58 protein-coding genes and 1 pseudogene (2 of these 59 running past the window's edge) are annotated in these 55,521 nt (G+C 61.8%); 14 read left to right on the forward strand and 45 right to left on the reverse strand.

The window, feature by feature from the left end:
• A protein-coding gene (locus ADIAG_RS18895; protein ID WP_007273042.1) for an ABC transporter substrate-binding protein crosses the window boundary here: on the reverse strand, positions 1-1,278 show its 5' portion. The gene continues 294 nt to the left of window position 1, outside the view; the window shows 1,278 of its 1,572 coding nt (coding positions 1-1,278); its start codon is at positions 1,276-1,278; the stop codon falls past the left edge of the window.
• Between the two features lie 202 nt (positions 1,279-1,480).
• Between ADIAG_RS18895 and ADIAG_RS18900 the strand changes: the two genes are divergently transcribed.
• Positions 1,481-2,059 carry an Lrp/AsnC family transcriptional regulator gene (locus tag ADIAG_RS18900; protein WP_007273043.1) on the forward strand — a complete coding sequence of 193 codons (579 nt, stop codon included), beginning with the start codon at positions 1,481-1,483 and terminating at the stop codon, positions 2,057-2,059.
• Positions 2,060-2,078: 19 nt separating this feature from the next.
• Here ADIAG_RS18900 and ADIAG_RS18905 read toward each other — a convergent pair whose 3' ends face one another.
• Together ADIAG_RS18905 and ADIAG_RS18910 are read right to left on the reverse strand one after the other, a co-directional pair.
• Complete coding sequence (locus ADIAG_RS18905; RefSeq protein ID WP_007273044.1) at positions 2,079-2,825, reverse strand: hypothetical protein; 747 nt, start codon at positions 2,823-2,825, stop codon at positions 2,079-2,081.
• A gap of 435 nt (positions 2,826-3,260) precedes the next feature.
• Positions 3,261-3,470 (reverse strand): hypothetical protein, encoded by a 210-nt coding sequence (locus ADIAG_RS18910; RefSeq protein ID WP_007273045.1) that lies wholly within the window; start codon positions 3,468-3,470, stop codon positions 3,261-3,263.
• A gap of 227 nt (positions 3,471-3,697) precedes the next feature.
• Between ADIAG_RS18910 and ADIAG_RS18915 the strand changes: the two genes are divergently transcribed.
• A complete protein-coding gene (locus ADIAG_RS18915) occupies positions 3,698-3,904 on the forward strand; it encodes a hypothetical protein (protein WP_152426228.1) in 207 nt (68 codons plus the stop codon).
• Positions 3,905-4,080: 176 nt separating this feature from the next.
• A complete protein-coding gene (locus ADIAG_RS18920; RefSeq protein WP_007273047.1) occupies positions 4,081-4,305 on the forward strand; it encodes a hypothetical protein in 225 nt (74 codons plus the stop codon).
• 207 nt (positions 4,306-4,512) lie between these two features.
• Here ADIAG_RS18920 and ADIAG_RS18925 read toward each other — a convergent pair whose 3' ends face one another.
• From ADIAG_RS18925 to ADIAG_RS18950, 7 genes are all read right to left on the reverse strand, one after another.
• Positions 4,513-5,832, reverse strand: coding sequence for a Y-family DNA polymerase (locus ADIAG_RS18925; protein WP_007273048.1), 1,320 nt, complete (start codon positions 5,830-5,832; stop codon positions 4,513-4,515).
• Positions 5,814-6,245 carry a LexA family protein gene (locus tag ADIAG_RS18930; protein ID WP_007273049.1) on the reverse strand — a complete coding sequence of 144 codons (432 nt, stop codon included), beginning with the start codon at positions 6,243-6,245 and terminating at the stop codon, positions 5,814-5,816. The genes ADIAG_RS18925 and ADIAG_RS18930 overlap by 19 nt, the downstream gene beginning before the upstream one ends.
• 602 nt (positions 6,246-6,847) lie before the next feature.
• Positions 6,848-7,210, reverse strand: coding sequence for a hypothetical protein (locus tag ADIAG_RS21510; protein ID WP_152426229.1), 363 nt, complete (start codon positions 7,208-7,210; stop codon positions 6,848-6,850).
• On the reverse strand, positions 7,207-7,383 hold the full coding sequence (locus ADIAG_RS21715; protein WP_235045965.1) for a hypothetical protein: 177 nt from the start codon (positions 7,381-7,383) through the stop codon (positions 7,207-7,209). The genes ADIAG_RS21510 and ADIAG_RS21715 overlap by 4 nt, the downstream gene beginning before the upstream one ends.
• A 185-nt stretch (positions 7,384-7,568) precedes the next feature.
• Positions 7,569-8,192, reverse strand: a complete 624-nt coding sequence (locus tag ADIAG_RS18940) for a recombinase family protein (protein WP_007273051.1) — start codon at positions 8,190-8,192, stop codon at positions 7,569-7,571.
• A 318-nt stretch (positions 8,193-8,510) separates the two neighbouring features.
• Positions 8,511-8,909: a BlaI/MecI/CopY family transcriptional regulator gene (locus ADIAG_RS18945; RefSeq protein ID WP_007273052.1), complete on the reverse strand. Its 399-nt coding sequence runs from the start codon at positions 8,907-8,909 to the stop codon at positions 8,511-8,513.
• Positions 8,906-9,457 carry a hypothetical protein gene (locus ADIAG_RS18950; protein ID WP_007273053.1) on the reverse strand — a complete coding sequence of 184 codons (552 nt, stop codon included), beginning with the start codon at positions 9,455-9,457 and terminating at the stop codon, positions 8,906-8,908. Before ADIAG_RS18950 ends, ADIAG_RS18945 begins: the two co-directional genes overlap by 4 nt.
• A gap of 134 nt (positions 9,458-9,591) precedes the next feature.
• Between ADIAG_RS18950 and ADIAG_RS18955 the strand changes: the two genes are divergently transcribed.
• From ADIAG_RS18955 to ADIAG_RS18965, 3 genes are read left to right on the forward strand one after another with little or no spacing between them, the layout of a single operon-like run.
• Positions 9,592-10,395, forward strand: coding sequence for a DsbA family protein (locus tag ADIAG_RS18955; protein WP_007273054.1), 804 nt, complete (start codon positions 9,592-9,594; stop codon positions 10,393-10,395).
• Positions 10,395-11,303 carry a cytochrome c biogenesis CcdA family protein gene (locus ADIAG_RS18960; protein WP_007273055.1) on the forward strand — a complete coding sequence of 303 codons (909 nt, stop codon included), beginning with the start codon at positions 10,395-10,397 and terminating at the stop codon, positions 11,301-11,303. The genes ADIAG_RS18955 and ADIAG_RS18960 overlap by 1 nt, the downstream gene beginning before the upstream one ends.
• A complete protein-coding gene (locus ADIAG_RS18965; protein ID WP_007273056.1) occupies positions 11,300-11,650 on the forward strand; it encodes a DsrE family protein in 351 nt (116 codons plus the stop codon). Before ADIAG_RS18960 ends, ADIAG_RS18965 begins: the two co-directional genes overlap by 4 nt.
• Positions 11,651-11,718: 68 nt before the next feature.
• Here ADIAG_RS18965 and ADIAG_RS18970 read toward each other — a convergent pair whose 3' ends face one another.
• From ADIAG_RS18970 to ADIAG_RS21930, 7 genes are all read right to left on the reverse strand, one after another.
• A complete protein-coding gene (locus tag ADIAG_RS18970) occupies positions 11,719-12,138 on the reverse strand; it encodes a DUF302 domain-containing protein (RefSeq protein WP_007273057.1) in 420 nt (139 codons plus the stop codon).
• Between the two features lie 86 nt (positions 12,139-12,224).
• The gene (locus ADIAG_RS18975; protein WP_007273058.1) at positions 12,225-13,550 is read right to left on the reverse strand and encodes an MFS transporter; all 1,326 of its coding nucleotides are present in this window, start codon (positions 13,548-13,550) and stop codon (positions 12,225-12,227) included.
• A 54-nt stretch (positions 13,551-13,604) separates the two neighbouring features.
• On the reverse strand, positions 13,605-14,501 hold the full coding sequence (locus ADIAG_RS18980; RefSeq protein WP_007273059.1) for a sulfite exporter TauE/SafE family protein: 897 nt from the start codon (positions 14,499-14,501) through the stop codon (positions 13,605-13,607).
• Between the two features lie 68 nt (positions 14,502-14,569).
• Positions 14,570-14,866, reverse strand: a complete 297-nt coding sequence (locus ADIAG_RS18985) for a rhodanese-like domain-containing protein (RefSeq protein WP_007273060.1) — start codon at positions 14,864-14,866, stop codon at positions 14,570-14,572.
• 114 nt (positions 14,867-14,980) lie between these two features.
• Complete coding sequence (locus ADIAG_RS18990) at positions 14,981-15,580, reverse strand: rhodanese-like domain-containing protein (protein ID WP_007273061.1); 600 nt, start codon at positions 15,578-15,580, stop codon at positions 14,981-14,983.
• 106 nt (positions 15,581-15,686) lie between these two features.
• On the reverse strand, positions 15,687-17,084 hold the full coding sequence (locus ADIAG_RS18995; RefSeq protein WP_007273062.1) for an MBL fold metallo-hydrolase: 1,398 nt from the start codon (positions 17,082-17,084) through the stop codon (positions 15,687-15,689).
• A gap of 204 nt (positions 17,085-17,288) precedes the next feature.
• The gene (locus ADIAG_RS21930) at positions 17,289-17,465 is read right to left on the reverse strand and encodes a hypothetical protein (RefSeq protein ID WP_007273063.1); all 177 of its coding nucleotides are present in this window, start codon (positions 17,463-17,465) and stop codon (positions 17,289-17,291) included.
• 165 nt (positions 17,466-17,630) lie between these two features.
• On the opposite strand from ADIAG_RS21930, the gene ADIAG_RS19000 reads away from it, so the two are divergent.
• A complete protein-coding gene (locus ADIAG_RS19000) occupies positions 17,631-17,888 on the forward strand; it encodes a metal-sensitive transcriptional regulator (RefSeq protein ID WP_007273064.1) in 258 nt (85 codons plus the stop codon).
• 358 nt (positions 17,889-18,246) lie between these two features.
• Here the strand turns inward: ADIAG_RS19000 and ADIAG_RS19005 are convergent, their stop codons facing one another.
• From ADIAG_RS19005 to ADIAG_RS19040, 8 genes are all read right to left on the reverse strand, one after another.
• Complete coding sequence (locus ADIAG_RS19005; RefSeq protein ID WP_043476082.1) at positions 18,247-21,384, reverse strand: Tn3 family transposase; 3,138 nt, start codon at positions 21,382-21,384, stop codon at positions 18,247-18,249.
• Positions 21,385-21,484: 100 nt separating this feature from the next.
• A complete protein-coding gene (locus ADIAG_RS19010) occupies positions 21,485-24,274 on the reverse strand; it encodes a Tn3 family transposase (RefSeq protein ID WP_235045966.1) in 2,790 nt (929 codons plus the stop codon).
• A 185-nt stretch (positions 24,275-24,459) separates the two neighbouring features.
• Positions 24,460-25,185, reverse strand: a complete 726-nt coding sequence (locus ADIAG_RS19015; RefSeq protein WP_007273067.1) for a VIT1/CCC1 transporter family protein — start codon at positions 25,183-25,185, stop codon at positions 24,460-24,462.
• Positions 25,186-25,300: 115 nt separating this feature from the next.
• Positions 25,301-25,603 (reverse strand): hypothetical protein, encoded by a 303-nt coding sequence (locus tag ADIAG_RS19020; protein ID WP_007273068.1) that lies wholly within the window; start codon positions 25,601-25,603, stop codon positions 25,301-25,303.
• A gap of 45 nt (positions 25,604-25,648) precedes the next feature.
• Positions 25,649-25,978, reverse strand: a complete 330-nt coding sequence (locus ADIAG_RS19025; RefSeq protein WP_007273069.1) for a transcriptional regulator — start codon at positions 25,976-25,978, stop codon at positions 25,649-25,651.
• Positions 25,975-26,442: a hypothetical protein gene (locus ADIAG_RS19030; protein ID WP_007273070.1), complete on the reverse strand. Its 468-nt coding sequence runs from the start codon at positions 26,440-26,442 to the stop codon at positions 25,975-25,977. Before ADIAG_RS19030 ends, ADIAG_RS19025 begins: the two co-directional genes overlap by 4 nt.
• A gap of 96 nt (positions 26,443-26,538) precedes the next feature.
• A complete protein-coding gene (locus tag ADIAG_RS19035) occupies positions 26,539-27,075 on the reverse strand; it encodes a dihydrofolate reductase family protein (RefSeq protein WP_007273071.1) in 537 nt (178 codons plus the stop codon).
• 72 nt (positions 27,076-27,147) lie between these two features.
• Positions 27,148-27,708: a hypothetical protein gene (locus tag ADIAG_RS19040; RefSeq protein WP_235045967.1), complete on the reverse strand. Its 561-nt coding sequence runs from the start codon at positions 27,706-27,708 to the stop codon at positions 27,148-27,150.
• 160 nt (positions 27,709-27,868) lie between these two features.
• On the opposite strand from ADIAG_RS19040, the gene ADIAG_RS19045 reads away from it, so the two are divergent.
• Positions 27,869-29,098, forward strand: coding sequence for an integrase catalytic domain-containing protein (locus ADIAG_RS19045; RefSeq protein ID WP_235045968.1), 1,230 nt, complete (start codon positions 27,869-27,871; stop codon positions 29,096-29,098).
• A 146-nt stretch (positions 29,099-29,244) separates the two neighbouring features.
• On the opposite strand, the gene ADIAG_RS19050 is transcribed toward ADIAG_RS19045, so the two are convergent.
• Positions 29,245-30,267, reverse strand: coding sequence for a TerC family protein (locus tag ADIAG_RS19050; RefSeq protein WP_007273074.1), 1,023 nt, complete (start codon positions 30,265-30,267; stop codon positions 29,245-29,247).
• A 538-nt stretch (positions 30,268-30,805) separates the two neighbouring features.
• Here ADIAG_RS19050 and ADIAG_RS19055 point away from each other — a divergent pair.
• The gene (locus ADIAG_RS19055) at positions 30,806-31,996 is read left to right on the forward strand and encodes a Fic family protein (protein ID WP_007273075.1); all 1,191 of its coding nucleotides are present in this window, start codon (positions 30,806-30,808) and stop codon (positions 31,994-31,996) included.
• 69 nt (positions 31,997-32,065) lie between these two features.
• Here the strand turns inward: ADIAG_RS19055 and ADIAG_RS21720 are convergent, their stop codons facing one another.
• Complete coding sequence (locus ADIAG_RS21720) at positions 32,066-32,221, reverse strand: hypothetical protein (protein ID WP_007273076.1); 156 nt, start codon at positions 32,219-32,221, stop codon at positions 32,066-32,068.
• A 427-nt stretch (positions 32,222-32,648) separates the two neighbouring features.
• Between ADIAG_RS21720 and ADIAG_RS19060 the strand changes: the two genes are divergently transcribed.
• On the forward strand, positions 32,649-32,903 hold the full coding sequence (locus ADIAG_RS19060) for a hypothetical protein (protein ID WP_007273077.1): 255 nt from the start codon (positions 32,649-32,651) through the stop codon (positions 32,901-32,903).
• Between the two features lie 265 nt (positions 32,904-33,168).
• On the opposite strand, the gene ADIAG_RS20565 is transcribed toward ADIAG_RS19060, so the two are convergent.
• The 10 genes and pseudogenes from ADIAG_RS20565 to ADIAG_RS19110 form a co-directional block, all read right to left on the reverse strand.
• Positions 33,169-34,215 (reverse strand): glycoside hydrolase family 16 protein, encoded by a 1,047-nt coding sequence (locus ADIAG_RS20565; RefSeq protein ID WP_161623980.1) that lies wholly within the window; start codon positions 34,213-34,215, stop codon positions 33,169-33,171.
• A 169-nt stretch (positions 34,216-34,384) separates the two neighbouring features.
• Positions 34,385-34,567 (reverse strand): annotated as a pseudogene (locus ADIAG_RS19070) (Y-family DNA polymerase); the annotation flags it as partial.
• A gap of 183 nt (positions 34,568-34,750) precedes the next feature.
• Entirely contained in the window at positions 34,751-35,332 is a 582-nt protein-coding gene (locus ADIAG_RS19075) for a dTMP kinase (protein ID WP_007273080.1), read from the reverse strand.
• 106 nt (positions 35,333-35,438) lie between these two features.
• Positions 35,439-35,744 (reverse strand): hypothetical protein, encoded by a 306-nt coding sequence (locus ADIAG_RS19080; protein WP_007273081.1) that lies wholly within the window; start codon positions 35,742-35,744, stop codon positions 35,439-35,441.
• Between the two features lie 196 nt (positions 35,745-35,940).
• Positions 35,941-36,774: a hypothetical protein gene (locus tag ADIAG_RS19085; RefSeq protein WP_007273082.1), complete on the reverse strand. Its 834-nt coding sequence runs from the start codon at positions 36,772-36,774 to the stop codon at positions 35,941-35,943.
• A complete protein-coding gene (locus tag ADIAG_RS19090) occupies positions 36,771-37,793 on the reverse strand; it encodes a TerC family protein (RefSeq protein ID WP_007273083.1) in 1,023 nt (340 codons plus the stop codon). Before ADIAG_RS19090 ends, ADIAG_RS19085 begins: the two co-directional genes overlap by 4 nt.
• A 258-nt stretch (positions 37,794-38,051) precedes the next feature.
• Positions 38,052-40,559, reverse strand: a complete 2,508-nt coding sequence (locus tag ADIAG_RS19095) for a site-specific integrase (protein ID WP_152426230.1) — start codon at positions 40,557-40,559, stop codon at positions 38,052-38,054.
• Positions 40,528-40,878 carry a helix-turn-helix domain-containing protein gene (locus ADIAG_RS19100; RefSeq protein WP_007273085.1) on the reverse strand — a complete coding sequence of 117 codons (351 nt, stop codon included), beginning with the start codon at positions 40,876-40,878 and terminating at the stop codon, positions 40,528-40,530. The genes ADIAG_RS19095 and ADIAG_RS19100 overlap by 32 nt, the downstream gene beginning before the upstream one ends.
• On the reverse strand, positions 40,875-41,996 hold the full coding sequence (locus ADIAG_RS19105; protein ID WP_007273086.1) for a tyrosine-type recombinase/integrase: 1,122 nt from the start codon (positions 41,994-41,996) through the stop codon (positions 40,875-40,877). Before ADIAG_RS19105 ends, ADIAG_RS19100 begins: the two co-directional genes overlap by 4 nt.
• Positions 41,997-42,150: 154 nt before the next feature.
• Positions 42,151-42,576, reverse strand: a complete 426-nt coding sequence (locus ADIAG_RS19110) for a LexA family protein (protein WP_043476154.1) — start codon at positions 42,574-42,576, stop codon at positions 42,151-42,153.
• A gap of 508 nt (positions 42,577-43,084) precedes the next feature.
• On the opposite strand from ADIAG_RS19110, the gene ADIAG_RS19115 reads away from it, so the two are divergent.
• A complete protein-coding gene (locus ADIAG_RS19115; RefSeq protein WP_235045971.1) occupies positions 43,085-43,807 on the forward strand; it encodes a transposase in 723 nt (240 codons plus the stop codon).
• A gap of 7 nt (positions 43,808-43,814) precedes the next feature.
• On the opposite strand, the gene ADIAG_RS19120 is transcribed toward ADIAG_RS19115, so the two are convergent.
• The 3 genes from ADIAG_RS19120 to ADIAG_RS19130 all read right to left on the reverse strand — a co-directional run bounded on the left by ADIAG_RS19120 (position 43,815) and on the right by ADIAG_RS19130 (position 47,802).
• Positions 43,815-44,372 (reverse strand): hypothetical protein, encoded by a 558-nt coding sequence (locus ADIAG_RS19120; protein ID WP_007273090.1) that lies wholly within the window; start codon positions 44,370-44,372, stop codon positions 43,815-43,817.
• Positions 44,369-45,178: a ParA family protein gene (locus ADIAG_RS19125; RefSeq protein WP_007273091.1), complete on the reverse strand. Its 810-nt coding sequence runs from the start codon at positions 45,176-45,178 to the stop codon at positions 44,369-44,371. The genes ADIAG_RS19120 and ADIAG_RS19125 overlap by 4 nt, the downstream gene beginning before the upstream one ends.
• A 1,346-nt stretch (positions 45,179-46,524) precedes the next feature.
• Positions 46,525-47,802 carry a MarR family transcriptional regulator gene (locus ADIAG_RS19130; protein ID WP_235045969.1) on the reverse strand — a complete coding sequence of 426 codons (1,278 nt, stop codon included), beginning with the start codon at positions 47,800-47,802 and terminating at the stop codon, positions 46,525-46,527.
• A gap of 171 nt (positions 47,803-47,973) precedes the next feature.
• On the opposite strand from ADIAG_RS19130, the gene ADIAG_RS22315 reads away from it, so the two are divergent.
• Positions 47,974-48,312, forward strand: coding sequence for a hypothetical protein (locus ADIAG_RS22315; RefSeq protein ID WP_235045970.1), 339 nt, complete (start codon positions 47,974-47,976; stop codon positions 48,310-48,312).
• 1,003 nt (positions 48,313-49,315) lie between these two features.
• Here the strand turns inward: ADIAG_RS22315 and ADIAG_RS21515 are convergent.
• Complete coding sequence (locus ADIAG_RS21515) at positions 49,316-50,251, reverse strand: hypothetical protein (protein WP_007273094.1); 936 nt, start codon at positions 50,249-50,251, stop codon at positions 49,316-49,318.
• Between the two features lie 137 nt (positions 50,252-50,388).
• On the reverse strand, positions 50,389-50,691 hold the full coding sequence (locus tag ADIAG_RS19140; RefSeq protein WP_007273095.1) for a DUF4193 family protein: 303 nt from the start codon (positions 50,689-50,691) through the stop codon (positions 50,389-50,391).
• 1,112 nt (positions 50,692-51,803) lie between these two features.
• Between ADIAG_RS19140 and ADIAG_RS19145 the strand changes: the two genes are divergently transcribed.
• Both ADIAG_RS19145 and ADIAG_RS19150 read left to right on the forward strand, forming a co-directional pair.
• Positions 51,804-52,499 carry a hypothetical protein gene (locus ADIAG_RS19145; protein ID WP_007273096.1) on the forward strand — a complete coding sequence of 232 codons (696 nt, stop codon included), beginning with the start codon at positions 51,804-51,806 and terminating at the stop codon, positions 52,497-52,499.
• A gap of 5 nt (positions 52,500-52,504) precedes the next feature.
• Positions 52,505-53,245: a hypothetical protein gene (locus tag ADIAG_RS19150; protein WP_007273097.1), complete on the forward strand. Its 741-nt coding sequence runs from the start codon at positions 52,505-52,507 to the stop codon at positions 53,243-53,245.
• Here the strand turns inward: ADIAG_RS19150 and ADIAG_RS19155 are convergent.
• The 3 genes from ADIAG_RS19155 to ADIAG_RS20570 all read right to left on the reverse strand — a co-directional run.
• Positions 53,207-53,791, reverse strand: a complete 585-nt coding sequence (locus ADIAG_RS19155) for a phosphatase PAP2 family protein (protein ID WP_007273098.1) — start codon at positions 53,789-53,791, stop codon at positions 53,207-53,209. The two genes, ADIAG_RS19150 and ADIAG_RS19155, sit on opposite strands and share 39 nt — an antisense overlap.
• Before the next feature lie 125 nt (positions 53,792-53,916).
• Entirely contained in the window at positions 53,917-54,483 is a 567-nt protein-coding gene (locus ADIAG_RS19160) for a hypothetical protein (protein WP_007273099.1), read from the reverse strand.
• Positions 54,480-55,521, reverse strand: the 3' portion of a protein-coding gene (locus ADIAG_RS20570; RefSeq protein ID WP_007273100.1) for a transglycosylase SLT domain-containing protein. 44 nt of this gene lie beyond the right edge of the window; the window shows 1,042 of its 1,086 coding nt (coding positions 45-1,086); the start codon falls outside the window, past its right edge; it ends in the stop codon at positions 54,480-54,482. The genes ADIAG_RS19160 and ADIAG_RS20570 overlap by 4 nt, the downstream gene beginning before the upstream one ends.

Consider the following 55,521-nt stretch of genomic DNA (forward strand, 5'->3'; position numbering starts at 1 on the left):
GTAGTCGGGAGCCCAGAACCAGATGCTGAATGCTTCGCGACCGTTCACATACTCATCTATTTGAGTCGTGAATGGAGCGGGTGCAAGCTTGAGCTTAATACCGGCCTCATCGAGCTGCGCCTGAATACGCTCTGCGAGAGGAGTGAAGCTCACGCCACCGACTGGGTAGTCGTTCGGGTACTCAAGAGTGATCGTTTCGTCGTTATAACCCGAAGCAGTCAGGGATTTCGCGGACTTGCCAAGATCCCTCTCGACACCACTGTCAAGCGCACCGAGGAACGCGGGCGGGATGACACCCGTGGCCTGTTCCGAACCCGCGCCCGCAAGTTCGAGAAGCCCTTCATAATCAAGGGCGTAACGCACGGCATCTACGAAATCAGGATTCGACGTGATCTTGCTGATCTCGGGGTTCTGGTTAAGCAACAGGAAAATGGTCTGAGCAGAGGGTCCCGACGTGACGCTGACACCATCGGCGAGGTCGGCAACTTGGTCTCCACTAAGATCAACGGCTACGTGCGAGTCGCCACCCTCAAGATTGAGCTTCTGCGTTGCACTCTCGGAGACGCTACGGATAACAACACGGCTGAAGTCCAGCTTCTCGTCACCGTTGTACTTCTCGTTTTCCGCTAGAACAACCTGCGTAGCGAAGTCAATGCTGTCGATGATATATGGTCCTGAGCCGGCGGATCCCGCGTTGAGGAATTCTTCAGCGGCATCTGTGTTGTCAGTCGTTCCCCCGTTCGCGAGGACGAGCTTCGAGTTGAGAATAGCAAGGGACGGATTTGTCATGAGCGCGGGGAGCTTCAGCGATGGCGTGGCTGTGGTCAGCTTCACGGTGCGGTCGTCGATCTTGGCGACTTCAACGCCGTTCATGAGGAAGTTCGCCTTGCTATCGACCATTCCCTTGACGCGATTGAGCGAGAAAACAACGTCGTCTGCAGTGATGGGTGAGCCGTCGGAGAAGACCCGGCCTTCTTCAAGGGTGAAGGTAAAGACCGTGGCGTCTTCATTTTGCTCGAACGTGGCGAGACCCGGAATCGGAGTGCTTTCGTCCGCGCCCTCAAAATCGAGGAGGGTCTCGTATACCGCCTTGGATACCATGTAGCCCGTCGGTACATAGTTACGCCCTGGGTCACCTGTCTCTAGGGTGAAGGCTGTATCGATCACAAGGCTAGAAGGAGCTTTAGCTGAGCTGTCTGATCCCCCGGAACAACCGGCCAGCATGGCCGTGGCCGCGAGGCCAAAGGCGAGTGCAGTGACGCGAGTAGTAGTGCGCAACGGTGTTGTCTCCTCATATGTGTGAGCTGCATCTCCCCCAACGACTCGTGCACACCGTGGATTCATATACGGATGCCACGGTCGAGCGACTTTGGTAGTCTCTGGACAGCGTGTATCGAGAATCCCACAGTCGGCACAATCTGTCCAATATATTTACGAAGTTTCAGACAGTCTGCACCGACGAATTCAATTGGAGTATTGAATGTCCAGAAAAGTAGCATCCGGATCCGAGGTGGGTGGACAAAAAGTTGGCCCCTTGGATGGAGTCGACATGCGCATATTGTCGGAATTGCGCGATGACGGTCGGATATCGATGGCTGTCTTGGCGGAACGGGTGAATATTTCGCGTGCCGGAGTGTATACAAGAGTCCAAAGCTTGATCTCCACCGGTGTCATTTCCGGTTTCTCCGCGCGGGTCGATCCGGAGAAGGTCGGTCTTGGAATCTGTGCACTCGTTTTTGTGACGGTGCATCCACAGGCTTGGGAACCATTCCGCGATAAAATAACGGACATGCCAGACATTGAGTCCTGCCGAATCACAACGGGGGAACATGATGCCATGCTCGTGGTTCGGGCTTCCGAGGTAGGCGAAATCCACAATTTCGTCATCGGCGTGGTTGCAGCCCTTGCCGAAGTGAAGTCAGTCGAAACGGTGCTCGTTCTCGACGAGGTGTTCGAGCGTCCGTTTCTGCTGCCCATCGATCTGCCCTCTCGAGAAACCCAGGGCAAGCAGCTTGGGCTCACACGTTACACGCGCGCGCGGGAAGGCCGTGGGTCTTGAAACGAATGGGCGCCGTTCGTCAGTTCTTGATCTGCACGCAAAGGCTACGGCCAGACACGCCGTCCAACATGAACTCTTCCAATAGTTCGAGGCGCCCATCTGTTCGCTTGGTAATACGCGTCGTACTATTCCCACTCAGTGTCTCGTTGCCCCCTTCACGCACGAGCTCGTGGACGAAGGATTCAGACAGCGTCTCCCCTTGACGGATGCCGACGCTATGTCCAGTGGTGACGGTGTCACCACTGTACGTTCCCCAGACAATGCCGCACCGCTCCTGGAAATCGAAGTGCGTCGGAGCAGCACTGTCGACAAGGCTGGCCGTAGAGGACTCGAGAACAAACGATGCGCCGTCGAGTTGCAGCGTATCCCCCTCCACTTTCGGCGGCAGATTCCAAGACTCAGTGGAATCGACCTGGACGCACACGCTCCGGTGCTCGACACCGTCCTTGTCGAAGACCTCGATGAGTTGCATCCGGCCGTCGGCAGCCCGAACGATTTCACTCGCTCCGCCACCGAGCACGACGCCACTGTGGTCTGCTAGAGCGTGCGCGAAGTTTATGGTGATCTGGTCACCGGTGCGCTGACCAGCAAACCTGCCGACAGACACGGTGTCTCCCGTGTACTCACCCCAGATCATGCCTCCACTTTGCCGATACCGGAAACGTGAGGGCGCAGTAACAGACACCTCACTGGCAGTGGAGGAGACCATGACGAACTCGCATTCGTCGAGGTTCGGCATTTTCGCAGTTTCAGTAGCGTCGCTCATGCCGACGAGTATCTCCATACTCAAAGAGTGTAATCAAATCCGCTGCGATCAGTCCGAAGTTTCCCTTGGATGCCGGAGCAGAGCTGGACAAGTTCGATCGAAAGACCAGCGCATTCGAGCTATTGTCTAGCGAGCACCATATCCGCTTTGAAGAGTGAACAGACGCCAGTTTCTGTAGGCAGTACATCCAGGCTGCAAGGTCAGTGTCGCAAATTTGATCGGACACTTTGCCGTCACCCGTGAAACCAAGCATCGAGACGCCTCGCCGCTAGAGCAACATGGCGTCCTACACTGGCTCCCTGGTGGTGTGGTACCCATTACCAAAACCAGCATCTCCGAGACAAGCTTTGCGTCGGTGCCTAGAAATCCACTTCTTGGCCGGCGACCTCAATTCATATCAACCCCGGCCAAACACCTTGTATCCTGTGCAGGATTTCAGGATTTCCGCAGTGGATACTCCCTTGTGAGGTCGCTGAGCCAGCGCATCTGGGCTGCGTCATTGTCCCGGTCTAGGGCCTCAAGTTGCTGCACCAACGCACCGTGCTGGGGCGTGCCCGGAGGTGTGGAGGCTATCTGCCGTTTGAGTTCCAGGCGCAGCCCGTGAACCTCTTGCTCCCGGGCCCGCGACAGCTCTTCCATACCCATGGGATTATCTTCCCCGGCATGGCCGTCTTGCACAACGGCGGGCTCAGGCCGCCACTGTGTCCATTCCCCCGCTTCTTGCCGAAGCGCCGGCGATCACGGTGTCCACCCCAAGGTGTCCCGGCGCCAGTGCGGCTCGACGGAACACCGAACCCCGCCGCGGCTGCCCACGCCCGTGTAAGGGGCAGACACCTAGTAGTAACAAATCTACTATCTAGGATGTGGTCATCGTGGTCGAGTCACCTATGGATCGTGCGGCAACAACAATCGATGCGATGGAGGCCGAAAACATTAAGGTGACGGTCTCTGCTGTGCGCTCATGCGCCGGGGTTTCCATGGAAACCGCCCGCTCCTCCGTGGAGGCATGGCGCACCCAGCACTCGCGCCCGGTCGTCGCTGTCACCAAGGCAGCGCAGCAGGCCTTTACCCGGCTATGAGCCGTAGCGGTGGCCGAGGCCGGCGCCCGCCACACCGCACAGCTCGAGGCAACCTAGGCGTCCCTTGAGGTAGCACGGGCGGAGACCGTGTAAGCGGATGCCTTGGTCGACGCCGAAGCCCGGCACGTCCAGGATGAAGCAACACGAGCGGACGCGGCGTAGGCACGGGTGCGGCGTTGGAGGCGGAGATCGGCTCCCTGCCCGAGGCAGACGCTGTAGAACGGGCCACTGCCCGGGACGCGGTGAAGGCCGCGCAGGCCGAAGCAGGCCAATCACGCGAGGAGGTCGCGGAACTGCGCGGACGCCTGGCAGTGCTCAGCGAACAGGCGACCCACTATTGGGACACCATGCTCCCCGCGAACCGATCGGAAGCGCAGGACAAAAACACGCCTCGGCAGTAGGTTATCCCCTCAATGGTGCCCCTTCGGTGTGGGCGAACCAGCGCTCAGGGGCCCTGACACCGCCCGTTTCCCGCGAGGCATAGCTGAGGCATGACCCATTGACCCATTGACACATTGACCCAAGCCAGTATGTGGGTAAATGAAGCCCCACCGGGCAACGGACCGATGACCGGCCCTAGCCGGCAACCAGGAGTCAGCCGAGTTGGATCAGCTGGCGTAAACGGTGAGCAGTTCGTCCCAGTGGGTGGTGTAGCGCGGGGACATCATCTCCCGGCGCATCGTCCATTCAGGGCCGGTCTTCATCCCCGCCAACCCCAGGCCGACCGCGTTCACTCCGTGGCGCTGCTTGATCCGCTGGATCAGCGGACCAATGTCCTTGGCCTCGTGGGGGTGTATGAATGGCTCGAAGGTCTCTTGGGCGCCGGCCGGGCGGATATCGGACACCACGATTCCTGCCCGGGCGTACTTCACCCCATCAAGGATCTTGGGAAGCAGCGCCTTAGCCGCCCGCGTGAGCAGCAGCGGATCGGCGGTCGGACCCGGAAGGGCGACAGTCACCGCCGGCTGATGGTTATCCTGGGTGTTGTAGTGGCCGGTCATGGCCCAGGCGGTGAGAACCTTGGCCTGCCGCTGATGCTTGTGCAGGCGCGCCGAGGCCTGTTGGGCATAGATCCCCAACACCTGCTCCATACCATGGGTGTCGGTAATGGGAGTGGAGAAGGAACGGCTGAAGATCAACTGACCCTTGATCTCATGCTCCTCATCCATAGGAATGCAGGGGATTCCCCGCAGCTCGAGCACGGTGCGCATCATGACAATCGAAAACCTGTTGCGCAGCATCACCGCATCGGCATCACGAAGATCTTTCATACTCCGGATCCCCAGACCCAGCAGACGCTTAGCCAGGCGCGCGCCGATGCCCCAGATTTCCACCGTCGGCAACCGACCCAACAGCTTTTCGCGGTCCTCCTCGGTGACGGCATCCCACACGCAGACCCCGCCCAGGTTCCGGAATTTTTTGGCGCATTGGTTTGAAAGCTTGGCCAGGGTTTTCGTTTTGGCGATCCCCACACATACCGGCAGTCCAAGGTGGTCCATCACGTCCTGCTTCATGTCTCGGGCCAGGGCCTGGAGTTCCGGCAGGGTACCGCGGACGCCCAGAAAGGCCTCATCGATGGAATAGACCTCAACCCAGGCCGAGTGCCTGCCCAAAAGCTGCATGGTTCGGGCCGAGAGATCCCCGTAGAGCTCGTAGTTACTGGATCTGGCGACCAACCCGGTGGAGGCCGCGGTGGGGGCGAGCTTGAACCACGGGGCGCCCATCTCCACGCCCAAGGCTTTGGCCTCGTCCGACCGGGCGACGGCGCAGCCGTCGTTGTTTGACAATACGATCACCGGCATACCGATCAGCGTCGGGTCAAAGGCACGCTCGCAGCTCACATAGAAGCTGTTCACGTCCACGTGGGCGATGTATTCGTTGGAGTCCGCCTGTGGGCTCCAGGGGGCTTCTAGAGTCGATGGATGCATGTTTCCGCCACTGCCCACACGCTCAGGGCGCCCCACTCCCCCACCAGGATGTCCGGGTACTCGGGGTTTTCGGCCTGAAGCACCACACCCTGCGGGGTGAGCCGAAGACGCTTGACGGTCATTTCCCCATCAAGGACCGCCACCACGATGGACCCATCCACGGGCTTGCGTGCCCGGTTGACGATCAGCTCGTCCCCGTCGGAGATGCCGGCACCCTGCATCGAATCACCGGAGACGCGCACAATGAAGGTGCTGGTCTTGTCGTGGATCAGGTAGTCGGAGAGGTTGATTTCCCCGGAGAAATAGTCCTGGGCAGGTGATGGATACCCGGCCGGAATCGATGTCCCGGCGACCAGGAGCGGTATAGGTGAGCCCTCCACATCTATAGAACATAAATTCTGAATACTTGCCATTGCGACCCCGACTTTAGAAAATATCTACTAAAACTAGGATACGTCCGTACCCAACGATTTGGTCCATCCGAGTTCCGGGGGGAAACTGCTTGGACTACCGCGGGTCCGGACCGAGTGCCTCCTGATACCTCGAGAATTCCGGGGATTCCCTCAGTGTGCCAGGCTACAACTCTCAAGCCGAGGGCTAAACCCGCAGTCCTGCGGCCTAAACCCCGCATCCTCCAGGGCCCTGAACTCCCGATCGACACTCATCTAAAAAGTATTGCTAGTAGCACAAGCAATACTTGTATTACTGGTAATACTTTCCTTACAAGGCTTGTAAGGAAAGCAAAGAATCAAACTCTCACGTCCGACGGTATTTCTGCCCCTTACTTAGGACTTCAACTTTGGAACGGACGCCCGGATCGAAACACGCAATCCTGAGGCCCAAACCCGCGCATCCTCCAGGGCCCTGAACTCCCGATCGACACTCATCTGAAAAGTATTCCCAGTAACACAAGCAATACTTGTATTACTGGGAATACTTGCCTTACAAGGCTTGTAAGGCAAGCAAAGAACCAAACTCTCACGTCCGACGGTATTTCTGCCCCTTATTTAGGACTTCAACTTTGGAACGGACGCCCGGATCGAAACGCTCCAGATAGAGGTTCAATACGTTCACCGTTATTGAACTCGTCAGCTAGTCCAGCAAGTTTTTCTTCTATCGCCCCTGAGATGAGGCTAGCAAGAGAACGATAACCTGATTGGTGCGTTTGGGACATCAACACTGCCGCACGAGCTCGGTCAATCAACTCAACATCCGCGCTAAAGGTCACCGGCTTCTTCGTAGTAACTTTTTCGACCGGGGGAGTCGTCTCCTTACCGGCGAATTCTTGAGTTGTTCCCGTAAAGATTTCTTCTCGTTTGACTTCGAGCTGTGGCCGCACTGTTGCTGCGCCCGGTCGCTTGCGTTCGGGCTTACTCACTTGGCGGCCTCGATCTTGGTAAGGAACGAAACTGCCAATTCATCAAACATTTCAGTCACTCTTTTTCCAGCTGCAGTCTTGTATTCCGAAACCGATGCACCAGCAGCGGCTGCTTCTTTGATAACGGCCCTCTCGGGGATCACCGGCTCAAGGATTTCGTTTTCGCCAACCAACTCACGGAGACCATCCATCTGGAATACGTGTTCGTTGAGGTTCTTGTGCAGGTTAACCGGCCTTGGGGACCAGCGGTACAGCGGTTGGCGCTAAGCGTGTGATCATGGCCCCGGACTGCGGTTCACCTGGTGCCAGAGTCGCCTGTACTCCGCTGGGGCATCAGTGATCACTGTCTTTCGACGGATCAGGCCTTTTGGCCGAGGTGGCGGTAGAGCGTCGCGCGACTCCACCCAACCAAACGTGCCGCGTCTTCGGCGGTGCGTCCCTTCGCGCGGGCGTCCTTCGCGATCGCAAGCTTATCCGCGATCACGGCCGGATCGGAGAGCGGCCGGCCGAAACGGGTGCCGGAGGCCCGGGTCGCGGCGATCCCGGCGTTGACGCGTTCAATGATCAGCTCGCGCTCGTACTCGGCCAAGGAGGCCAAGAAGTTCAGCATCATCCGCCCGGTCGACGTCGCGGGGTCGATCCCGTCCGAAATGGACCGGACGTTTACGCCGCGTTCGCGCAGCAGGTTCACGGTGTTCAGGACATCGATCAGGGACCGGCCCAGCCGGTCGACCCGCCAGACCACCACGGTGTCCCCGGCCTCGGCGTATTCCAGCAGCTTCTTCATCCCGGGCCGCTCGATCGCCGTCCTGCTTCCGGAGGTGACATCGGCGAAAACATCCCGCTTCTGCACCCCGGCATTGACCAGCGCGTCGAGCTGAAGCTGCGCATCCTGGCTCGAAGTGCTCACCCGCGTGTATCCCAAATGTCTCACGCCCTCATTTTGACTCAGAAACCTCTTCGCGACACTCGATTGAGACATTTTACGGCGCGACGACTTTCCGAGACATTTTGTGCCACGTCATCTCGGGCCAGCCGATTTGAGGATGGGGACCCGTGCCCCTGTCTCGAAAAACTTTAGCTTTTCAAGACATTCAAACGCGTCTATTTCGTTCAGGAACCCTCACACGGCTTCCGCGAGGCGGATTGTCTCGGAACTGTGGGCGAGCTCAGCATGGCCATGCGCCGGGTTATCCCCGAGGGGTCCCTTCTGAGCGGAAGTGGACCTGGACCTGGACCTGGACGAGCCCCACACTGTCCGGCCTCTAATGACCAACGAAATCCGTGAGGATCCGATCAACTAGAGCAGGGACTTGAGGAAGGCGGCGTCCTGGGGGTCGAGCATGCCGGCGAAGCGGGTGAGGCAGCGCCGGCGGTCGTTGGTCTCTCCCAGCGTGCGCACCATGTGCGCGGCGGAGAACTGGCACCCGGTGAGCGTGGCACGGTAGGACCATACGCCGCCGATGAGTTCGCGTTCCGCCAGCGCCTTGTCCACCAGGTGGCCCAAGACGGTGGCGACGGTCGTGTATGCGGGTTTCTGGCCTCCCGGCGCCGTGAGCTCCTGCACCATGCCCCGCGTGGTGTGTGCCTGGCGGGTCTTCCAAAGCACGTCCAAAACACGCCGTTCCAGTGCCCCTACTGGGGGCGCCTCCCGGGGCTTGAAGGGTAGTTCGCCGGTGTCTTCAATGGAGGTCGTCATGAATCCATCCTTTCCCGCTCAGCGGCCTGGCGACCGGGTATCGCGCATTGCTGCTGCCCAGACAGTCGGAACACCAGTGCAAGAACAGTCAGCACCATGGCCAGTGCCGCCAGCCAAGGCTGCAACGGCGCGAAATAGGTCATGGCTCCGGAATATCCCAGCGCCAACAGGGCGATCTTGTTGCAGACCGGGCAGCCGATCGCGAACCAGGCCAGTAGACCGCCGGCCATCCCCCAGCGGGAGGTGCGGTCGGTTGGTTCCGCGGTCCCTGGGGTTGCCGGGGCCGCTGGCCGGATGTAGCTGGCGGCCAGCAGGCCGGTCAGGACGGAGGTGGCCAACCAGACGGGGTAGTTCCACGGCACCGGCGGGATGTCCCGGCTGAAGACGTCGTTGGGGATTAGCACCGTGGCGAAACCCAGCAGCAGCGCCATGGCCAGTGCCGAGGCCACTGCCACCGCCCATTGCCGGGAACCCCACCAGCGCAACGCCGCGCCGGCCAGCGGCAGGCGGCGGCGGAAATCGATCAGCAAGCGTTGCGTGCGGCTCATTGTTCCTCCGTGTGCTTGATGTGTGATCCGTCCCGAGAGCGTCCCCGCTTGCCCTTCGGACCGCTTGTCTACTATAAAGAATAGTAGACCTACTATGCAGCATAGTAGCCAATCGAGCCGAAGGCAGCGAAACCGTGCAGCAAATCCCCGAGAACCGCAAGCCCGCACCGGAGCGGGGGGACAAGCCTGGAACACGGCGCAAGGTTCCGTGGCTGTGGGTCGCACCCATTCCCGTGGCCCTGGCCATCGGCCTGCTCATCGGCGCGCAGCTGCCCGTCGGTGACCGGGCGCCGGGCCCGGAAGCGTCGTCCGCCGCAGTCCAAAATCCCGGCTCACAGACCCCCGGGCAGGACACCGACCCACCGGCACCCGCATTTCCCGATGTGGCGCGACTGGAGGCACAGGATCCCACTGCGCTGGGTGATGTGGATGCCCCGGTGGTCATGGTCGCCTTCACCGACTTCCAGTGCCCATACTGCGCGAAGTGGACGGAGGGCACCCTGCCCGAACTGATCACCAAGTACGTCGACCAGGGGAAGTTGCGCATTGAATGGCGTGACCTTGACCTGTTCGGCGACGCCTCCCTGACCGCCGCTCACGCCGCACAGGCCGCGGCCATGCAGGGAAGCTACGTGCCCTTCCATACGCGCATGGCCGAAGGCGGCACCATCGCCCCCGGATCCGCCTACAGCGCGAAGAGCCTCAGGGCCACCGCCGAGGACCTGGGCCTGGACGGGGAGCAGTTCCTGGCCGACATGGACAGCAAACAGGCCAAGGATGCGGTGAAGCGCAACCTAGACGAGGCCCAGGAGCTGGCCGTCATGAGCACCCCGGTATTCCTGATCAACCAGATGCCGTTCGTCGGCGCGCAGCCCCTGGAGAACTTCGTGGCCGCCATTGACGCCGAATTGCAGCAGGCCGAAGCAGGCCAGCAGTAGTGGAAGCCGGACTGGTCTTCGCCTTTGCCGGCGGTGTGCTCGGACTCTTCAGCCCGTGCAACGCCATGCTGCTGCCCGCGTTCTTCGCCCATGCCGCGACCTCCGGGCACCGGCTGCGGGTACTGGGGATCGCGTTCCTAGCCGGCATGCTGGCCACGCTGGTCCCATTGGGCCTGGGCATCGGATGGCTCGGCGGCGTCCTGGTCATCGACCGCCGCCTCCTGCTGGTCGCTGCCGCCTGGGTCATCGTCGCCCTGGGACTCATCCAGATCTTGGGCGGCGGCTTCGACCTGTCCCGCCTGCTACCCTTGCGTACCCGGCGCCGACGCGCCGCGGCAGGCTCGCCGTGGGGGGCGGTGTTGCTTGGGACGGTGGCCGGCGTTGCGGGGTTCTGCACCGGACCGGTGCTGGGGGCAATCCTGACCCTCATCCTGGCCAACGGCAGCGCACTGGGCGGGGGCATGCTGCTGGCCAGCTACGCGCTGGGTATGGTGCTGCCGGTGCTCGGCGTGGCCGCGGCCATGCGCCGCGCCGGCACCTTCCGAACCGGATGGCTGCGCGGACGCACCGTGACTGTGGGCCGGTTCCGCTTCCACACCAACGCGCTGCTGGCAGGAACCGTAACAATCACCGTCGGGATCCTCATGCTCACCACCGGGGGGCTACTCACCATGCCCGACCTGCTCTCCGCTGGCCTGATGGACCGGATCTCCGACGCGGCGTCCCGGATCGATGCCGTGCTCCCGGACTGGGCATGGCCTTCCATGCTGGGAGCGCTGCTATTGGCCTGGTGGATCGGGCTTGTACGCCGAACCCTGCGCACCAAGGACGCGGCCGTGGCCCCTGAATCACTCGAGGAGGCAATCCTTGGGGATAATACCGGGGTTCCCGCGAAGGCCCGACCATGACCTGGCGGTTGCTGCTGCACCTAGCCGGACCGGGCACCGAACCATTCCCGGATGTGGCCACGGCCCTGCAGGTGGCCCGCAATGCGCACGAACGGATGTCCGACACCATCGTGGAAGTCATCGTGCAGGGCCCGTCGGTGTCCCAGTTGGCCGCGGACGGGAAGCACGCCCCCGACATTGCGGCCCTACACGGCATCCCCGGCATTTGCATTACCGCATGCGCGAACAGTCTGCATGCAGCCGGATTGGCCCCGGATGCGCTGGTCGAGGGTGTCGCGGTCGTCCCCGCGGCCATCGCGCATCTGGCCCAACGCCAGCACGACGGCGCTGCATATGTCCGCCTCTGACCCGAGCTTGGCGCACTGCTCCCGTGCAAAAAGACCGTGCCAGTGACCTTCACCAACCAGGGGAGAACCTAGGAGCCTGCTTTTTCGGAGATTTCCTTCAGCGCCGCCTGAAGGCGGCCATCGGCATCGTTGGCGACCTCGCGTGTCGCGTCACCCGGGCTGAGTTGGACCATGGTTTGCGGGTCGATGGCCTCAATGGTGGTTTCCTTGGCATCGGGGGCGCGACGCACCACGACGTTGCACGGGAGCAGCGCGCCCAACTGTGGTTCGGCGGCGATGCCGCGCTGGGCCAATTGCGGGTTGCAGGCCCCGAGGATGATGTAGTTCCCCACGGCGTCCCCGGCTTCCTGGCCCAGCTTCCGGGCGAAGGTCTCCTTCACGTCAATCTCCGTCAGCACGCCGAATCCCTGTTCCGCCAAGGCGCCGCGGGTCCGGTCGACGGCGTCTTGCCATGACAGCGCGACGGTGATGGCGTGGGTGTACGTCATGGTGTTTCCCCTTGGGTTGTCGTGCGGAGGCCGGCCAGGGCGGCTGCGGGTCCCGCCACGGCGGGACTCTCGGTTCCGTGCCCATGCTACGTGTTGGGCCGATCGCGCGGAAGCATTGCCAAGGTATCGCCGGCATGGAAGGGCGGTGAAAGCCGTTGGTGCGTTTCATACATGCGGACCGCGACAACCAGGGACGCGGCTGCGCTGAGGGCGGCGGCCATCCAAATGGCCGCGTGCAGCCCCATGAGGTCGGCAATGATCCCGCCGGCGATGGCACCGACGGCGTATCCGAGGTCGCGCCAGACCCGGTAGACCCCCACGGCCCGTCCTCGCCATGAGGGATGGGCGACGTCGCCGACCGTTGCCAGCAGCGTGGGGTAGACCATGGCGGTTCCCGCTCCGAGCAATACGGTTCCCGAGGCCCAGGCACCAAAGCCGTCCCCGAGCGCGATGATCGCAAGGGCTCCGGCCTGGACCAGCATGCCGGTGGTGATGAGGTGTTTGCGTCCGATCCGGTCCGAGAGAGCGCCGGTGGCCATTTGGCCGATGCCCCAGACCCCGGGATAAAGGGCGAAAAGCAGGCCGATCTGGCCCGTGCTGAGATCCGCGGTGGCGAACAGGAGGGGGAACAGGCCCCAGGAGAGTCCGAAGTTCAGGTTGTTCACCAGGCCGGCCAGGCTCGCCGAGGACAAGGCAGGTTCGCGGAAGCTGGTCAGGGAGAAGATTTGGCCGTTGGCTAGGTTGGCGTCCAGGCCATGCCGGGCGGAGGTGCCCCGGGCGGCAATGTTTCCGGCATCCAGGAGGGCATGTGGGTGGGTCTCCCGGACGAAAAGGCCCGACAGCAGCAGTGCCAAGGCGGTGTAGGCGATTCCCAAGAGGAAGGGCGCCGGACGCAGCCCGTACTGCTCGGCGAGGTATCCGGCCAGCAGGGAGGTGGCGGCCACGGCCCCGTAGCCGGCGGCCTCGTTCAGGCCCATGGCCAGGCCGCGCTGTGCCGGGCCCACCAGGTCGATTTTCATGATGACGGTGGTCGACCAGGTCAGGCCCTGGTTGATGCCCAGCAGCACGTTCGCGGCGACGACCCAGCCCCAGTCCGGCGCAAGGATGAGCATCAGCGGCACCGGAATGGCGAAAAGCCACCCGGCCAGCAGCACGGGTTTGCGTCCGTAGCGGTCCGAGAGGGTCCCGGCGAACCAGTTGGAGGTCGCCTTGGCGATCCCGAAGGCCGCCACGTAGGCAAACAGGAACGTGTATCCATTCAAACCGAACTCAGTGTGGGCGAGCAGTGGCAGGACGGTTTGTTGCTGTCCAACCATGCCCCCGACCAGCGCGTTGACCGCGACGAGCAGGGTGAACTGCGCCGCGTTGGCGCGCAAACCCAAGCTGGGGAGTGCCCTGGTGGACTGCTTCATGCTCGGTCTCCTGGTGTGCCGGGGCTGAAGGGCCGGACGGCGATGAGCCGGCGGTTAGTGGGCTTCGGTTGCCGTGGTGGTGGCGGGGGACCCCAGGGACGTGCGTCGCAGGGGGCATGCGGGGATGGCAAACCAGCACAGGGCCGCGGCCGTGGCGATTGCGGTGGCCGTGAGGCCCATGATGAGGTTGGCCGGGGAGGGTAGTTCCTGGACGAGGACGAAGACGCCCATGGCCAGGACGAAGAAGCCAAAGCCCTTGCGCAGGGCCGCTTCGGGGATGCGTCCGGCCAGGCGTGCGCCGAGGAAGGAACCGAGGATCGCTGCGGCCGTGACCCCGCCGACCAGCACCCAGTCCAGGGAGACCGTGGTGAGGTAGCCGCCGAGTCCGGCAAAGGACTTCATGGCGATAACCACCAGCGAGGTGCCGACCGCGACGGGCATCGACAGGCCGCCAAGCAGGGCGAGTGCCGGGACGACGAGGAAGCCACCGCCGGCGCCCACCAGCCCGGTGACCAGGCCCACGACCAGGCCCTCGATGATGACCTTGAATACGGGCAGCTCGGCGTCGTGGGTGGCGCCGGTGTGGTTCTTGCGGCCGCGGATCATGGCCAGGGAGGTGGCGACCATCATGAGGGCGAAGGCGATCATGAGGATGGTTCCGGGGATGTGGCCCCCCAGCAGCCCGCCGCCGAAGGCCCCTGCCATGCCGGCTGCGCCGAAGACCAGGCCGGTGCGCCATTGCACGCGTTTCTTGCGGGCGTGGGTCACGGCGCTGACCGCGCTGGTCGCTCCAACGACGAAGAGCGAGGCGGCGATGGCTTCCTTGGGGTTCATGCCTGCGACGTAGGTGAGGATCGGGACGGTGAGGATGGACCCGCCGCCGCCGAGCAGGCCGAGGGAGATCCCGATCAGCACCGAGAGCAGGAGGGTGAGTGCGAGGGTGAGGGTCATGGAGGCAGTCCTTGCCGGGTCAGGGGTGCGGGTCGGTGTGTGGGGGCGATGCGGTCGGGGCGTTCTTGTTAGCTGACGGGCAGCCCGGCGCGTTGCCAGGCGATCATGCCGCCGGCCATGGTGTCTGCGGTGTAGCCAGCCCCGGTGAGGGCGTCGGCGACGCGGGCACTGCGGTTGCCGCTGCGGCAGATGACGATGACCGGGCGGGACCGGTCGAGTTCGCCCAGACGCGTGTTCAACTCGCCCATGGGGATGTGGATGGCGCCGGGAATCATGCCCTCGGCGACTTCGAAGTCTTCACGGACATCGAGGATCTGGTCCGTAGCACGTCGGCCGTCGGTGTCGGTGATGGTGATTTCTGGCATGATTGCTCCTTCGGGGGCGTGTTCAAACGGTACGTGGTGGTTCCCGGGCACCGGATCCACTCGCCCCGGGCCCGGAAACCGGAGGAAAGCGATTGGCCGCGGGCCAACCGGGGGTTAGGACTTCTTGGCCGGAAGCTGGGCCATGACCGATTCACGGGTCGGCTCGTTCCCGGTCTTGTTCCAGGGCATCACGGCTAGGGCCTTGCCCATGGCGCAGGTGTTGGTGGCCGCGGAGAAGGTCAGGCCGGCACCGATGGCCCCTGCGACGGTGCGCAACTGCGGGGAGAGGAACTTGCCCCCGGCCAGGCCGGCCACCACGAGGGAACCGGCCACCATGCGCACCTGGCGTTCCAGGGCCCAGCGCTTGGACCCTTCGACGGTCTGGCCGCCGGCCTGCTGGTAGGCGGGAACCCCGCCGGACAGGACATGGGCGTTGCCGAAGCCGACCGATGCGAGGTTCGTTTTGGCTTCGGTGGCGCGCACGCCGGATTGGCAGACCAGCACCACCTTGGTGTCAAGCTTGGCCGCGAGTTCTTCGGTGTGTTCGGCCAGCAACGGGAGGGGCACGTTGTAGGAGCCCTTGATATGCAGGGTTTCGAATTCGGCGGCGGATCGCACGTCCAGCACCACGACGTCGGTGCCGTTGGCGATCCAGTTCTTGAGCTCTTCGGGACTGGTGCTCTGGGGGATGGTGGATTGGGGGGTGGTGTTCATGGCTTGCGGGCCCTTTCTGCCGGGCGTGGCGCCTGGCCGGTCCAGCATCCGGAAAAGGGGGATGCGGGACCGAGAATGAGTGGAATGGGTGGGGGTGTACGGGGCTTTAGGCGTCCTGCGTTTGCTTCCAGGAGGACCATCCGGCGTAGCTGCCCTCGAGCTCGATGACGTCGAACCCGGCGCGGCGCAGGGCGGAGGCGGCCACGGAGTTGCGGACCCCGGACTGGCAGTAGCTCACGATCACGCCGTCGGCCGGCAGTTGGTCGGTGTGCCAGAGCACCCGTCCGGCGTTGAGCTGTTCGGAGCCGGGAATGTGTCCGGCGGTGTGCTCGGACTTGTTGCGCACATCCAAGACGATGGCCGCATCGAACCCTGCCAGGTCGGCCGGGTCCAGGGTCTGCGGGGTGTAGGTCGGAAGACCCTCGAACGAGGTCACATATCCGGCGACGTTGTCGATGCCCACGCGGATGAGGTGGTCCCACATCTCCATGGCGCTCTCGCTGTCCGGAGCCAAGAGCACCAGCGGTCGCTGGTCCGTTTCCGGGTCCACGGCCCAGGCCCCGTAGCTTGCGGCTTTGGTGCCGGCGGGGATGTTCAGCGCCCCGGAGACGGTGCCCTGATGGACCTGGGTGTGGGGGCGGGTGTCGACCACGCCGATGTCATCCGCGGCCAGGGCGGTCGCGACGTCCGCGGTGGCCAGTTCTGCCAGCGGTGCGCGTTCGCCCAGGAGGGCCGGGCCCTGGCGGTTTTCGCGCTTCATGCGGCCGAAATAGGCATGTGCGTCGGGCTGCCCGTCGAGCAGGGCCTCGACGAAGCCCGCCTCGTCGTTGGCCTCCAGGTAGGGACCCCACCATGCGAAGCTGCGCTCATACCCGACCGTGGAGGACGGGATCGCGCCCAGCGCCTTGCCGCAGGCGCTGCCGGCGCCGTGCCCGGGGTAGACCTGCACGTAGTCGGGCAGGGTCAGGAACTTTTCCTGGAGGGAAACGAACAGGTCGTGGGCCCCGGCGAAGCGGGTGTCGATCCCGCCAGCGGCCTCGTCGAGCAGGTCCGGGCGGCCCAGGTCGCCGGAGAAGACGAAGTCGCCCGAGAGCAGGAAGCCCGGTTTGTCACTGAAGGCGCCGTCGGTGACCAGGAAGGAAAGGTGTTCGGGGGTGTGTCCCGGCGTGTGCAGGGCGGTGGCGGTGATGTTTCCCAGGGTGATGGTGGACTGGTCAAGGAGGCGTTCGGCTTCGAATTCGTATTGCCAGTCCGGCCCGCCCTCGCCCGAAACGTAGATTGCCGCACCGGTGGCGGCGGCAAGTTCGCGGGTCCCGGAGAGGTAGTCGGCGTGGATGTGGGTCTCGGTGACGGCGGTGATCTTCATGCCGTTTTTCGCTGCAAGGTCCTGGTACACCTGGATGTCGCGGCGGGCGTCCACCACGAGGGCCTCGCCCTTGGCCTGGCAGCCGATGAAGTAGCTGGCCTGCGCGAGGTCTTCGTCGTAAATACGTTCCAGAAGCATGTCTCTCCTTGTTGATGGTCGTGGTTGGTTCGCCTACCCTCCATACCCCCAGGGGTATGAACTTCACTTCAAACGATAATACCCCTAGGGGTATGCGTCAAGTCATCCGCCGTCCAGACCCCAGGGTCGCTTGCCCCACAAAAAGCGGCGGTCGGCACCATCCGCGCTGGCGCCGCCCACTGTTCGGCATGGGATGGCCGGGGCTTAGCGGCCAAAGAGGCGTGCGAAGAACCCGCCCTCCTTGCCGGTCCCCTTCGGGGCGTTCGGGTCGCAGGAGCAGCGTTCATTGCGTGGCACGTGGGCCATGACCTGCTTGACGTGCTGGCCGCATCCGGACCAGGTGATTTTTTGGCATTTGCGGCATTTGGCTGCTCGGCACATGTGGCGATTCCTTCGGTTTGGGATTGTCGATGGAGGCTCGTCCCTCCTCTGGTACTCGATTATGGCACATACCCCTAGGGGTATCGAGTATCCACTGTCAACGATACCCAGGAAACCCCCCGGGGTATACAATTGAGAAAAACCAACACCGGGAGGAACCCCATCATGGAACTTGAAGTGGACACCATGAAGCCCGTCATCAACAGGCTCAAGCGCGCCCAAGGACAGCTCAACGCGGTGATTCGCATGCTGGAGGAAGGCAGCGACTGCCGCGCGGTCGTCACCCAGTTGTCCGCCGCGTCCAAGGCCATCGATCGCGCCGGGTTTGCCATCATCGCCACCGGACTGGAGCAGTGCCTCAAAAGCGAGGACCCCACGGCCGACCGTGCCGACATGGAAAAGCTCTTTCTCTCGCTGGCCTAGCCCGTCGCATGGCATATTCCTGGCCGAATCGTTCAGCTCCCGAGACGGGCGGCTACCGACTCATGAATCAGCTTAAATAGTGGGTCCAACCGTCACTTGCGGCATGTTGCGCCGGCCGCCAAACGAGTTGAAACGCTGGGCACCCAGCACCTTCATCGGCATTTCTCGCGGTGACAGCTCGTTCTGCAATGGTTGCGAGCAATTTGAGGTTGAGAACCACATGCCCCGGAACGTGGCAGAACCAATCACCGAGGGCCAATTTATGCGAATGGCCAGCTACGAGGCTTGGTGCCAAGGAAAACGCCGGCACTGAAGTGGTGGCAGGAAAGCCCATCACCGCTTAGCGAGAGCACACCATTCAGTCTTCCGCGCCGTCCTCGTCGTCGTCGAGTCCGAGTGTGTCCGGATCACGGAGCGGGCGCAGGGTGCCGCCCGCCGGCTGGGTGGCGGTGAAGCTGTAGCGGCCGAGCAGGTTGAGGTTCTTGTGTTTGAGCGGGGAGAGCCGGGCCACGTCCTCGTCGCGGATCTCGTGGCCCTCGGTGCGGAGCTGGGCGACTGCGGCGTCGAGGTAGCGGGTCGTCCAGAGCACGACGGCATTCAGGACCAGGCCGAGCGAGCCGAGTTGGTCCTCCATCCCGTCGCGGTACGCCTGGTGAATGGTGCCCTTCTTGCCGTGGCAGATCTCCCGGGCCAACTTGTGGCGGGACTCCTGCACGGTGAGCTGCTTGTGCATTTGCCGCCGGTAGGTGTCATCCACGGGGTCCACAACGGCAAGCAGGTGCAGGGTCTTGGCGATCCGCCCGTATTCGGCGAACGCCTGGCCAAGCGGTGTGGGGCGGCCCTCGTGCCCGAACATCCGCAGCAGGTCATAGGCGCGCACCTGGTTGGTGACCAAGGAGCCGGCCACCCGCAGCATGTCCGGCCAAGCCGTGAGCACCTTGTTCACGTTCACTTTGTTGTTGCGGGCCAGTGCCTCCAACGCTCCGTATCCGTCTGCCGGCTCGGCGCCGGGCATTTGGGCCTTCCAGAACCGTTGGTCTTCGAGGTCTCTGAAGCGCGGGGAGAAGCGGTAGCCGAGCATCTTGAAAATCCCGAAGACCGTGTCGGAGTAGGAGGCATTGTCGGTGGCGACCATCTCGGGCTTCACCCCGCCGTCCAGGTTCAACAGGGCGTCCAGGATGAACAGGGAGTCACGTGGGGTGCCGGGCACCACCATCTGCCCGATGCCGGCCACCTGGTCGTTGATCGCGTTCAGCCAGGTGACGCCCTTCTTCTTTGCGAAGTACTTCGGCGAGGGCGCGGCGTTGATAGTGCGCACGGGAACGACGAAGCGCAGGCCGTCGACGGAGGCGAGCAGGCCCTTGCCCCAGAACTGCACGATGGGCACCCTGGCTTGGGCTTCGATCAGAGCGGCGTTCGCCGCGGCGATGGTGGTGGTGCGCAGGTAGTACTGGTCAACGTGGACCAGCCGGGAGCGGGTGAGCGCCTCATGGCCCGGGTTGATCACCGGGGTCATGCCGATGTTGCAGGCTTCCGAGACAAGCAGCGCGACGATCGAGGTGCTCAGGTCCTTCATCCGGGTCTTGCCATCGCCCAGGTGCACGAAGGCGTCCAGGAATCCGGTCCAGGCGTTCACCTCGAAGAGCAGGTCCGGCAGGTCGATCTTCGGGAGCATCTTCTCCACCCGTCCGCGCAGCCACGCCAGCGACTTCGGCTCCCCGAGCGCGTGAAGCTTCTCCACATTCAGTTTCGCCCTCCCGCTGGGCTGCACCTCGATGCTGATCTTCGCGTCGTCACCGGCTTCTTCGAGGCGCTCGGCCATCTGCCTCCAAGTGGCATCCAGTACCTCGAGAAGTTCCCGCAGGTGCTGCTCGGCATCCTCCTCCAGGCTCAGGCCGGCCAGGATGTCCTCGCGCACCGCCTCCCACCCCGTGCCCATGAGCAGGCGGGCGCGTGGGTCAGACCAGCGGTGCGAGGGTGAGGCGAAGATGTCCCGACGCTTCAGGGCGCGGAAGAGCTGTTCCAGGACACACACCACGTACGCGTCGCGATCCACAGTCCCCTGGGGCAGCTCGGCGTTCGCATACACTGCCTGGTGCCAGTGCGGCGGCACGAGTTTGTCGTCGATCTCCCGGGGCAGCAGCGGCTTCTCGCCGACCTTCCGACGCGAGAGTGCCGGCAGCTTCTTCACCCCGGCCAAGATCCGTACCCCGCCGGTCGCGGCTTCCAGCGCCGAGGTCTCACCCAACAGCGACAGGAACGGCTTGACGGTGTTGTAGCGCAGTGCCAGCGCACCACGCAGTGCGGTTTGCGCCGAATCGCCGTCCTGGGGCACCAACGTCACCACGGTGGCGGCCGCGCCCGACATCACCGACCGGGGCGCGATCTCCTCCAACGCCCGCCACAGTGCAGCCACATCCACATCGCCACCGGCCTCCTCGATGGACTCCAGCTTCTCGATGAACACCTTCGCCGCCCTGGCCACAATCCGGGACGCCTTCTCCAACTGTGGCAGGGTGGACAGGCGCTGCTTGTCGGTGGAGCGCTTCGCGGTGCTGATCAGCCTGGTCGCCATCAGGATCTCGAACAGGTCAAGGGCATCATCGATCGCCTTGGCCTCCAGATGGCGCATCACCGCGGTGAGTATCGCCGTGCGCTTGGGTTCCGCGGTCCGCTCCAGCTTCGGGGCCTTGGTGCCCAGCCCGTACCGGGCCAGCACGGCGAGCCGGTTCGGCGGTATCTGTTCCAGTTTCAGCCGGCCCAGCCCGAAGGCGGCGATGTCCTCAACCCGCTGCAACGCACCCTTCATCGCGGTGCCGGTGCTCCGCGTTGGCGGTCGACGCATCCGCTCCAGTTCCGAGTACCGGGTGCCCTCCGGTGTTTTCAGCGTGGCAACCAAGTCCCCGGGCAGCGCCGGATCCGCCCGCAGGGCGGCCTTGGCAACCGTGGCGTGCAGCCGCTTCTCGGCGATGGTGCGGACCTCGGAAACCTGCCGGGCCAGCACGTTCACCCCGGGTAGCAGCACCCGGTGCCGACGCAGCCAACCCGCCGCGTGGTTGAACAACGCGACAGGTCCCTCGGCGTGCGTCCATGCCCGCCCGTGCAGGAACGCCCTGAACCTTCGGCCGTGGTCGGGGTCCTCGTACTGGTGGTAGCCGTACGCATCGCGGATCTCCCACGCGTGTTCGTACGCCGTCTTTGGCCGCTCGGTGTATTCCTTGAGGCAGGAGGGATCCTCAATCTCCAGCTGTGCCGCCAGATGCTCAACGACCGGCCACGGCACAGCCGAGGGGTCCTCCAGGAACAGCCCGATGTACCGGACCGTGCACATCTGCAGGGCGAAGCCCAGGCGGTTGTGGTCGCCTCGCCGCTTCGCGATCAGGCTCCGGTCCTCGTCGTCGAGGAAGAAGAAGCGCTCCAACTCGGGCCGCGTCGGTTCCTCGGCGAACCTTCCATAGGCCTCGGCCTGTTCATCAGTCAGAAATTCCACGGGCATGAGACTGACAATAGCCGCCCCACTAGTGATCGAAAGTCTTCCGACGAAAATCTGCACGAAACTCCGCGCAACCTGGATCGCCTGAGCTAAACAATCATGATCAAGTGCCTAGCGCCAACCGCTGTACCAGTAGTCCCCAAGGCCGTATCTGGCCCCTCCTGCCGTGGAAGATGAGTCTGGCCAGGGCATGCCGGGATTCCTGCACAGTCAACTGGGTATGGATTTGCCGGCGGTACCCCTCATCGGCATCGATGAAGTCCAACAGATGCTCGGTCTTGGCAATCCTCCCGTACTCCGCCAACGCCTTCCCGAGCAGCGTCGGTGCCCCGCCTCCCTGGGTGACCCGCAGGACTTCCGAGGCACGCACGGTCCCGACAGTCAGGGACCCGGCAAGGCGGAGCATGTCCGGCCAGTTCGACGTGATGAGATCCAGGTTGATGCGGTTGCGGCCGGCCACCGCGTTCAGCTTCCCATAATCCGCCGTGGCGTCGATGCGCCAGAACCGTTGGTCCGGCAACCCGGCCAGTCGGGGTGAGAACCGATATCCGAGCAGCGTGAAAAGCCCGAAGACATGGTCCGAGTAGGAGGCCGTGTCAGTGGCGACCATCTCGGGGCGTTGGCCGCCGTCAAGATCGAGCAGCCCATCGAGAATGTGCAGGGAATCGCGGACCGTTCCCGGAACCACGACGGCGCCCAGGCCGGAGACCTGGTCGTTGAGATAGTTCAGCCAGGTCAGGCCGCGGCCCTGGCCGAAGTAGCGCGGATTTGCCCCGGCATTGACGGTGGCCACCGGCACCACGAACCGCATCCCGTCGACGGACGCCAGCAGGCCTGTGCCCCAGCGCTGCGCGAGTCCGAGACCGGACTGGGCCTTGATCAGGCGGGCGTTGGCCGCGCGCAGCGTATCGGCACGCACATAGTTTTGGTCAACGTGGCTCAGGCGTCCACGGGTCAGGGCGGGGTGGCCGTCCCTGACCACCGGTGTGAGCCCGACGTTGCAGGCCTCGGCCACCAGGATGGCGGCGACGGAGACATCAAGCTGGCCCATCCTCGCGGAGGCCTCCGAGACGTGGCTGAATTCCGAGAGGAACCCCGTCCAGGAATGCACTTCCAGCAGCACATCGGGCAGATCCACCCGCGGCAGCATCCCGGAGACCAACCCCCGCAACTGCGTCAAGGACTCCGGGACCGTCTTGGCCTCCAGGGGTGAGAGGTGGACCTTGCCGGCATCATCAATCCGTACCGTTGGATTGTCGGCCAACTGCTCAGCCGCCGCACGATATCGGGCATCAAGGCGGTGGCGGACACCAGCCAGATGGTCCGCTGGCTCTTCGGGCAGCTGGAGCGCCCTCAAGGTCTCGTTCTTGGTGGCCTGCCACGCAGGATCGGTCAGCAACCGCGCCCGAGGGTCTCCCCAGCGCCGCCCGCCCACCACGAAGATGTCCCGGCGCCGCAGCGCCTTGTGGACGGCCACCGTCACTGCCACCGTGTAGGCCTTGCGGTCGATTTCCTCCGAAGCCGTGACAAGGCGATGCCAAGTTGGAGAGAGTACGGACAGATCAACCTCGGCAGGGTCTTTCTTGCGGCCGTCCAGAACTTCCGGCAGTGCCGTCAGCGCCGCCAACGTTGGCGTCCCGCCCGCGGTGGCCCCGAAGGGTGCCGCCTCGGCCAATGCTGGCAGGAACGAGCGCACGGTGGCGAACCGGCGCAGCATCTCGGCCGCGGTGTCAGCCTCGGCACCCCCGGGATTCACCACTTCGTTCACCACCTCGAGCGCGGCGCGTAGCTCGGACAAGGAAACCTGATCGGCCAGCACCGAGGCGGCCTCTGCGCCGGAATATTCCGTGTTGTCCAACACCTCGACCAGTGTTTTCGCGGCCTTCGCCAATTGCAGTGAGGCCTTGGACAAACGGGGCAGGGACTTCAACCGGGCGGCAGTGGATTCCCTGGTTGCCTTGCGCAGAACGCGTTCGTTGACAATGGCGTCCAGGGCATCACACAAATCATCGGCAACCTCCGACGTCAAGGCGCGCACGGCACAAAGCAGTGTCGCACCCCGCCGCTGTCCCGATAGTCCTCGAAGCGATGAGGCCTTGCCCGCCAACCCGTAGCGGGCAAGGGCGTTCATCCGGCCCTCGGGGATCATCTCCACATCGATGGTCCCGGCACCCAGGGCCCGCAGGCGTGCCAGCCGCTCCAACTGCCGCAGCAATTCCGGCACCGAGACCCTCGAGGGCCCGGTCCGCAGCCGTTCCCACGCGGTCAGCCGTGACCCCTCCCCAACGCGAAGCAGACCTTCCAATTCCAGAATCAATGCGGGGCCGGCCGCGTCCACCAGCATGGAATGGAGGCGGTCATTTGCTCCGGAGCGGACCTCTAAAACCAGTCGTGTCAACGTGGAGACGCCGGGGAGAAGGACCTTGCGCTCACGCAGCCAGAGAGCTGCCCGTTCAAACAAACGCACCGGTCCCTCCGACGAAGTCCAGGCCCGGGCCTCCAGAAACAGCCTCAGCTCTTCGTACCTGGCCGGATCGGAGAAATCCGCATACCCGTACTCGGTGGAGATTTCCGCGGCGTGCTCGTACCCGGTCTGTCCCCGCTGCGCATACAGCTTGAGCACGGAAGCATCGGCAATGCCCAGCTGCCCGGCCAGGGATTCCACCACCGGCCACGGAACAGCCAATGGATCCGTCAAAAAACGTCCGACTACCCGCACCGTGATCAGTTGAACAGCAAATCCCAGGCGGTTGTGCATTCCCCTGCGGCGACCAACCACCGACAAATCGGCATCGTCCAACCAACAGAAACGTTCCAGGTCCTCCGCTGGTACCTCGTCGGGGAATCCGCTGAACCCTGCGACCTGCTCATCACTTAGAAAATCGACCGCCATGTCACCCATTCAACAGGCCGCTGACTCCTTAGCGTGAATTTCCGGGCGATTCTTCCCCAGACCCCGGCTTGGCATGCGTTAAGCCTACGGCCACAGCAGAGATTCGAATTGCGAGGATCGCGTGATTTTGAGGATCACCAAGCCAATTGGGCGCTGCTGAAGAGTGTGGGCTCGATCTTCGCCGATTAACCGAGTTGTGAGACCCCGAGGAGCGTACCAATGCCATAGGTGGCCGCGACGGCGATGCCGCCGAAGAGCAGCTGGCGGCCCGCGCTCGCGAAGGGGTTGCGGTCAGTGAACTTTGCGGCAGCGAAGCCCGCAGCGAGAAGACCCACTCCGCCGAAGAGGAGCCCCCACCCGAGGGTTCCGAAGCCGATCAGGAACGGAAGGACCGGGATAATCGCACCCACGCTAAAGGAGACAAGAGATGCGATTGCCGCCACCCTCGGCGATTGCTTTTCGTCGGGGCTCAAGCCAAGTTCGTGCGCGAGGTGCACTCTGAGCGCCTGTTCGGTGTTCGCGTGCACCTGTGAAGCGGCATCGCGAGCTGTACTAGGGTGCATGCCGAGCGACTCGAACATGATCGAGAGTTCGGCCTCCTCGCCTTCTGGATTGCGAGTGAGGGCGTCGCGCTCGGTGTCGATCTCAACTTGAAGCTGCTCGTTCTGCGTCCGCACGGAGGTGTATTCGCCAAGCGCCATTGAGATCGCGCCAGAGATGAGGCCCGAGATACCGGTGATCGCGATAATGCCAGGGGAAGCGCCTGCTGCGGCAATACCTGAAATGAGGCCGGTGTTTGAGACGAGGCCGTCCATCGCACCGAACACCGAAGCGCGAAGCCACCCAGACCCGGCGGAGGACGAGTGAGTGTGGTCGTACTCGTGTGGGTTTGCGATGTTGATTTCCTTCACGTGAGGCAACGTTAGCAATCATTCTCGATGCGTGAGAACCCGTTTTTGAAGGTGGTCGGGCCGCGCAAATCGACTGCGTCACGACGAAGATTTCCTCCGTGAATGGCCCAGTTTGTTACTCCGGGCGGGGGCTGCTGAGCTGAACGAGCACGTTGAGGTGCTGTTGGGCGATGACACGAACTCCCACAAGCAGAAGCGCAGAGAACAGGCACAATAGGCCGATCAAGATCAAAAACGTTCCGAGCATGGCTTGAAAGGGGGCTCCGGAGAAGAAATCACGGCTTGAGGTGCCCATGAAGATCATCCAGCCGAGAATCAAGAGGATCGGCGTGAGCGTAAAGAAGATTGCGGCGATACCGGGCAGGCCGATCCTCGGAGAAACTGAGCCGGATGCGTTCTGTGGTTGTGAATCGGTCATGGTTGAAGCTTATTCGGGAGGCCTGATGAGTGCCATGCCGTCTGGCTACGACTCCTTAGCTACAGTGCTGTCAGACGAGACGCTGAAATTGCTCCCCGCGAGCAAGGCTTCTAGTGCGGCCCGATGTTTTTCGTACGCGGTGCGACCTTGCTTGGTGATTCGAAATGTGGTCGTGCCGCCTCGCCCGCGGCCCGCCTTGGCGACCGTGATGTAGCTGGCCTCAGTCAGAGCAGTGGCCTGCTTGGAGAGGTCGGAATCGCTGACCCCCAATGCATCGCGCACAAACCCGAAATCTGCGTCTTGAGCGTGGGCAAGCAGTGCCATAAGCGCGAGCCGTTTGGGCGCGTGAATGACCGGGTCGAGGTCGGAAATCATGCCAGTCGAACCCGTACACGATCGGCAGCCCGCTCGTAGGCGATGCCGAACCAGGTCAGCCCACCCAGGCATGCCACGAAACTTACCGGAATGCTTACCCAGAGTGAACTCGTGACGGCCAGCGCGAAGACGCCTGCTATGAGTATGATCGTGCCGAGTAAGTACCAGTTGAAAACTCGGCGGATTTCTTGGGGAGCCTTGCCCTTTGGGGTGACGCCGCGGCGTTTTCTTTGGTCGAGGATCACGACAAGTGCAATGAGCACGATCGTAAGGGTCGGGATAGACCCCAAAGGGGTGCGCTCGGAAAACAATCCCTGCGTTTGCGTCACGAGCAGCACGAGGGCTGGACCCGTGAGGCTGATCAGGAGAGTGTGCCACCAGGGGGACCTGGGGAGAGCGATATGGGGCGCGGCGGCTGCCCGCTCGGCCTCGCGGAGCTGTTGTTGAATCTCATTACTTTCCATGTTGGAAAGATTAAGCTATCACTTTCCAGTCTGTCAAGTGATCGATTCTGTGGATCACTTCCTGCCTGCGCGCGAGTCTGCGGCAGATTTCAAGATCTACGGGTGAGGCGTCTCTCGGAGTACCCGGTATCGAATGCAAATGAAATCGCGATTGCGAGCGTGGTCAATGATTTCGAGTTGCAGATTTCGCGGAAGGAGAGGCTGGCCGGAACCAAGTGTTACCGGCGCGAACTGTACCCAGACTTCGTCGAGTAGCTCAGCATCTGCGAACTGGCCAGCAAGGTCGCCACCGCCCACCACCCAAATATCTTTTCCCTGCGCAGCTAGGACGGCCTCTGCGTGAGCCTGCGTCACTGAACCCTGAACAAAGCGGATATCTGCGCCTTCTGGAACGGGCAGGTCGCGATGAGTGAATACCCAGACCGGCTGCTCGTAGCCCCACTCATCTTGGTTGCTCAGTAGCCACTCATACGTGGAAGCACCCATGAAGAGAGCGCCAATTCCTTTCACGAACTCTGGGTATGCCATGGGGCCTTCGAAATCGAAGTCCTGCTTGAACAGCCACTCAAGGGAATGCTCGGGGGTGGCGATGAACCCGTCGAGGCTTGAAGCAGTATAGAAGTGGGTGGTCATGGGAGCGCACCTTTCTTGCGATGTTCTGGAAATCAGGGTCAGAGTTCTGCATCATTGAGCGCAAGCCGCAAGTTATATGGATTCCTCGTCCCTTCGATGCCAGGCAAACCAGGCGACCACACAGAAGGCTGCGAGCATGACGAGGTCAGCGATGAACGCAACTGGGACAGATCGAGATATCCGCGCAACCGGGAACGCAGCCGCCGCAAATACCAACAACACAGCGCTCCAGCGGGGCGTGAGCCCGGTCCACCAATGCATTGCGCCCAAGGACAAAAGCGCGACCGGAAAGAGCGGTCCGGCCAGAATCAGCACAATAGCCACCGGGAGTGGGTAGATGTCGAAAGTAGCTAGCGAGCGAAACTCGGTGATACCGAACACACTCTCAAACACGCCTTGCAGCCCGAACGCGACGGTGCCGAACATGCCGATCAGCACCAGAAGCATCCATAGCCCCGACAGAAGGGGAAACCGGGGGCGGAGGGCGTTGTATTCCCCAATGAGTCCGTACACCCAGGGCACGGCGGCTATGGCAATGAGAAGCCCGCCGGTCACTCCATAGTGTCCGTCGATCCAGAAGAGCGGTGACAGGGCGAACAGCAAGGGTCCGATAATCAGACCAAGGCTTTCCAAACGGCGTACCACCATGCCCAAAGAGTAACACTGCCAAAGCTCTGGCGCTTAGCCGTCGCGTTGACTCACTAGTAATGCTCGCGAAATGAGGTGCGTGCCTCATTTAAGAATGCTCGCGAAACTCTGGCCACCAGGGCGGGCAGCAGGCTGTGCTGGGGAGATGAAACAGGGGATATCGATGCACACCCGGCGAGAGCTCGTCAGCGGCTTCGCCGCCGAGTATGCGAAAGGGACCAAGGGACAGAAGGGCGTGATGCTCGACTACCTGTGCGCATCGACCGGCTGGTCAAGGGCCAACGCCCGCCGGCGTCTGGCCACGGAACTGCGTAAGCCCGCACGCGGGATTCCGAAGCCCCTGCCGCGGCGCAGGCCCCGCAAGTACGGGCCGGCGGCCCTCAAGCTCCTGGAACGAATCTGGACGCTTTCCGGAGAGCCCTGCGGGAAATACTTGGCTCCGATCATGGCCGACGAGCTCGAGCGTTTGGAACGCTTCGACGAACTCGGGACAGTGGCGGGACTGCTGACCGACGAGGTCAGGGACGAGCTGCTATCCATGTCGGCCTCCACGATGGATCGGTATCTGAAGCCGTTGCGCGCCGCTCGATACCCCTCGGCACTGTCCTCGACCAAGCCCGGGGCGATGCTGCGTTCGGAGATCCCGGTGCGGTGGTCGGGCACGCCCATGGAGCAGGAACCGGGGTTCTTCGAGATCGACACCGTCGCCCACTGCGGACACAGCCTCAAGGGCGAGTTCCTGTATTCGATCACCCTGACAGATGTGTTCACCGGGTGGACCGTGAACACGTGTGTGAAAAACCGTGCGCACAGCCATGTCGTGGCCGGGGTCGACCTGCTGGTCCGGTCCCTGCCCTACCCGATGCGGGCCCTGGATTTCGACAATGGCGGTGAATTCATCAACACCCAGCTCATCGAGTGGGCGCAGGAACGAAACATTGATCTGACTAGGGCGCGGGCGTATAAGCATAACGACAATGCGCATGTCGAGCAGCGAAATCGGGATTGGGTCCGTCGCCATGCCTTCAGGTTCCGCTACGAGGGTCCGGAGGAGATGGCCCTGCTCAATGAGCTCTGGGCGCTGGTGAACCAGCGCAAGAACCACCTGCTGCCGATGGTCAAGGCCAACGGCTACGGCACCGCACGTTCGGGTCGCAGGAAGCGGACTTATGACCGGCCGCGGACCGCGTACCAGCGCATCATGGATCTGGAGGCCATGGACCCGGAACATGCCAAGGCCCTGGCGGGCATCCACGGGGACCTGAATCCGGCGGCCATCACTCGCCGCATCAATGCCATCCAGAACCATCTCATCAACCGGGCCAAGATGCGCGCGCAGTCCGGGGATGCCCTATTTGGCGAGCAAATTAGTTGAGGCATGCGGGATTATTTCGCGAGCATATTGACATGAGGCAAGGCGGATCGCACGCCAGTCTTTCTGGCCGGCGCTTTGGGGCTGATTCGTCGTACCGGACTTGTCCAGGGCTTACTGGGAGAGGCCGGTATGTTTGGCGAGCATGCTCATTTGGAGTCATCCTTCGTGGTGGAGGGGTCGCTCGGTGCAGGTGCAGCGGGACGCTTTTGGTTTCCGCGGGTCTTGAACAGGCTCGCGACGGTGGCCACGGTGATCGTGGCGGCAATAAAGATGAGGGAGAAGGAGATCGGGATTTCCGGGATCCACAACAGCGGCTGCCCGCCGTTGATGAAGGCAATCTCATTGACGTGCAGTGCGTGGAAGACGAGCTTCACGCCAATGAACGCCAGGATGACGGCAAGGCCTTGGGAGAGGTAGACCAGTCGCTCCAGCAAGCCGCCGATGAGAAAGAACAGCTGTCGTAGCCCCATCAAGGCAAAGACGTTCGCCGTGAAGACGATGTAGGCCTGGTCGGTGAGGCCGTAGATGGCGGGGATCGAGTCGACAGCGAAGATCAAGTCGACGAACCCGATGGCGATGATGGTGAGCATCATCGGGGTAACGAACCGCTTGCCGTCCTTCTTCACGGTGAGCTTGTCTTCGTGGTACTCATCGGTCACCGCCAGGTGGCGGCGTATGAAGCGCATGAACCGGTTGTTGGCCGGATCGCTTTCGTGGTTTGAGAATGCCTGGCGGTAGGCCAACAAGAGCAACAGGGCGCCGAAGACGTAGAAGATCCAGGACAGGTTCTCGATCAGCGTCGCGCCGACGGCAATGAAGATGCCACGCAGTACCAGCGCGATGATGATGCCTACCATCAGTACCTTCTGCTGGTAGATCTTCGGTACGGCGAACGCACCCATGACCAGCAGGAAAACAAAGAGGTTGTCGATCGACAGTGCCTTTTCGGTGAGGTAACCGGCGAAGTACTCACCCCCGTATGTCCATCCCGAGAGCGTGCCGACGCCGACGCCGAACAGCAGTGCGAGGCTGATGTAAAACACCGACCATCGGGCGGATTCACCGATGGAGGGTTCGTGGGGCTTGCGCACGTGGACGAAGAATTCGTAAACGAAGAAGACGATCGTCACGGCGATGGTGATGATCCAGATCAGGGGCGATACCTGCATGAGGGTACTCCAAAGGGATATGGCGTGGACATGATGCCAAGGTCTCCTCCGCTCTGATCAGTTCAGAACCGATGGCCCGGGATGCACCATTGCACACGTATTGACGGACGATCGCGGACGGGAGTACTCCCCTTGATATAGACCAGAATACAACATGGCCAACCGGTCGTTGAGGCCGTGAGTCCAAGATCCAGGATTCACCCATCGAATTCTTGGCGATTATGGAGCCTTGACATTGCCCCGCTACCAACCAGAAATCCCCCATAGCCCGGATAAGAACCGGAAATCACACGGACGGGGCAACACCTCGTGGGCGTCAAGACCAGGCATCGTCCACCATGCGCCCACAGCCCCGAAGGCCCCCGTTGACGGTCCCCTCTGGCGGCGCGGAGCGTCGACGCACCAAAGGCATGGCGAGCCCGGTGGCACAGCGAGTGCTCTATTTTCCCAAGATCAGATAAGCTTGGGAAAGTAGGACGCTCGGTTTCCCACCCACACCGGAACCAGTCCACGCACCCGGCATCCGCGAGAGGCACCCATGGGCACCGAGAACACCACCTGGCCCTCGATCCGCTTCGAGGAAGTCCCGTGGGACGCGGCGCCCGATGCCAGCCAGTCACGCCGCCAGCGCCTGCTCGCCCGCGGACCCTACCAAGCCGCCGTCGTGCCGCCCATCAAGGACGCCACCGCCCTCATCAGCACCCGGGTCCTGGCCCTGGCTGAGGAGGCAACCATTGACATGGTCCGCTTCGACCGGGATCTGGGTGAGAGTGCGGCCCCCTTCGCGACCCTGCTGCTGCGCAGCGAGTCCGTGGCCAGCTCCGAAATCGAGAACCTCACCGCGGGAGCCAAGAGAATCGCGCTGGCCCAACTGGGAGACCAAACAAGTCCCAATGCCTCTCTGATTGCCTCCAACGTCTCGGCCATGCACGCCGCCATCGCGCTCTCCGATGAGTTGTCCCTGCCCAACATCCTAGCCATGCACCGTGCCCTGCTGCAGGCCTCGCATCCGCAGATCGCCGGGACGCTGCGCACTGCACCGGTGTGGATCGGGGGCAACTCCCCGCACACCGCCATCTTCGTTCCGCCACGCCATGAAAGCCTTGAAGCCGCACTGGAGGACCTGGTCGGCTTCATGCGGCGCGATGACCTGCCGATCCTGACCCAGGTCGCCATCGCCCACGCCCACTTCGAGACCATCCACCCGTTCCCCGACGGCAACGGCCGCACCGGCAGGGCCCTGGTCGGTGCCCTGCTGCGCAACAAGGGCGTGACCCGGAGGGTCACCATCCCCGTTTCCTCCGGGCTCCTGGCAAACACCACCTCCTACTTCGAATCCCTGGGCGCCTACCAACACGGCGACCCGGAACCCATCACCGAAATGTTCGCCGAATCAACCTTCGCCGCCACCGACAATGGCCGACTCCTGGCCGCCGACATCACCCAGGTGCAGTCCGACATCCATGCCGCACTGCCCCACAAGCCCAGCGACAGCATGGCCGCCACCATCAGCTACCTGGTGCGGGAACCGGCCCTGAGCGCCGAATCCCTGATCGAGATGACAGGCCAATCCTCAAGCTCCGCCTACCGCAACATCACCACCCTGGAAACCCTCGGTGCGCTCAAAGCCAGCAGCCACATCAAGGGCCGCAAGATATGGATCGCCCCGGCCGTCATCGAAGCCCTGGACGAATTTGCGCTGCGCGCCGGAAAGCGCACCCGCGCCTAACCGTCCGCCAAGATGATCCCTGCATCAGTCACCCGGTGCGGGCATCCATGGTCCCGAATTCGGTAACGCCTACTCTTCGGTGCCCTGGTTTCCTGTCTTGTCGGTGTTGTTCCAGTACAGCGCGGCCTGTTCCTGCAGGACGGCCAGGGCCCCGCGGGCCTCGGCCAGGGCTTCGCATGCCTCCTGGGTGCGGGCCTGCTCGGCTTTCAGGGCCTCGGCCGCCACCCGGCGCTCCCCCTGATGGCGGGCGGCTTCTTCGGTGCGGTGCCCATAGCCGGGCCACCTCTTCCTCCGCGGCGATGGCGATTGCCGCCACCCACGCGCGTCAACAACCCAGCACTAGTGGCCGCTGATTTCCTTGGCCGTCAAAGGCCACGCGTTCCGCCCGATGGAGAAAGGCTCAACGTAGTACCTATTAGGTCTTCTCCGCTTCCGTTTCATGACGAGTCTCCTCCACGAGGATCGGTGTCTCTCAATTTTCTCGTCTGATACATACACCGTCAAGGAACGTCGGGCGCAACCAGCGGCAGAATCCACTCAGTGCCAGCCTGCGCCCGGCACTAGGAGAATTGAGTCAGGTACCCCTTCGCCCTTCGAACCACGGATGACGAGGTAATGACGTCCACTGGTCATCGCTGGCTGGATCGTGGCCATGTGCCGTTGTCAGTGGACCAAGACCACCACCGAGGTCTTTGAAACCGGCGGATTCAAGGGTTTCCGCTGGTCCGATGGCGAAAACACGCCGCACCTCCCCCTGCATAATCCCGCAGAAGCCCAAATCCTGGATGTGGGAACCCGAATCGAGCTCCATGACAACCAATGCCACCCCGCCCTGCTCACCGGCTGGATACTCACGGGGACCGGAATCCTGTGCGCCGTGACGGGATTCATCCTGATGATGCCCTGACCCGACTACACGCCATTTCGCAGTCATCCGAATCGGGCCTGGAACCGGTCCCGCCGCCTGGGAAGCCACCGGGTTGCGGGTGTCGGCATACGCCTGGGACTGCAACCACCTTCGCGTCCACAAATCCACCCGCGTCCCATACCCTACGGTGCGCCGACGAAGGGCACCTGCCCGCGCAGGACACAGGAACCACGACCCGGAACCACTGCGAACGAGGGATCTTTCGCATCAATCGCGGTTTGCCACGGAACCCGCAGTGTTCGGATCAGTCATTGCGTCGAATCCGGACATGGTCAATGCTCATGGTCGCCGGGAACCTGGTGCTTTGGTCAGGATCCCCCGGATACTCGCCCCCGACGGCCAGGTTCATCACCAGGTACATCGGCTCGTCCGGCACCTCCTTGCCGTCTAGTCGCCATACGCGCTTTCCATCAAGGATGAAATCCAACCTTCCGGGGGACCAGTCCAGGCCGATGGTGTGCCAACCGCCGGCCAGGGAAGCCCCTCCCGGCAGGAGATAGTCTTTCCCGATGGATGGGGCCGAGTCGTCCTTGGGATGCAGGTGCAGTCGCAGGCGTCCCGTATCCTCACCGGTTACTTCCAGCATGTCTATCTCGGGTCGGGAATTCTCGCTGGCGGGAAGCAACCAGATGGCCGGCCACAGGCCGCGGCCGGCGGGCAGGCGAAACCGGACCTCGACCTTCCCATACGTGAAGGCCAGCCTGGGTGCCCTCTGGTGGGCCGGCGGGCCCGTCGTCACCATGCCCGAGGCGAAGCGATAGTCCTTGCCGTCGGATGCAGATATCGCACTGCGCTCGGCCGTCAGGTGAAGTGCTCCTTCGGAGACCTTGACCTGTCGCGGAAGGTACCATTCGAGTTCGTTGTTGGTCGCTATGGTGCATCCGTCGTCCTGCCACCAGTGGCAGGTGTTCCAGAGGGAGGCATCCAGCGTGTTTTCGTCGAACCCCTCGTCCAGCAGCATCCCGTCCGTGGAAGCTGCATCGGGGTGGATCCCACTGTTGAGGCCGTCAGTTGGCTGAATTTGGGTACTGCCTGGATTTTCGTCCGGAACCTGAGAAGTACATCCCGACAGCAGCGCCAAGGCGATCAATCCGGTGACGGACCCAAAAACTTCTCTCTTCCGGCCCATGACCCGATGATAGCTGTAACGATCATGCCCCGCCACCGGCCATCCTTCCATACAAGATTTCCGGTCGTGGCGGACGGTGCCCGCGTCGGAACGCTCGCCCCATGGCTGGAGAGCAGGCGACCGGACCACTGAATCATTCGGCCCGCCGGATGCCCAGGACATGACTCCATGGGGCACCTTGGACAACCCCGTACCTGGCCGCTGCATACAACTCCTGGGGAACTGCCCACCCAGGTTCCTCTGACTTGATGGAACCGGGACCGACCCCGCCTGGTGCCCGAGCAACTGAAAAAGCGCGAACCCGAATACCGCGGGTCACCTATATGGAAGCGGCGGTGGGGGCGAGCTTGAACCAAGGAGCCCCCATCTCCACGCCCAGGGCCTTGGCTTCGTCCGAGCGGGCGACGGCGCAGCCGTCGTTGTTGGACAGCACGATCACCGGCCGGCCGATCAGCGTGGGGTCGAAGGCTCGCTCGCAGCTGACGTAGAAGCTGTTCACGTCCACGTGGGCGATGTATTCGTTGGAGTCGGGCTGTGGGCTCCAGGGGGCTTCTATGTCGGTAATCGGTGCTATTTGTTGTGGCACTATTCCTTCTCTTTTTATCCCGGATTGGGCCCGAAACCACCATATTCTCCGGCCACCCCGTTTAGCTGTGCATACAGTAGCGGGTCAGCATGAGAATTCTGTGTCAACTCGTCACTGGAGTACCAATTCGCACAGACCGAGCTCCCTCAGCATGTCTTCGACAATCTGTCCGGAGGGGAGAGTCGCGTCGATGACGACGAAGGACGGGAAATTCTCCATCTCCCGGTATGCCGCATCGAATGCCTGCAAGTGCCCGAGCGCCTCCGTGTCCGTGGCTCGACTCTCAATCCGTGCGTGCGCGAGGTCAGCTGGGATAGCGAAATAGAAAATAATGTCTGGAGTGGGCAGGATCTTAGACAGGAAAGGAAGAAGCCACCCCGAAAGCAGGCCCCGCGCCCGTCGCAGTGCCACTTGGCAATAGAGGTACCTGTCCATGATCACGGTCCCGGGACCGAACGTGGCTCGGCAGTGGGAGATCAGTACGTTAACGCAGCGGATCGCCGTTTCGATCGTCTCGAACACCATCACAGGAGGATGGATGTTGTGGCGAGCGGAGCACGTGGACAGGCTTCGTCGGCCTGAACGGTTCTTGATGAAGGTTGCAGGGTAGTGCGCCGCATTGAGTCGTTGCGTAAGCAGCCGACCCGTTGTGGTTTTACCAGCCCCATCGATACCGGCGAGAACAATGATCATGACTCACCGCCATGCTCTCCGGACGACGCCGGCAACGATCGGCGTTGGCCGTGCGCAAATGCGCGCTGTCCCCTCATCATGGAATATTCCCAGCTCTCATCGGACGTTAGTTCTCTTCTTGATCTTCGTTCTGGCCGTCCTGCTGGTCAGTACCCTCGTCCTGATCGTCCTGCTGGTCAGTACCTTCGTCCGAATCGTCCTGCTGGTCAGTGCCTCCGTCCTGATCGTCCTGCTGGTCAGTGCCTCCGTCCTGATCGTCCTGCTGTTCAGTGCCTTCGTCCTGGTTCTCGGCACCATCCTGTTCTTCCACTGCTGGTGTTTGTGGGAGTTGGGTGTTGTCGCAGCTGGTGAGGAAAAGGGCTCCGGTAAAGAGCAGGGTGGAGCCCAAGATCGCTGTGGCTCGGTTTTTCATGGTGATTCCTTTCGTAGGTGGCTGTCGCTGGCGGGGAAGACCGTCAGGAGCGCATTGATCTCTTGATGCGTTGTAGCGGGAGGCGTCCCAGTAAGCGGATCGCCCAAGTTCCCAATATCTCGTTTAGCTATCCGAGGAGATGATTGCCGGGATGAACGGGTACGTAGTGCCCACTGCCGACGATCTGGCTTCGGGCTCAGCGGCCGAAGAGGTCATTGAGTCCCGGCAAGGAGAAATTGGATCCGACATCGTTGAACTGCTCGCCAAGGCCCGAGACGGTTTCACCGGCGTTGGCCGTGAACTCTCCCAACCCTCCGGTCAGGCCCTCGAGATCGATGCCGTTACCCAAGGCTTCGAAGTCAACTCCCATGCTTGATGCCTGTTCCAGGAGCGGTCCGGCCAGCGAGCTGACGACGGCTCCTCCAACGACCGCGGTGAGAACACCTCCTGCCAGGAGCCCTGCCCCTGCCGCGGCGCCTCCGATCATCACACCACGGCCGATGCCGCCGCCCGGACGTGAACCGTTACTCCCGGCGCGATCGAGCAGGCCCCTCAGGAAACCGGGCCGCCCGGCCTCGGCTCGGGCTGCGGTTCGTGCCAGGTCATCGGCACCCGAGGTTCGGGGATGGTCCTCGGTGGGAAGTTCCGTGCGCATCCGCTGCTGGATTTGATCCCGCTGGGCCGGGGTCAGGCGTTCGAAGGCTTCGCGGTGCATCTGCTCTATCTGGTGCGGATCGGCGGTTTCCAGGAGGTAATCGTAGCGCGCGATGGCCGCCCGGTCAGCGTTGCTGATCTCCTCGGATGGAACACGCGAATCGGAGTGGTGCGACTGGGCGCGATATGTCTCGGTGGAAGCTGGCTGGCGGCCGGCAGAAGCCTCGGTGGCGCGTCCGTCGCCAGTTAGGGTATCTGCTGCAGTGCGGACGATCGCACGCCAGTCTTTCTGGCCGGCGTTCCTGGGCTGATTCGGCGTACCGGACTTGTCCAGGGCTTTCAGGGCGAGGCCGGTGAGTTTGGAGAACATGCTCATTTGGAGTAATCCTTCGTGATGGAGGGGTCGCTCGGTGCGGGTGCACTGGGACGTTTTTGGTTGCCGCGGGTCTTGAACAGACTTGCGACGGTGGCCACGGTGATCGTGGCGGCAATAAAGAGCAGGGAGAAGGAGATCGGGATCTCGGGGATCCACAACAGCGGCTGCCCGCCGTTGATGAAGGTAAGCTCATTGACGTGCAGTGCGTGGAAGACGAGCTTCACGCCAATGAACGCCAGGATGACGGCAAGGCCTTGGGAGAGGTAGACCAGTCGCTCCAGCAAGCCACCGATGAGAAAGAACAGCTGTCGTAGCCCCATCAATGCAAAGACGTTCGCCGTGAAGACGATGTAGGCCTGGTCGGTGAGCCCGTAGATGGCGGGGATCGAGTCGACAGCGAAGATTAAGTCGACAAAACCGATGGCGATGATGGTGAGCAGCATTGGGGTAACGAACCGCTTGCCGTCCTTCTTCACGGTGAGCTTGTCTTCGTGATACTCATCGGTCACCGCCAGGTGACGGCGTACGAAGCGCATGAACCGGTTGTTGGCCGGATCGCTTTCGTGGTTTGAGAATGCCTGACGGTAGGCCAGGAATAGCAATAGGGCACCGAAGAGGTAGAAGATCCAGGACAGGTTCTCGATCAGGGTCGCGCCGACGGCAATGAAGATGCCACGCAAGACCAGCGCGATGATGATGCCTACCATCAGTACCTTCTGCTGGTAGATCTTCGGTACCGCGAACGCACCCATGACCAGCAGGAAAACAAAGAGGTTGTCAATCGACAGTGCCTTTTCGGTGAGGTAACCGGCGAAGTACTCGCCCCCGTACGTCCATCCCGAGAGCGTGCCGATACCGACGCCGAACAGCATTGCGAGGCTGATGTAAAACACCGACCAGCGGGCGGATTCACCGATGGAGGGTTCGTGGGGCTTGCGCACGTGGACGAAGAATTCGTAAATGAAGAAGACGATCGTCACTGCAATGGTGATGATCCAGATCAAGGGTGATACCTGCATGAGGGTACTCCAAAGGGATATGGCGTGGATATGACGCCAAGGTCTCCTCCGCTCTGATCAGTTCAGAACCGATGGTCCGGGATGCACGAGTGCATACGTATTGACGGACCGATCGCGGACGGGAGTACTCCCCTTGATATAGACCAGAATACAACATGGCCGACCGGTCGTTGATGCCATGAGTCGAAGATCCAGGATTTACCCATCGGATTCGTGGCGACCGTGGAGCATTGGCATCGTCCAGGGACCCACCAGAAATCAGCCGAGCGGAGTGGCAGGCATGGCTAGTGCCGCGTACCGGGCGTTTGACGCCGCTACGGCAATGGACCAACGGATCGCGGTGGTCGTGGAGTTGCCCGTCAGCCGTGCCAATATGGCGGGCGGCAGTTCTTGGGCCAACTCAGCCATGGCGCCTGTCCTGCCACGGGAAGCAGAGACTCCCAGCTGCTTCATGCTTCCGATCAACGTGGATGCCGAGAGGGGATATCCGGTCCTGATCCCGGGAAAAAGCCAGTCGGTGTCACGGGTGGGCGCAAACAGTCGTGGTGCCATCCGGTTCTCGTGGGTTCCAATAGCCAGGTCCACCAGGGCATCGGGAAGCAGCAGGGGCTCGTTCCCCAATTTCAGGTAGACCCGTTCGTCGTTCGTGCTGATGTCGGACACGCGCAGCTCCACGATTTGCTGTGGTCCGGCGCCGAAGAGCAACACCAGGGCCGCGGCAAAGCGCACCGCAACCTGCGAGGTGCACCCGGGATCCAGGATTTCGTGCAACAGGTGCGCCCGTTCGTTTGCTGGCGTGCCGGCCACGTCAAGGGCGTTGCCGGGTTTCCTGAGGATCTCGATGCTTCGGACCCTCCCGTTGGCGTGTGCCCACGCGAGAAAGGGCTTGACCCGGTGTCTTTCCGCCGACCCGTTGGCTCTCCAGCGATCCATGTCGGACTGTGTGAGGGAGACCAGTGCCCGGTTCTGCTGCTGCAGCCATGCGAGAAGTTCCATGACCAAGCGCAGTTCCCGGCGGCGGCTCGTCGTCAGGCTGGAATGGACCGGGGATTTCCGCTTCCGTAGTTCCCGCACGTGGCGCCACCGGGCAAACTGGACAAAGGCCGCTCTCTGTTGTGGATCCGTGATTCGCTGTGCCGTGCGGGTGATCCATTCCTCGAACCTCGCCAGGTTGTTGTCGCGGTACGGCAGCAATCCTGCATCAATCAGGAGCGAGCGCACGGCCCGTGTCGCCTGGTCCGCCCCTGCATGGTCGAGGAATTCATGGGTAGGTATGATCTGCGAATCAATGATGCTGCGAAGTAGCCCCATGGATGAGTTCCTCGCCGCGGCAAGGATGGACTGCGGCTTGGCATCCTGGCAGAGATCATGGATGGCTTGGGCCACCGGGCTGTTTGCCCTGGCTTCAAGGGGCACCAGGCGTTCGAGTTCATCATCCGCGGCGCAGTGCTGACACAAGTCGGCCACCTGGAGGTTTTCGTGGCGTCCGCATCGACCGCAGTCGCGAAACGACACCGGGTCCTTGGGGTAGCAGTAGTCGCAAAGCGGTTTCCCCTGCGCCCGGCCCACCACAATCCGGTGCCGTCCGCAGTCGGAGCATGGCTCGGGTTTGCGCGAGCACCGGCCGCAGATGGCTATTCCCTGGTCATTGCGGGTGGCGGCTCTGACTTGTGTGCCACAGAGCGCGCAGGTTTCCTTCCGGCGTGAGCACTCGTGGCACCGTGCCCGGGAAGTGCCGGCGAACAAGCACGGTTTTTGCCGCTGGCATCCGGGGCAGTAGTCGATGCGGTGCTTGGGCCGACATTTGGAACAGACCGGCCCGTCGGGTCCGTTCCAGGCCACGTACCGCCGTTGCCCACAGTCGATGCATGTGGCCGTGCGGTCGGGCAGTTTCTTCATGCACGTTTGGCAGATTCCGGTCCCGTCAGCGGCGTGCAGCACCAGTACTTGCTCCCGCCCGCATTGGGAGCAGGTTTCCCGTTTGCTCGCGGAATAGCACCTGGCACAACAACGCAATCCTCCCAGGATGTTGGCCAGGGTCGCTTCCCGGCCGCACCGCCCACATGCCACGGGAGTCACCTTGACGCCGGCTTTCTCCAACGCGGCGTGGAATCTCAGGAACAACACCGATCCCGCCGCAGGCTGGGCGAACCACTGCTCGGACCGGGTGTTCAATTCCAGGGAAAGCCTAAGGATGGCTCCTGCTTTCCAGGTGCTGTGCACCGTCGCGGCCACGGTCTCGAACTGGCGTGCGGTGATGCCGCATCCGCTGCCGAGAACGGCGGTCCTGAACACGGCCTCCACCTGCCCCAGCTGGCCTTCCCAGCAGGTGCCGCACCATTCCTGCCCGTCCACCACGGCGCGCCGCTTGCGCCGTTGCCCGCAGCGGGAGCACTCGATGTGCACGCGGCGGTCTAGTGAATAGCACGAAGCGCAGATGCCGTGCCCTCCTCTGCGGTTTGGCAGGCGGCGTTGCTCGTGGCAGCGGTGGCATCGCGGGCGTTTGAGCGTGGTGGCTCCTTCGTGAATCAGCTGGTCGATGATGCCGGCCAGGCTTGAGGGCATCGTATCGTCCCCGGATGTCAGAAACCGGATGTCATTCTGCAAGACCGAGAGCAGTTCGGGGACTGCGGGCCGTGCTGCCACGGTCCGCGCCACGACCTGGAGAATCCGGGGCCGGGGAAGGCCGGGTTCTATCCGATGAATAAGTTCGGCAATGTCGTCAAGGGCAGCCTCACGCTTCATGGTCGGGAACAATGTTGGCACGCTTGGGACGGAACCCTTCTTTCCGCAGGAAATCCGCCGTTCCCGTGGTGTCCTGATCCTCTGTACCTGTCTTGGCAGATGAATGACGCAGTTCGACGCGTTGAACCAGGTCATCGGCGCTGCAATCGAAAATGTCCATGAGTGCCACCAAGACATGCAGGTTCAGCCGTTCGGGTTTCTCCGTGGCAAGCCGGTAGGCCTGGCTTGAGGACAACTCGATTCCGCGTTCTTTTAGCTCACGATTGAGCTTGGTGGTGGTGAAAATTCCCGCGGCAGCCATGATTTCCCTCAACCGCCATTCGTACCCGATCGTTTTCATGTTGCGCCTTTCGTCTTGGGTGATTCCGGCAAGAGCTTGGCCAGTGCCTGGTGCATCATTTTGTTGGCGAAGTCCCCGCTGACTGCCGTGTAGATCGCCGTGGTGGATTGGTAGGCGTGTCCTACTTGTTGCTGCACGAAGACCGGATCGATCCCCAATTCGATCAGGTGGGTCACGTAACTGTGCCGTAGGCAGTGCGGCGAGAGGGCCTTCTCGAGGCCCAGACCGTCACGTAGTTGTCCAAAGGTTTTCCGCAGTTCATGCGTGCTGGTGCGGGTTCCCCGTTCGGTGACCCACAGGGCATCGGAATCCTTGGTGCGCACTTGCGGCCAAACGTTCTCCACATAGTCACGCACGGCGTCAACCGCCCACGGGTGCAGGGACATGACCGAGCGGCGCTTGGGGGCCGAGCCCGCCGAGGATTTGCCGTGACGGACCTGCAAGACGCCGAAGCGCCCGAATTCCGGGTGGTGCGGGTTGGCGTAGAAGTCGTTGACGTCCAGCTGCACGGCTTCGTTGATGCGAAGGCCCCACCCGTAGATCACCTTCAGCATCGTGGAATCACGGTATGCCGACACCGCTCCCTTGCGTCGTGCGGCGATGCAGTCCTCGACCCTTTCATCTGCCCGGTCCAGGAGTTGTTGGATCTCCATTCGGCTCATCGGCCGGCGCCCGGGCCGGCCCTCGTATTCCTGCAGGTGTGCCACGCTGTTCCACTCGTGGCAGACCTGGGACGGGTAATTTCCGAAGCGGGAGGAGCATTCTTCAACCCAGCCGTAGTGCTCGGAACACAAGTAGCTGCAAAACTCCCTAACCGCGTACTGGTAGGTGCGAATCGTCGAGGGAGCCAGTTGCTTGACTGCCACCAGATGCATCATCCACTCGTCAAAATCAGCGGCGCTCCAGTTCCAGGGCCAGTCGTTGGTAAACGCCTGAAACTGCGAAATCTGGCTCACGGTGCCCCGCACGGAGGATTCCTTGAGGTTCCGTCCGCCACGCTGGCGCATCTGCCAGCCTTCCAGCATGGCAGTGAAAACCGATTCTGCTTCGTTCAGGAAGGAGACGTCGGGCAAAAGCGACAGCGAGGCAGAGCCCGGCGGTGCTCCTCGATCAAGCAAAATATTCTCCCGTCTAATGCACTATTCCTGCATTAGACGGGAGATCTCCTGCTAAGTCCAGAGCGTTTCGCCCTTTTCGTCGGCTCAATGCTAGACAACAATGGCAATAGCACCCCTTGTGCGGGCCGTAATCACCCGTTTAACGGAATAGCACCTAGTTAAGCTGGTGCAGACATGTTTCGGCAACTCCCCACACGGTGAGGGACGCCAGCTCCCCCACCACCAGATCCGGATATTCCGGGTTCTCCGCCTGCAGGACCACACCCCGCGGGGTCAGGCGCAGTCGCTTGACGGTCATTTCCCCGTCCAGGACCGCCACCACGATCGAGCCGTCCACCGGCTTCCGGGCGCGGTTGACGATCAGCTCGTCCCCGTCCGAGATGCCGGCACCCTCCATGGAACAGCCCGAGACCCGCACGATGAAGGTGCTCGTGGTGTCGTGGATCAAATGCTCACTGAGGTTGATCGTGCCGTCGAAGTAGTCCTGGGCCGGCGAGGGATACCCCGCCGCGACCGCGGTTTGGGCCACCAGCAGCGGGACCGAAGTGCCGCCCACTTCGACAGAACGTATGTACTGAATAGTCACTTTACGACCTAAATTTATGGAACAAGTATTCACCTCAAGGATACGTCCGCCACCCACAGTTTGATCCGCTCCACTCCTGTGGGTACAACCCAGGGGAATGATCAATGCCCCGCACGGCCGGAAGCCGGTCGCAGGCAAATCCCTGTCGAGACGAAAACCACGAGGCCGCATATGCCCAGGTGCCGGCGAATCGCGCAGAGGGCCAGCGGTTGCGATCCGCCCGCCGGCAAGGGCAGGAAATAACCGCTGCCTCCCGGCCTTGTGGCCGGAAGACCGCGGTTAGTACCCCATGCGAGAACGCCGGTTGCCTCTCGGCAGGCATGTGGGCGCTGCGCGCCATCAATGCCCTTGGCTTGCAGCTACCCGAGAACGGCAGCGCCTCATCTGCCTGAGCCGTGACCCGGCGGAGGTGCCGGCAGGGCGGTCCGGCCTCGTTTCGGCTTAGTTTCGGCCTGCTTCGTTCTGCATGCGTTCAACGGCCGGCCAGACGATTTTGTTGAGCATGTACTGGATGCTGCGTTCCTCACGGGCTTGGAAGGGCAGCACGGATCCCGACTACGAGGCCAAGGCCAGGCGCGTCAATGAGCTTTATGACCTCGCCGACGGCAAGTCCATACCCGGGGAGGGCGACCCCGAGATCGTGCTCTGCTTCGACGAATTTGGGCCGCTGAACCTCCAGCCCCACCCCGGGCACCAGTGGGCCCCGGCCGCCACCGGGATCGGGGACCAGGACTCCCCGCGCCGGCGACGGCGACGGGCCACCTACAAGCGCCCGCACGGGGTGCGGCACCTGTTGGCCGCCTACGACCTGTCCACCGACAAGCTCTATGCCCACGTCAAACCTCACAAGCGGCGAACTGAGTTTCTGGCCTTCATGCGCTACCTGCGCACCCTGCACCCGACGACGCAGCGGATCGCCATCATTATGGACAACTACGGGCCGCACCTGTCCACCAGGATCGACGCCCGGGTCGGGGACTGGGCCGCGGCGAGCAACGTCGAACTGGCCTACGTGCCATTCGACAGCTCATGGCTCAACCGGATCGAGCCCCAGTTCACCGCGCTGCGCTACTTCGCGCTCAACGGCACCGACCACCCCAGCCACAAGGCGCAGGGCAGCATGATCTGCCGCTTCATCATCTGGCGAAACCACCACACCACCGACCCCAAGCTGCGCAAGGTCATCCGCCGGGCGTCCATCGTCAAGAGGGCAAAGGTTGCTTGACGCGGTACTAGTCGAGTTTGATAGGGCGTCCGGCGCGTACCGCACCGGGCCGGACTGTGAAGGGCTCTCCCCCGTTGTAGGTCTGTTCCATATGGTCGTTGAGTGCGTCGATGGCTGCGGCCGCGTACTCGGACATCGTCTGGTAACCAGTCAGGTGTCTGGTCGCATCGAATGTCGCGCGCAGCCGAGTGTACTGCTCGGGCGTTTGGAAAATACCAGTCTTCTTTTTCTTGGTGAGGTCCTCGGCTGGAGTCGGCGGCGCAGGGGCTTGAGACTGTGGCGCAGCGAATGTCTGATATATCGGTGCTGACTGCACGTAGGCCGGGCTCTGCGCCAACGGGGCGGGCGGGGTTACCTGAGGCGGCTGAGCAACCTCGGGTTCCTTCGCCTCTGGCTCGGCGGCGACAGCGGGTGGTTCCTGAATCAGGGGATCCTGCTTCGACGGAATTTCTCCGTCGGTAGAGACGATCTCAGCGATTACACTGGTTCGGTTTGCTTTCTTGAGCCCACGCAAGATGTTGCCGGCTGCAGCGCCTCGCTCCCCGCGTTGCGCATCCTGAGTCATGGGGCTGTCCTCTCCATGATGTTTTCCGCCAGTCGCTTCAGGGATGCCAGTTCGATCGTGCTTGAAGATCCGAAAGTCTTCAATGGCACATAGCCTGCCTGGGATTTAGCGTAGATTTCTCGGTCGAAAAGGGATGGCTCAAGAACGAACCCGTCGTAGTCCTGGCGCATTTGCATGATCCAGCGATCTTGGTCCAGGCGGTTCTTTTTCTTCTTGTTGACCACGATGCCAACGACGTCCAGGTTTTCGTTCAAGCTTTCCTGAACCTCAGCGATGGTGGTGACAATTTCTGTCAACCCTTCCACAGACCCCACGCGAGGCTCACTAACCATCAAGGCATGGGTGGCTGCAGTGAGCGCATTGACTGTGAGCAGCCCAAGAGAAGGCGGGCAGTCGATCAGTACGATGTCGTACTGATCGGCAACACCGCGTAATGCAGTTCGCAAACGACCCTCGCGGGCCATCATGGAGTCTCGCTCGCGGGATGCCAGGTTTCTTTCAGAGGCGATAAGGTCGAGCGAGGGGTGCCCCCCCTGCCATGCATCACCGGCAGGCATAACTGCATCCGCAGCTACGCCAGGGAGAATCCTATGCTTCTGCTCTTCGTCGCCATACAGGACGTCGTTGAGGGTGAATTCCGGGTCAACGATTCCCAGGGTGGACGTTGTGTTTCGCTGGGGGTCTGCGTCGACAACAAGAACCTTGAGCAACAAGTCCCTTGAGAGCACCTCGGCGAGGCCAGTGACGAGGGTCGTCTTGCCGACGCCACCCTTCTGGTTACATACAGCGATGATCCGGGCTGCCATGAGGCTACTATTTCTCCAAAGGTCGGGCTTCTGGTGAATGCAGCCGTTAGATGGGTGCCAAAATAGCCCCTGTCGTCCGGCTACGACGGGAAGTCTTCACCAGCCACAATATGCCTTACTCCCCCACTCTTAGGTGTGTTGATGCTTCGACACGCCGGAAACTGTTTCAGCCTTGCGGCGGCCGCCTATGGAAGAAATGGAACCATTAGCACCGCAAGTTCCAATGGTTCCACTTGCACTAAAACCTCCAGGGCGCGAAAGGTTCCATTAGTTCCATGCAAATGGCTCTAATAGTAGTCATGGAATTTATGGTTCCATAAGTTCCTGGAACCTTTGTAACCAATATTTACATTACTTCTAAAGGTTCCAGTTGCGATCGTGGTCACTTATTGCACCAATAGCTCCATTAGGGTCGATCGATTGTGTGGGCTCTCCTTCGCTAGGAGGTGTGTCAGTGATCCAGGGGCACGCCTGCTGATGCTTAGTTATCAACAAGGCACTTAGACGGCTGGTGGAGCTGTCTACCGATTATCGCTTGGAGGGCAGCGCTGCGGATTCAAGGTGGCGGAACCAATGGTTCCATTACTTCTAATACTGTCTATGGCACCTTTGGAACCATTTATGGCCGGCACTTATGGATCTATTACCTCCAATGTCCATCTGCCTGTCGCCACGGCACCTATAGTTCCAATGGTTACATTAAAGTCAAATGGAAGTATTGTTACCATTGCCATCTATGGAACTATTTGAACTATAGGTTCTAAAGGTTCCTCGAGTAATCGGCCGGTAGAGCGGGGGAGTTGTATGTTTTTCGCCAGTGCGCAGGAAATCCCTCTTCCCAGGGGCAGAGACCGGGCTAACTGCATCAGCATGCTGCGGGCGACGCGACGAAGAGCCGGCTCTTGAAATATTGATAAAAATGGATCCATTCATTCCGCTTTGGCAGGGAAAGGCGTTGCTGTGATGCGGCGGATCAATCGTGCCCGCGTCGTCCTGATTTGGTGTAGACGGTTCTCCCTACTGATGCCAGCCCGGGGGATCGGGGTCCCCATGCTGTCGTAAATGGAACCATTTATGCCATTAGTTCCATCGGCATCCTGCGCGCGGAAGAGTGTCTACGATTTCCTTTCTATCCCAAAGTGCCGCGCGCTCTCATGGCTTGAACTATTCGCACTTATGGAACCATTGCTTCCATAGGTGCGAATAGTTCCCAGGTGTTTGGTGCCAGGGGAGTGGTTGCACGGCCGGACCAAACATGGCTGGTAGATATCGGCGCAGGCTCGTGTGGCATGCGAACTAATGGAACCATTTCTGCCATTGATTCCAGATGGGCCCAGAACTGGAACCTAAGAGGCTCTTCGGAGCATCATGTCCGAAAGAGTCCACTCATCCGGTGGGCCCTCGAATTCTTCCCATGGATAATCGTCCCCGGGGGAGAGCAGTAGCAGGGGTCCAGCCTGGCGCTGGGCAAGCCACTGTCGCCAGGCGGCGCGCTCAGCGCGGTGCTTATGGATTTGGTCGGCAACGAAATCAGCGACCCCGAGGATTTCGGCCAATGCAGCGAGTGAGGTGCTTGCCACGGCCTCCCATCCGTTTTCGCATCGTCTGACGAGGTTCCATGCCGCCAGAATTTCTAGTGCTTCATGTACCGTCGACCGGCTCATCCTTGTTTCGGCAACTATGTCTTTGACAAGAGCAGGGGAGTGCTCGATTGCCTCGTAAACAAAGGCAGCAGGCATCCCCAAGAGGCGGAATGCAGGTCGCATTGCATGCACTTTGCCCTTGCGCCAGGAAATCTCGTTCGCACCTTCTTCGATGTGGCTCGGGATAACCAGGGTGTATTGGTCAGCGTTCACACCGATTGCCTCGGCAGTGTGGGCAATCAAGGGGTCAGGTTCAGATCTGAGGGCCCGCAGATGAGCTGCAACGGTCGTAGGCTCAACCCCTGATGCGACGGCCAGCGACCTCACGCCGAATTCAACTATTCGGCTCTCTGTCTTGTGGGCTGCTTCGCCTATGGCTCGTAGAATCATGCGGCGAGCAAGACCAACTTTACTTGCGCCATACCTGGGTTCAGCAATCCTTAGAGCAGTGCGCCAGGATCTGATGAACTGGTGTTCGGCTGCAGCACTGCTGATATCAGCCTTGTACCTACCCCCCTGTGTTGAAGGCTGGCTTGTGTTGGTTTTCTGGACACTCTTCTTCCCTCTAGATTGCGCCATGAATCTTTGGGCGGAAATCCAGTCTCGGTGAAGGGCCTTTGACCTGTTGGCGGGGGAGTAGCGGGCGTAGAACTGGGCAAGGCCGGGCCATGTGCCATCCTTGGTTCGACGATCGATGTCGGTGCTGTTCATCCCTGCAGCGGCAGCCGCCAGCACAACAGCCTGACGGGCTTCCGATGGGCTGCTGTAGCGCGCGGAGTCGTAGATTCCCTGGCTAGCGAGGACGGTCATGGTTCGTGACATTCTGGACCCGGGGGCAGACATGGAAATTGCCAGTACTGCTTCGGTCTGTGCTTCCGCCTCCATCGAGTGGATCTCGGGGTCAAGATCCTTGATCAGGGCTTGGACGGCCGTCTCATCCGCGGGAGAGTCGAATACGGACTGGGCCATCCGGACGCTCATCTCCAGCTTCTGATATCCGCCGGACTTGTGGGAGCTGCCAGGCACACGGATGCATCCGTGTCGGAGGTTTTGGTGCGGGGTTGGGTCCAGGCTTTTGTGCCGGCGCGACAGCGCAGTGACCATGTCGCGGGATGTGTGGAAAGGCATCGGGGTGCTCAACGGCACGTAGACGTGGCGCCCACCATTCGGGGAGTAATCCTGGATCCACTTGAGGCCATGGTCGTGCAGCCATTGCGTGAGCGCTCGAACATCGGCATCTACTGCTTCTTGTCCACCTTTGGAGGTGTCGAAGTCCAGGCAGAGAGTACGGCAGGCTCCATCGACTCCGTGAATGATGACGGCTGCCGGCTGGCTGGGGCGGTCCCGGGTCAGATCGCGTTCGTACCGCTGAGGATAGTTGCGGCCGGAGTCGCGGGAAACGCGTACCCGTGCTTGGCCGCTGATGCGATGAGAGAACTCAGCCCACAGAGCGTCGGGATCTGTGGAGGACTCGAAAGACGGCTGATTTGAGACACGCCAGTGTTTTTGGGCGCGCTCGTATGGCACGCCCGATGGGGGCTGTTGTAAGATGGGGATAATCCTTCCGGATGGCACGACTGAGGCGGAGCTCAGATAGTCGGGAAACCGCTACTGAACTGCTCCAGATGTCTAGGGGATCAAATTGAATACCGTTGTAGTCACCGAGTCCTTTCTTCCACTGAGATTTGATTCGTTTGCGTCATTTGGGGATGAGCGGATGCCCGTCCACTGATCTCCAAGAACCAAAGTTCTTTTTGACGCTCCATCCAAGTTCTTCGTTCGTCCCGGCAAAAGAGGTACGAAGAACCTATTCTTCGGAAGGCCCGCGAAAGCGGGCCTTTCTGCATTTACGCGGTTTTCTGCAGGCGCGATCCATGCAAGTCAACGTCACGAACAGCCTGGGCGATCAAAGCTTCGACGTATTCGCTCACAGACAGGTTGCTGGAGCGAGCCGCTGCATCTAGCTTTGCGCGGCACTCCACAGACACCCTCGTGGCAACGAAGCTGCGTTCGCCCTTACTTCGCTGTCCGCCTCCACGATTCCCAGTTGCACTCATCTGCTCGTCCTCTGCTTGTGTCCCATTCGGGCCTGCTGCCTGAATGATTCGGTCAACGGTGACTAGCGGTCGGTGAGTCAGGTAGGCCCGATGGCTTCCCTGTTTCACTTTCCAGCTACACATGAAATTACCACCGTGTGACTCTGGTTTCTTGGACCTGTTTCAGTTTGCGCGTGGCTTCTGATGCTGTGCTGCTCAGGAAGAAATAGAAACAATGGAACCATTGGCTCTTTCGGCTTGCTGACTGGCAGATATGGCTGTTTTGGGACTGGGAACTTATGGGGCAATTGGCAATATTGGTACAAATGGTTCCAATGAACGGAGCGGATAATTTTTTCGTTTGGGCGTGTCGCCACTGGGGGAGTGGCCGGAAAGTGCTTCATCTTTCGCCGCATACACCGCAAGATACGGGGTCTGGGGAAGAATCGCCCGGAAATTCACGCTAAGGAGTCAGCGGCCTGTTGAATGGGTTCCATGGCGGTCGATTTTCTAAGTGATGAGCAGGTCGCGGGGTTCGGCGGATTCCCCGGCGAGGTACCGGCGGAGGACCTGGAACGTTTTTGTTGGTGTGGACTTTCGCAGTTTTGGGTTCGGTCACGCCGCGTAGGCCAGCGTGTCAATGAGCGTCCGGGATATTTGCGTGGTTTCGGCTTCGGAGCGGGAAGCTTCGGATATTCGGTGGGACCACATTTCCCGGCGTAGTGCGGCCAGGGCATCGAGGAAGCACGGGGTCGCCTTGGACCTGTACCAGGGCCGAACGATCCACGTCCTCCTCTCCGGTGCGCCTCCACGTACCAGCACCAGGTGGCCGCGTGGAGCCACAGGGACAGGGCGGCGGCCCGTTCGGGTCCCTGCCGCTTGCGGGACTGCGGGTCCTGTCCGCCGAGGTCCTGCTTGGTGTCGCGGAAGCAGACCTCGATCGCCCAGCGGGCGGCGTAGCGCGAGAGGACATCCGCCCCGCCGGCGGTGAGGTCGGTGGTGAAGAAGTAGTCGTCGGGTTCGACGCCCTGGGGGTCACGCACGATCACCAGCCGGACCAGGCTTTCCTTGTTGACCCGGTACCACAGGACGTCTTGGACGTGGATCTGGCGTTCGATGGTGGTGCCGCGGCTGTCGGCCTGAATGGTCCTCCAGTCTTCCGCCGGAACGGTTGCCGAGAATGCCGTCGGGGTGGGAAGGCGCTCTCCCTTGGTGCGGGGCCACCCGCGCTTGCCGGTGGGCGGCGGGGCCGCCTCGTAGAGGGCGGCGTCGCGGCGCATCCGCGAGGTGATCTTGGTGCGGGGCAGGTTGGCGCCGGCGAGGGTGGCGTAGGCACCGTCGGCACACAGGTGGAAACACCTGTCGGGGAACCATTCGGCGATCTCGATCATCATCGCGGCGGCGTGCGCGATCGTGGTGGTTGTGCTGTGGGCCGTGGGGAACGAGCCAGGAACCGTAAAGGAATCGATCCCATCTCCGCAGAATCCGGGAACCTAACGGTTAGCGAAGGACGGGACGGGTTCCCCTTTGGCTAAAGATCGTCGCATTCGCGGCAGATCGTCACGCCCGCCGACACCTTGGCCGCTTGGCTGCGGTGGCGGACGCTGAAGCATTCCCCGCACACGAACTCATCGGCTCCTTGCGGTATCACCTCGACAATCAGTTCGTCCAGGACGATGGCGCCGGGCAGCTCCTGTCCCTCGGAGAAATCCGTCTCCTCGAGGTCGACCTGGACGCTCTTGGCGTTGGGGGCATCCATCTTCTGGACGTCCTTGAGGACGCGTTCCGATGCTTCGGCAACATCCGGGCGTGCTTCGTCGTAATCCTGGGCCATGGTGGTCCTATCTTTCTGGTGGAGCTATTTACTGCCGAAAGTGTAGGTCCGGGGCTGTGGCTTGACCAATTAGCGGCGGGCTTCACATGGTTGTGTCACCGCTCAATGACACGATTGGTGCATGGAGCTGCTTGAACTGAACGCAGCCGCATTTGGAGGCGCGATGCGCGCACGGCGGAAATCGCTGGGATGCAACCAACAGGCCCTGGCCGAGTCCAACGTCTCGGAAGTTCATTGTGGAGCTGGAGGCGGGCAAGGAGAACGTGTCCCTTGCGGTGGCACTGGGGTCCTTGCCGCCCTGGATCCTGTCGCGCCCGCGCTGAGTGCCGTGGCCTTGAAACGGCGCTGGCCGGCCTTTATGGGATCTTGTGTATTTTTCGTGCTTTCGACTGGTCAATTCGCCATTGGGAAAAGTCGATAACCTATCTTATGTCATTAAATGTCTAATTTTTATCCTATTTTAAATAGGATAAAACTCACTTGACATAATCTATATTATCGGCAATGTAAATTCGATTTAGGGGAGTGGTCCGAAAGTGAACGTGAGCACAAATCGAGTGTTGTCCACATGGTTTGGCTTCACCCGGTAAAAAGGCCGGGGAAACAACAAATCCCAGGCGATACCGGCCAAGCGTTGCGTAGGCAACGACATGCCACCACTGGGGCGACCGACCAACCTAACGGTCAGCAGAAGATCGATAGGATTCCCGCAGCCTACAGATCGTTGCAGTCGCGGCAGGTTGTCAGGCCGGCCATTACCATTGCTGCTTGGCTGACCCGGTATTGAGGCTAGGGCCAAACATCGGAAGATTGCTGCTTCCGGATATGGAAGTGGTCATAGTGACGAGTTACCAAGCACTTTCCGTCTACGGTCCGGGTCACCGGATCCATGCTACTTGGACACTGCGGAGGTTTTTGTCAACGTGGGATCATCATCGAGATAGATGCCCCAAAGAAGCGTATTTTCCTGAAATATCGGGATATCAGGAAATCCCCTGAACCTCTCGCCTTGGCCCTCCATATATGCCTCATTACAGCTCCGGGTTCGTATCGCAACTTCGGCCGGTGATCAGCTAGATTAGGTCCATAAGCTCCTTGACCGGGAAGCAATTATGGCGCTGACTAAGACTGACGTTGAACACTGGCTTCGCTCCGTTGCGCCCGGCATCGGTTTGACCGTTCTGTCCAAGAAAGCCGGCTTTTCCCGGATCCGCCTCATTCAACAGTTGACCGGCGACCGGGTCCAAGAGGAAACGATCATCAAGGTTGCCCGAGTCCTAGACCTTAGTCCCTTGGAGCAGCTGCGCTCCTTCCCCGGCTTTGGCTATCTAAAACCATCTTCTCCTGACCGGTCCGAAGTTGGGGCCTTTATCCAGTGGAAGCACCTGATGCGTGCGAGTACCGCGCTCGAATTCGGTGAACCCGTCACCGAGTCCCTCCTGGGCCCCACCCATTTCGGGGAGACCAGCAGGCAATGGATCGACAGCATCGACCCCGACGGCGGATTGCGCAAGCACCTGCAAGCAGCCGGCCCGATCAGCAACCCGGGACTTTCAAAGATGCTCAATGGTCCCCTCAGATTGGACCTCGCGTTGCTTGCTACGCAGTACGCTGATATTCCGAGGGTTTCGGCGTTCGTGGCAGCCCACCTGCTGTCGCCTGCGGAGGCAGGATGGGCTACGGATGAACGTGTTCAGTGGATCCAAGGGTTGGGGCAGGTCGAACGCCTCCAGCTCGTGGAGACACGAATCCATGCCGCCATTGTGCGGGAACAACGGACTCAGGACTTTATCAACCACCTGGGGTGATAAATATGGGTGATTTGATCGCCGGCATTCTGGCCACGGTGTTCAGCATCTTGGTCGTCGTCAGGGCCCCTGGTGCGTTGCGCGAGGCGGCCAGGGTACGCATGTGGCTGGCCCATCTTGTCATGGCTCTGGTGTTGTGGCTCAGTGTCACCGCCGTCTATATGTCCGTCGATGCACTGTTGGGCGGACGGAACATCACCAACCTTCTGTCGCACTTCGGCTTCTATCTGATGTTCTGGCTGGGCGGCGCCGAGGTCGCCTTGAGCATCGGGCGCCACGATTTGTACCGGTTGGTTCACGGCACCATCGGTGCCATGGTCCTGGGCGCCGGAGCCGCGGCCATGACCGCCACGTTCATCGCCGCCGCACCCGAGTACTCAGCCATGGGCCTGAACCCGTTCCGGGATGATCCGCTCATCGTTCTGTACAAGGTCCTGAGCTACCTCTACCCGGGGTTTGTCGCCGCCGTACTGGCCAGACCCATGCTCCGCGCCGCCGTGGAGAGCCCCGGTTTGCTGGGATCCGCGAAGCGGTTCATGGCGATCGGATTCATCCTGGTGCCCCTGGTCCCCGTGGCGCATCTGGGAGAGTTGCTCGATCCCGGCTATGCCATGATCGTGGATCTTCTCTTGTATCCGGCAATCATCTTGGTCGCCACAGGCGTCACCCTGGCCTTCATTGCCCGACGGCAGATCAACCGGGACGCCTCAACGGAGCACCGGCAGCAGGCCGAGCATAGCGACTAGTGCGCCGATGATGGCACCGGCGAAAACCTGGCTGCTGGTGTGGTGGCTCAATTTCACCCGGGCCCAGCTGGTGATCGCGACCATGGCCACCGCCAGATAAGGCCCGTATGGCTGACCGGCGAAGGCATGGAGGAAGACGAAGGCGGCCACGGCCACGTGGATGGAAATCTTCCACACCAGCGTAATGGCACCGGTGGCCAGCAGCCCGGCCATGATGAGCAGGACCTCGCGGATCATGACCGGTTCGGCCCGGGTCACAAACATCAGTACCAGGCCAGCCAGGATGGAGACCAACGCGACCAGCAACAGGGGCCAGCGTTGTTCGCGCCGGGTCACATGGACATCGCTGACCTTGCCCCTGCCCCGCGCCCACATCAGTGCGGCCCACGGAATCAGGGTGGTGAAGGTGGTGGCCAGCAGCGCCTGCCCCCAGGGCACCTCGGGGAACCGCAGCGGGGTCAAGGCCAACAGTAAGGTGGCGAGGATGGTCGGGGCCAAGACGTGGGAGATCAGCCGCGGCAGCCGGGACGTCTTCAAAGGTGGCATGGTTCGGGGGTTTCCTGCCAAGTCATGGTGGGTGGGGTTATGGCGAGGTGGACGGGCCTCCACGCAGGTGGTGCTCCCATTCTTACTGACTCCTCGGGCTGGTTCTCCCTTCGGCATCGTGGTTCTCAGCTGTGTCGGGGGTATTCCTCATAGGTGTAGTCGCTGACCTTCCACCCCTGAGGGGTGTTGGCCATCGCGAGGCTGTAGAGGCGGACCGAGGCGCCCGGTGTGGTCTTTCCTGCCGTGTCCACCCAGTCCCAGGTGACTTCGTAGGCCAGGGATCCCGGGACCAGCGAATCGGTTCCCTCCACGGCCAAGACACGCGGCATCGAAACGCTGTGGGGGTGGTCGAACCATTCGCCGCTGGCCCCGTTGCGTGCCGGGGCGGTGATCGTGGCGGCCAGTTCCTGCGTGAAATAGGTGCGGGCCCGTAGGTCAGCGGACGTTTGGGTGGCATCCGAATCGGTGTGCCAGGTTGTCATGAGCGTCAAGGCCTCAATGGCTGCCTGCTGCTGTGCCGGCACCGGTGGCCCCGTTGAAGTGCTGCCTGGCGCCGACACTGTGGTTCCCGGGGGCTGTTGTGTCGCAAACTGGGCGGGCCCGGCCGGTGGTGCCGGGTCGGGTTTGGGTGCGCAGCCGGCCAGAAAAACAAGGGTTGTGGCGCTGAGCAGTGCGCGTCGTGTGATGGTCATAGGATGCCCTTTTCGACGAGTATCGGGGTCGGATCAATGGTGTCGGCGTGGATCATGCGCTGGTCGTTTGAGTCGGGTTTGATCACCTGGAAATGCAGGTGTGCCGCCGTCGAGTTCCCGGTGCTCCCCTCGATCCCCAAGGGCGTTCCGGCTTCGATCTCCTGCTGCTGGCGCACGAGCATGGATCCGACGGCGAAGTGGTGGAAGTCGAAGATGTAGCCGGGCTCCAGCAGGCACCGGGCCATGATGCGGGACCCGTAGCCTCCGGCGAGTTCCTGGACGAGGGTGATGCGCAGCGGTGTGGGCGCGATGACTGTGGCGCCCCGGCCCGTGGCCCTTCCGCGGCCGGTGGAGAAATCCAGGCCGTAGTGGAAGGTGGTCCATTGGTTGCAGGTGGCGCCTGCCGGGCAGGGTCGGTGGCCGTATCCGCTGGTGATCCGGCTGTGCGGCAAAGGGTGCACCCAGGAGCCCTCCCCCGGCCGCAGTTCCAGGGGCCCGCTGCCTGCGCAGTCGGCGCTGTAGACGCGCTGGGCGAGGTCGAAGATCTTGGAGACATAACTTTGGGTTTCCCGAAACGGCGGGATCCCCGAATACTTGAGCACGGTGCCCGGGCCGGCGTTGTAGGCGGCGAACACCAACCGCTGTGGGTCCTCCCCCGTGATCCCGGCGATCGCCTCCTGCAAGTCGTGCAGGTAGCGTCCTTGGGCTTGGATTCCTGCGACGGGGTCAAAGGGATCGGCGCCGTTGCCATACTGGTCCCAGGTGCCGGGCATGAACTGTGTCAGTCCCCGGGCACCGGCAGAACTGACCGCATCGGGGTTCCACCCGGACTCGGCTTCGATCTGCGCGGCCAAGAACTGTGCCGGGATACCCGCCATCAAGGCCGCGGCCTGCAAGGCGGGCACCCATTCGCGGTGTTCCACGGCCTCGACACGCAACCCCTTACCCGTGGGCGTACACATGGGACCGAGGGCCTCAGGAGTCTGGCCGTTATTTGGTCCAGGGCCCAGAAACAGCGGGATGGCCAGGCCGCCGAGA

Source organism: Paeniglutamicibacter gangotriensis Lz1y, assembly GCF_000348945.1.
GTDB classification, from domain to species: Bacteria; Actinomycetota; Actinomycetes; order Actinomycetales; family Micrococcaceae; genus Paeniglutamicibacter; species Paeniglutamicibacter gangotriensis.

Bases quoted from the DNA above. Each gene is read 5' to 3' on its own strand.
- ADIAG_RS18900 (WP_007273043.1), top strand. From the start codon at position 1,481: ATGTCCAGAAAAGTAGCATCCGGATCCGAGGTGGGTGGACAAAAAGTT.
- ADIAG_RS18905 (WP_007273044.1), bottom strand. From the start codon at position 2,825: ATGAGCGACGCTACTGAAACTGCGAAAATGCCGAACCTCGACGAATGC.
- ADIAG_RS18910 (WP_007273045.1), bottom strand. From the start codon at position 3,470: ATGGGTATGGAAGAGCTGTCGCGGGCCCGGGAGCAAGAGGTTCACGGG.
- ADIAG_RS18925 (WP_007273048.1), bottom strand. From the start codon at position 5,832: ATGCATCCATCGACTCTAGAAGCCCCCTGGAGCCCACAGGCGGACTCC.
- ADIAG_RS18930 (WP_007273049.1), bottom strand. From the start codon at position 6,245: ATGGCAAGTATTCAGAATTTATGTTCTATAGATGTGGAGGGCTCACCT.
- ADIAG_RS18940 (WP_007273051.1), bottom strand. From the start codon at position 8,192: ATGTCTCAATCGAGTGTCGCGAAGAGGTTTCTGAGTCAAAATGAGGGC.
- ADIAG_RS18945 (WP_007273052.1), bottom strand. From the start codon at position 8,909: ATGACGACCTCCATTGAAGACACCGGCGAACTACCCTTCAAGCCCCGG.
- ADIAG_RS18950 (WP_007273053.1), bottom strand. From the start codon at position 9,457: ATGAGCCGCACGCAACGCTTGCTGATCGATTTCCGCCGCCGCCTGCCG.
- ADIAG_RS18965 (WP_007273056.1), top strand. From the start codon at position 11,300: ATGACCTGGCGGTTGCTGCTGCACCTAGCCGGACCGGGCACCGAACCA.
- ADIAG_RS18970 (WP_007273057.1), bottom strand. From the start codon at position 12,138: ATGACGTACACCCACGCCATCACCGTCGCGCTGTCATGGCAAGACGCC.
- ADIAG_RS18975 (WP_007273058.1), bottom strand. From the start codon at position 13,550: ATGAAGCAGTCCACCAGGGCACTCCCCAGCTTGGGTTTGCGCGCCAAC.
- ADIAG_RS18980 (WP_007273059.1), bottom strand. From the start codon at position 14,501: ATGACCCTCACCCTCGCACTCACCCTCCTGCTCTCGGTGCTGATCGGG.
- ADIAG_RS18985 (WP_007273060.1), bottom strand. From the start codon at position 14,866: ATGCCAGAAATCACCATCACCGACACCGACGGCCGACGTGCTACGGAC.
- ADIAG_RS18990 (WP_007273061.1), bottom strand. From the start codon at position 15,580: ATGAACACCACCCCCCAATCCACCATCCCCCAGAGCACCAGTCCCGAA.
- ADIAG_RS18995 (WP_007273062.1), bottom strand. From the start codon at position 17,084: ATGCTTCTGGAACGTATTTACGACGAAGACCTCGCGCAGGCCAGCTAC.
- ADIAG_RS21930 (WP_007273063.1), bottom strand. From the start codon at position 17,465: ATGTGCCGAGCAGCCAAATGCCGCAAATGCCAAAAAATCACCTGGTCC.
- ADIAG_RS19000 (WP_007273064.1), top strand. From the start codon at position 17,631: ATGGAACTTGAAGTGGACACCATGAAGCCCGTCATCAACAGGCTCAAG.
- ADIAG_RS19005 (WP_043476082.1), bottom strand. From the start codon at position 21,384: ATGCCCGTGGAATTTCTGACTGATGAACAGGCCGAGGCCTATGGAAGG.
- ADIAG_RS19010 (WP_235045966.1), bottom strand. From the start codon at position 24,274: ATGGCGGTCGATTTTCTAAGTGATGAGCAGGTCGCAGGGTTCAGCGGA.
- ADIAG_RS19020 (WP_007273068.1), bottom strand. From the start codon at position 25,603: ATGACCGATTCACAACCACAGAACGCATCCGGCTCAGTTTCTCCGAGG.
- ADIAG_RS19025 (WP_007273069.1), bottom strand. From the start codon at position 25,978: ATGATTTCCGACCTCGACCCGGTCATTCACGCGCCCAAACGGCTCGCG.
- ADIAG_RS19030 (WP_007273070.1), bottom strand. From the start codon at position 26,442: ATGGAAAGTAATGAGATTCAACAACAGCTCCGCGAGGCCGAGCGGGCA.
- ADIAG_RS19035 (WP_007273071.1), bottom strand. From the start codon at position 27,075: ATGACCACCCACTTCTATACTGCTTCAAGCCTCGACGGGTTCATCGCC.
- ADIAG_RS19045 (WP_235045968.1), top strand. From the start codon at position 27,869: ATGAAACAGGGGATATCGATGCACACCCGGCGAGAGCTCGTCAGCGGC.
- ADIAG_RS19050 (WP_007273074.1), bottom strand. From the start codon at position 30,267: ATGCAGGTATCGCCCCTGATCTGGATCATCACCATCGCCGTGACGATC.
- ADIAG_RS19055 (WP_007273075.1), top strand. From the start codon at position 30,806: ATGGGCACCGAGAACACCACCTGGCCCTCGATCCGCTTCGAGGAAGTC.
- ADIAG_RS19060 (WP_007273077.1), top strand. From the start codon at position 32,649: ATGTGCCGTTGTCAGTGGACCAAGACCACCACCGAGGTCTTTGAAACC.
- ADIAG_RS20565 (WP_161623980.1), bottom strand. From the start codon at position 34,215: ATGTCCTGGGCATCCGGCGGGCCGAATGATTCAGTGGTCCGGTCGCCT.
- ADIAG_RS19075 (WP_007273080.1), bottom strand. From the start codon at position 35,332: ATGATCATTGTTCTCGCCGGTATCGATGGGGCTGGTAAAACCACAACG.
- ADIAG_RS19080 (WP_007273081.1), bottom strand. From the start codon at position 35,744: ATGAAAAACCGAGCCACAGCGATCTTGGGCTCCACCCTGCTCTTTACC.
- ADIAG_RS19085 (WP_007273082.1), bottom strand. From the start codon at position 36,774: ATGAGCATGTTCTCCAAACTCACCGGCCTCGCCCTGAAAGCCCTGGAC.
- ADIAG_RS19090 (WP_007273083.1), bottom strand. From the start codon at position 37,793: ATGCAGGTATCACCCTTGATCTGGATCATCACCATTGCAGTGACGATC.
- ADIAG_RS19100 (WP_007273085.1), bottom strand. From the start codon at position 40,878: ATGAAAACGATCGGGTACGAATGGCGGTTGAGGGAAATCATGGCTGCC.
- ADIAG_RS19115 (WP_235045971.1), top strand. From the start codon at position 43,085: ATGTACTGGATGCTGCGTTCCTCACGGGCTTGGAAGGGCAGCACGGAT.
- ADIAG_RS19120 (WP_007273090.1), bottom strand. From the start codon at position 44,372: ATGACTCAGGATGCGCAACGCGGGGAGCGAGGCGCTGCAGCCGGCAAC.
- ADIAG_RS19125 (WP_007273091.1), bottom strand. From the start codon at position 45,178: ATGGCAGCCCGGATCATCGCTGTATGTAACCAGAAGGGTGGCGTCGGC.
- ADIAG_RS19130 (WP_235045969.1), bottom strand. From the start codon at position 47,802: ATGAGCGTCCGGATGGCCCAGTCCGTATTCGACTCTCCCGCGGATGAG.
- ADIAG_RS21515 (WP_007273094.1), bottom strand. From the start codon at position 50,251: ATGATGATCGAGATCGCCGAATGGTTCCCCGACAGGTGTTTCCACCTG.
- ADIAG_RS19140 (WP_007273095.1), bottom strand. From the start codon at position 50,691: ATGGCCCAGGATTACGACGAAGCACGCCCGGATGTTGCCGAAGCATCG.
- ADIAG_RS19145 (WP_007273096.1), top strand. From the start codon at position 51,804: ATGGCGCTGACTAAGACTGACGTTGAACACTGGCTTCGCTCCGTTGCG.
- ADIAG_RS19150 (WP_007273097.1), top strand. From the start codon at position 52,505: ATGGGTGATTTGATCGCCGGCATTCTGGCCACGGTGTTCAGCATCTTG.
- ADIAG_RS19155 (WP_007273098.1), bottom strand. From the start codon at position 53,791: ATGCCACCTTTGAAGACGTCCCGGCTGCCGCGGCTGATCTCCCACGTC.
- ADIAG_RS19160 (WP_007273099.1), bottom strand. From the start codon at position 54,483: ATGACCATCACACGACGCGCACTGCTCAGCGCCACAACCCTTGTTTTT.